We start from the raw sequence: 56,571 nt of genomic DNA, 5'->3' as shown, positions 1-56,571 counted from the left end.
CACCTCGAGCGTCGCCACGATCCGCCCGCCCGCGGAGGGCGCCGCCCCCTCCGACGAGACCATGCCGCTGACGCCCGAGACCGCGATCGGCGCCTACAAGCGCAGCAAGGTCGTGGCCGAGCGCGTGGTCGAGGAGATGGTGCGGACCGACGGCCTGCCCGCCGTGATCGTCAATCCCTCGACGCCGATCGGGCCCCGCGACGTGAAGCCGACGCCGACCGGCCGCATCATCCAGGAAGCGGCCAAGGGGAAGATGCCGGCCTTCGTCGATACCGGCCTCAACCTCGCCCATGTGGATGACGTGGCCGCAGGTCACCTTCTCGCGCTTCGCAAGGGCCGGATCGGCGAGCGCTACATCCTGGGCGGGGAGAACGTGCTGCTGTCCCGGATGCTCGCCGACATCGCCGGGATGGTCGGCCGCAAGCCGCCGACGGTGAACCTGCCGCGCGGCGTCGTCTACCCGATCGCGTTCATCTCCGAGCTCGCGGCGCGGGTGACCGGCCGCCAGCCCTTCGCCACGATCGACGGCATTCGGATGTCGCGCTACCGGATGTTCTTCTCCGACGCCAAGGCCCGGGCGGAGCTCGGCTACACGGCCCGGCCCTATCGCGACGGGCTCTCCGACGCGATCCAGTGGTTCCGGCAGGCAGGATACCTGCGATGAGCGCCGCCCTCGACACGGCGACCGCGACCCGCTCCGGCAAGGGGCATCGCGACGAGAACTTCCCGGTGGCCTCCCACCTGATCCACCCGCGCAACCGCGGCGCGATCCTGGCCTTCTACGACTTCGTGCGGGCGGGCGATGACGTCGCCGACCACACCGGCCTCGACGCCGAGCGCAAGATCGCGCTGCTCGACGGGCTCGCGGACGCCCTGACGGGGGCCGGACCGGCCGATCCCGAGGCGGCGCCGCTCAAGGCCGAACTCGCGGCCCGCGGCCTGCCGCCGCGCCACGCCCTCGAACTGCTCGACGCGTTCCGCATGGATGCGCGCAAGAACCGCTACGCCGACTGGGACGAGCTGATCCACTATTGCCGCTACTCGGCGATGCCGGTCGGGCGCTTCGTCCTCGACGTGCACGGCGAGGTTCCGGCACGGGTCTACCCGGCCTCGGACGCGATCTGCGCCGCCCTCCAGATCCTCAACCACCTCCAGGATTGCGGCAAGGATTACCGCAATCTCGACCGGGTCTACATCCCGGAGGTCTTCCTGCGCCGGCACGGGGCCACGGTGGAGATGCTGGGTGATGCCCGAGCGACGCCGGAACTCCTCGCGGTGATCCGCGACCTCGCCGAGCGCACGCTCGCGCTCCTCGAGGAAGGCCGCGACCTGCCCGACCTGATCGACGACCTGCGCCTGTCGCTGGAAATCGCCGCGATCCACCGGCTCGCCGTCGTCCTGACCCGCGGGCTCCTCACCCGCGATCCCCTGGCCGAGAAGGTCCATCACGGCAAGGCCGCCTTCGCGCTGACCGCCCTCGGCGGCGTCGCCCGCACGCTCGCGCGCCGGCCCTTCCGCGGCCGGACCCTGCGCCGGGCGGCGTCAGGAAAGCCCACCGCATGACCGCAACCGCCGCTCCCCAGGCCGTCGCCGAGGCCCCTGCCCTGCCGGCCGCCGGCTCCTCATTCTACACTGCCATGCGCCTGCTGCCGAAGGACCGGCGCGAGGCGATGTACGCGGTCTACGCCTTCTGCCGCGCCGTCGACGACGTGGCCGACGACGGCGGACCGGCCGACATGCGCGCCGCCGAGCTCGACCGCTGGCGCGCCGACATCGACGCGCTCTATGCCGGCCGGCCGCCGGCGCGGGTCCGCGACCTCGTCGTCCCGGTGGAGCGCTACGGACTCCAGCGCGCGGACTTCCACGCGGTGATCGACGGGATGGCAATGGACGCCTTCGCCGACATCGTCGCCCCCGATGCGGCCACCCTCGACCTCTATTGCGACCGGGTGGCGAGCGCGGTCGGGCGCCTGTCGGTCCGCATCTTCGGCATGCCCGAGGAGGACGGCATCCAGCTCGCATGGCACCAGGGACGGGCCCTGCAGCTCACCAACATCCTGCGCGACATCGACGAGGACGCCGAGAGAGGCCGCCTCTACCTGCCGCGCGAGCAGCTCGCCGCAATCGGCCTGACCAATCCGACCCCGGCCGAGGCCGTCGCGCATCCGCGCATCGGCGAGGTCTGCGCCGCGGTGGCTCAGGAGGCCGACGGGCATTACCGCGCCACCTGGCGGATCATCCGGCGCAGTCCGCGCAAGGCCACCAAGGCCGCCCGCCTGATGGCCGCGGCCTACCGGCTCTATCTCGACGCCCTGCTGAAGCGCGGCTGGTCCGCGCCGCGCGCCCGGGTGAAGCCCGGGAAGCTCGCCCTCGTCGGCGTGGCGCTCCGCCACGGCATCGTCTGATGGGCACCACGCACGTCGTCGGCGCCGGCCTGGCCGGCCTGTCGGCCGCCGTCGCGCTCGCGGAGCGGGGCGCGCGCGTCGTGCTGCACGAGGCGGCCAAGCAGGCCGGCGGGCGCTGCCGCTCCTACTACGACCCGGCACTCGGCCTCACGATCGACAACGGCAACCACCTGCTGCTCTCGGGCAACACCGATTCCCTCGACTTCATGCGGGTCATCGGCGCCCCCGCCGACGCCCTCACGGGGCCGGACGAGGCGGTGTTCGACTTCGCCGACCTGAAGACGGGCGAGCGCTGGAGCCTCCGGCCGAATGCCGGGCGTGTGCCCTGGTGGGTGCTCAGCCGCGCCCGGCGCGTGCCCGGGACCCGAGCACGGGACTACCTGGCGCCGCTCGGAATCCTGATGGCCGCGGCGGGTCAGGGCGAGGGCCGCGGCGGCACCATCGGCGACAGCATGCATTGCGCCGGCGCGCTCTACGAGCGGCTCTGGCACCCGGTGCTGCTCGCCGCCCTCAACACCGATCCGAAGGAGAGCGATGTCGGGCTGGCCGCCAGGATCCTGCGCGAAACGCTGGGCGCCGGCGGCCAGGCCTGCCGGCCGCTGATCGCGGTCGGCGGCCTCTCGGCGGCCTTCGTCGATCCGGCGGTGCGCTACCTCGAGGCTCGCGGCGCGCAGATCCGTTTCGGACGGCGCCTGAGGGGCATCGGCTTCGCCGGAACCCGGGTCGCCCGACTCGAATTCTCGGACGAGCCCGTCAGTCTCGGGCCGGACGATTCGGTCGTCCTCGCCCTCCCGCCCTGGGTCGCCTCGGAAGTGCTGCCGAACCTCGCCGCGCCGCAGAATTTCCGCTCAATCGTCAACGCCCATTTCGCGCGGGTCCCGAAGCCCGGCAGCCCGCTGTTCCTCGGCGTGGTGAACAGTCTGTCGGAGTGGATCTTCGCCTATCCGGACCGCTATTCGGTGACGATCAGCGGGGCGGACCGCCTCCTCGACGTGCCGCGCGAAGACCTCGCCCGGGAGATCTGGGGAGAGATCGCGCAGATCGGCAATCTTGCTCCGGAACTGCCAAGCTGGCAGATCGTCAAGGAGAAGCGGGCGACCTTCGCCGCGACGCCGGCGGAAGCCGCGCGGCGCGCGCGGGCCGCCACGTCCTACGACAACCTCGTCCTGGCGGGCGATTGGACCGCGACCGGGCTGCCCTCGACCATCGAGGGCGCGATCCGGTCGGGGCGAACGGCTGCGCGCACGCTCGCGTGCGGATCGGCACGCACGCGCGGTGCGGCCTGAGGCATGTGACGGTCACGTGCGCGACCGCGAGAGGCAGGAGTGATGAGAGAAGCCGTGAGCAAGATCGAGGCTCTGCAGCGCCCGAAGACCCAGGGGATCACGCTCGATGAGGTCGAGCGGGGGATCGCACAGGCGACGCGCGCCCTGACCAACCTCGCCGATGCCGACGGCCACATCTGCTTCGAGCTCGAGGCCGACGCGACGATCCCGTCCGAGTACATCCTGTTCCACCAGTTTCGCGGCACCGAAGCCCAGGCCGGGATCGAGCCGAAGATCGGCAATTATCTGCGCCGCACGCAGGGCAAGCACGGCGGCTGGGCTCTCGTTCACGAGGGCCCGTTCGACATGAGCGCCAGCGTGAAGGCCTATTTCGCGCTGAAGATGATCGGCGACGACATCGAGGCGCCGCATATGCGCCGGGCCCGCGAGGCGATCCTGGCCCGCGGCGGAGCCGCCAACGCCAACGTCTTCACCCGCATCCTCCTCGCTCTCTACGGCGAGGTGCCCTGGCGCGCCGTGCCGGTGATGCCCGTGGAGGTGATGTTCCTGCCCAAGTGGTTCCCGTTCCACCTCGACAAGGTGAGCTACTGGGCCCGCTGCACGATGGTGCCGCTCTTCGTCCTGCAGGCGACGAAGCCGCGGGCCAAGAATCCGCGCGGGATCGGCATCCAGGAGCTGTTCCTCACCCCGCCCGAGAGCGTCGGCCACTGGCCCGCCAGCCCGCACGCCACCTGGCCCTGGACGCCGATCTTCGGCTTCATCGACCGCGTCCTGCAGAAGACCGAGAACCATTTCCCGAAAGGCCCGCGCAAGCGCGCCATGGAGAAGGCCCGCGCCTGGGTCAGCGAGCGTCTGAACGGCGAGGACGGGCTCGGGGCTATCTTCCCGGCCATGGTCAACACCGTGCTGATGTACGAGGTGATGGGCTACGCCCCCGATCACCCGCAGGTGCGGGTGGCCTGCGACGCCATCGAGAAGCTCGTCGTCGTCAAGGCGAACGAGGCCTACGTGCAGCCCTGCGTCTCTCCTGTCTGGGACACGGCGCTCGCGAGCCACGCCCTGCTGGAGGCCGGCGGCCGTGAGGCCGAGGCCCAGGCCCGCGCCGGCCTCGATTGGCTGAAGCCCCGCCAGGTGCTCGACATCAAGGGCGACTGGGCGGCGACGAAGCCGAACGTGCGGCCCGGCGGCTGGGCCTTCCAGTACGCCAACGCCCATTACCCGGACCTCGACGACACCGCCGTGGTGGTGATGGCCATGGACCGCGCCATGCGCCAGCACGGCCTCGTCGCCGGCATGCCGGATTACAAGGCCGCGATTTCCCGCGCCCGCGAATGGGTCGAGGGACTTCAGTCGAAGGATGGCGGCTGGGCGGCCTTCGACGCCGACAACAACCATATGTATCTCAACCACATCCCGTTCTCGGATCACGGCGCGCTGCTCGATCCGCCGACCGCGGACGTGACGGCCCGGGTCGTCTCGATGCTGGCCCAGCTCGGCGAGACCCGCGAGACCTCGAAGGCCCTTGACCGCGGCGTGACCTACCTGCTGAACGACCAGGAGGAGGACGGCAGCTGGTACGGCCGCTGGGGCATGAACTTCATCTACGGCACGTGGTCGGTGCTCTGCGCCCTCAACATGGCGGGCGTCGATCCGCAATCGGCGGAGATCCGCAAGTCGGTCCAGTGGCTGATCCGCATCCAGAATCCGGACGGCGGCTGGGGCGAGGATGCCTCGAGCTACAAGATCGATCCGGCCTTCGAGCCGGGCTCGTCCACCGCCTCGCAGACCGCCTGGGCGCTCCTCGCCCTGATGGCCGCGGGCGAGGCCGACGATCCGGCCGTGACGCGCGGGATCAACTTCCTGACACGCACCCAAGGGGCGGACGGCTTCTGGAACGAGGAGCGCTACACCGCCACCGGCTTCCCGCGGGTGTTCTATCTCCGCTATCACGGCTACCCGAAGTTCTTCCCGCTCTGGGCGATGGCGCGCTACCGCAACCTCAAGCGCGGCAATTCCCGCAAGGTCGCGTTCGGGATGTGACGGACCTGTGACCGGCCACCGGAGCGGTGCCCGGTCACAGGCCGACCGCGATCGCGCCGGTCTGAAGCGGCTATCAGGCGAGTCGCGCAGCGTGTGGTCCGCCGCCTCCCGTGATCGTCGGACCCCGCCTTTCGTCAAAACGCCGATGACCCATCCCGCCATCGGTCGGAGCAGAGCCTCGTGACCGCATCCTCAGAGCGCCCCGTTCTTGCCGTGACGGGGCTCGCCAAGGAAGCACGCCTCGCCGCAGGCCCGGGTGTGGAAACGATCGGAGCCGGCGGAAATCCGTTCCGCCTCGCGGCCCTCCTGGCCGAACGCGGACAGCCCGGATGCAGGGCGGTTGTGAGCTTCGGAATCGCGGGCGGGCTCGATCCGGACCTCGTGCCGGGGGATGTCGTGATCGCCACCGGCATCATGGGCGCGGACCGCCGCTACGCCGCCGATCCGGACCTCGCCGCAAACCTGGAGGCGCGCCTCGCCCGGCCCGGCCTCACGGTCGGCACCGGCGAACTCGCGGGGGTCGACGCCGCGGTGATGACGCTCGCGGCGAAGGCCGATCTCCGGACCCGCACACAGGCCCGTGCCGTCGACATGGAATCGCACGTCGCCGCCGCCTTCGCCGAGCGCCACGCCCTGCCCTTCGCCGCCTTGCGGGTGGTCTGTGATCCGGCGCAGCGCGCGTTGCCGGCCTTCGCTGCGCAGGCCTTGAAGCCGAACGGCGAGCCGGACATCCTCGCCGTGCTCGCCGCCCTGGCACGCGGCTCGGCCCGGATCGGCGATCTCGTGCGTCTCGCGCGCGATTCGAACGCCGCTTTCGCCGCGCTGGGCCGGTGCCGTGCGGTTCTCGGCACGGGCCTCGGCGTTCCGTTCTCCGCCGAGGACCGCGCCTGAGCGCGCGATGGCCGTCCTGCCGATCACCACGTAGCGGCCCTCCTGCCCTGAGGTGGACAAGCGAGCGGAGCCTTCAGCTTACCCCTGGCGGCGCAGCCCTGCCGTGTCGCCGGGGACGTCGCGCGTCGTGGCCGGCAAGCGCCCGGCGCCGTCCAGGCCCTGATTGACGAAGATCGCGCCGTCGACGGTCACCGAGACCGGGCGATCGGCGGTCGTCGGATTCGGAGACCGGATCTCCTGCACCGATGCCGCGGGCGCCATCAGCACGATCCGGCCGAAGGATGCGCGGGGGCTTGCGCAGTGCCGCGACGCATCATCCTCGCCGGAGCACTCAGCTCGCAAGCTGAGCTGCGGCTCGGCATCGGGGGTGAGGGCGGGGTGAGGCGATTGGGGGTCCGCATCCCGCCAAAGGACGGCGGTCGGTGCTGCCTAACAGCAGCACACGCTGCGATCATGGGCTGAAACGACGGAGGCCCGCGCAGGCGACTGCGCGGGCCTCCGAGGATTCCGTCTTCTCTCGGCTCAGGCAGCGCTGCGCTTGCGCGCTTCCTGCTTGGTGTCCGCACCCGACGCTTTGATCTCCGAGAGCTTCTGCGCGACGTTGCGGGAGAACACGAACTCGGCAGGGCGCTGGCCCTCGAGGCTGACCTCAGGGGCCATCTCGCCCTCGGTCCGGATGCCGCGGATCGCGTGGACCAGCGGCTTCCACGGCTTGCGCACCGAATCGACCACCGAGGAGGCCTCGTAGCCCGAATGGACCATGCAGTCGGCGCACTTCTCGTAGTTGCCGGTGCCGTAGGCGTCCCAGTCCGTCTCCTCCATCAGCTCCTTGAAGGTGGCGGCGTAGCCCTCGCCGAGCAGGTAGCAGGGCTTCTGCCAGCCGAACACGGTGCGGGTCGGGTTGCCCCAGGGCGTGCAATGGTAGGTCTGGTTACCGGCGAGGAAGTCGAGGAACAGGCCCGATTGCTGGAAGGTCCACTTCTCGCGGCCCTTCTCCTTGCCGTGCCGGAACACGCCGCGAAACAGGTCCTTCGTCGCCTTGCGGTTGAGGAAGTGCTTCTGATCGGGCGCGCGCTCGTAGGCGTAGCCGGGCGAGACGGTGATGCCGTCGATGCCCATGCGGGTCACGGAGTCGAAGAAGTCCGCGATCTTGTCGGCCGAGGAATTGTTGAAGAAGGTGCAGTTGATGGTGACGCGGAAGCCCATCTCCTTGGCCTTCGCGATCGCCGCCACCGCCTTGTCGTAGACGCCGCGCTGGCACACCGACTGATCGTGCATCTCCTTGTCGCCATCGAGATGGATCGACCAGGTGAAGTACGGGCTCGGCTTGTAATCCTTGATCTTCTTCTCGAGCAGGAGCGCGTTCGTGCAGACGATCGCGAACTTCTTCTGCGCGATGATGCCCTCGACGATCTGCGGCAGGTCCTTGTGCAGCAGCGGCTCGCCGCCGGCGATCACCACGACGGGTGCGCCGCACTCGCGCACGGATTCGAGCGCGTCCGCGACGGGGAGCCGCTTGTTCAGGATCTCGTCCGGATAATCGATCTTGCCGCAGCCGGCACAGGCGAGATTGCAGCGGAAGAGCGGCTCCATCATCATCACCAGCGGGTAGCGCTTGCGGCCCGTGAGGTGCTGCTTGAGGATGTAGCCGCCGATCTTCGCGACGTACCGGAGGGGGATTCCCAAGATGCGGCTCCTGTGTCGTTGACCCCGGATCTGAAGGGGCTGCTTAACGCGAAAACTCTCCCGGTTCCAGCGCTCTAGGCTGGAACGGGTCTCAAAGCCCCTTCCGAGAGGCCCTCCGCCGGCGATGGTTGGCGGATGACGCAACCGGGCCACAGGCCCGCTGGGCCCGCCATCCCGCCGAGACGAAACGGGTCCGGCCGGTCCGCGACAGAGCGGCGGAATGCGTCGGCAATGCGACCGCCGTGCCGTAAGCCGCACCGCGCCCGAGCGTGCGGTGCGCTAGCGCACGACGGCGCGCCGGTTCGCGGCTGCCGGCCGGGCCGGTTTGCAATCGCGGCGCAGCACGATTACTGAGCCAAGCGATCGTAGCGGCCGGAAAACCGGCCGCAGCCCCGAATTGCCGCCGTCCGGACGACGCCGCGATGCGCCCAGGCCGGGACGCACCGCTCGCTTCGCACAGCGGCTCCGAGGACCATCGTGCGCGCGTCGCGCGTCACGGATTGTTGTTGTGATGAGCCCGGGCCGCGCCTCGCCGCGCGAGAACGGGTTCTATGTCGTGGAGGGATGCCGGTGCAATCCGCACCGGCTCGCGTCCCAGGCAGGCAGGATACTCGTGATCGAACGTCTCGTCGCGTCTTCCGTGAGGCACCGCTGGATCGTCATCGCCCTGGTGGCGCTGATCACGGCCGCGAGCGGGGGCTTGGCGGCCCACCTGTTCCGCATCAACACCGACGTCGAGCGCCTGATCGATCCCAAGGAATCCTGGCGTCAGGACGAGATCGAGTACGAGAAGGCCTTCCCGCAGCGCACCAACACGGTGGTGGCGGTGATCGACGGATCCTCGCCCGAGCAGGCCGAGGAAGCGGCCACCGCCCTGACCCAGGCGCTCGCCGTCCACAAGAATCTCATCGAGACCGTCTACCGCCCGGACGGGGGACCGTTCTTCGACAGGAACGGCTTCCTGCTGATGTCGCAGGCCGAGCTCGAGAAGACCACAGAGCAATTGGTGCAGCAGCAGGGCCTCCTCGGCCCCCTTGCCGCCGATCCGTCGCTACGCGGCGTGATGCGCGTCCTCAGCCTCGGCGCCCGCGGCGTGAAGAGCGGCGACGCCAAGCTCGAGGACCTCGAGAAGCCGATGGGGCAGATCGACGGCGCGCTGCAGAAGGTGCTCAAGGGCGAGCCGGCGCGCCTGTCCTGGCAGATGCTGCTGTCGGGCGGCGAGACCCGCTCCACCGACCTGCGCAAGTTCGTGATGATCCAGCCGGTGCTGGACTTCAACGCGCTCCAGCCCGGCTACACGGCCACGAAGCTGATCCGGAACGTCGCCAAGGAGCTGAAGATCACGCCGGAATACGGCCTGACCATGCGGCTCACCGGGACCGTGGCGGTGGCGGACGACGAGTTCGCGACCCTCTCGGAAGATGCCTTCCTCAACAACAGCGTCACCGTCGGCGCGATCGTGCTGTTCCTGTGGCTCGCCCTGCGCTCCGCGCCCCTGGTGGTGGCCGTCCTGATCACAACCTTCGCGGGGCTGATCGTCACCGCGGCCCTCGGCCTCGCGATGGTGGGCGAGCTGAATCCGATCTCGGTGGCGTTCGCCGCCCTCTTCGTGGGCCTCGGCATCGATTTCGGCATCCAGTTCGCGGTGCGCTACCGCGCCGACCGCTACGAGCAGCCGACCTTGCAGGCCGCGATCCGTGCGGCGGCGCGGGGCGTCGGCTGGTCGCTGACGCTCGCGGCGATCTCCCTCATCGCCGGCTTCTTCGCCTTCCTGCCGACGGCGTTCCGCGGCGTGTCCGAGCTCGGCTTGATCGCCGGCGTCGGCATGGTCGTGGCCTACCTGTTCTCGCTGACCCTCCTGCCGGCGCTGATCGCGGTGTTCCGCCCCCGCGGCGAGAAGGAGGCCGTCCAGACGAGCTGGCTCGCGGGCGTCGACCCGTGGATCATCGAGCACCGCAAGGGCGTGCTGATCGGCGTCGGCCTGATCACGCTGGCGGGCGCGCCGCTGCTGTGGAAGCTCCCGTTCGATTCGAACCCGATGCATCTGCGCAGCCCGCACGTCGAATCGATCGCGACCTATCTCGACCTGATCAAGGACCCGGCCACGAGCCCGAACGTCATCGACGTGATGGCGCCGAACGTCGCCGCCGTGCCGGACTTGACCAAGAAGCTCGCGGCGCTGCCCTCGGCCGCCGAGATCATGAGCATCGACACCTTCGTGCCGCGCGATCAGGACAAGAAGCTCGCGACGATCGCGGAGACGGCCGAACTTCTCGATCCGGTCCTCAACCCGGGCCGCAGGCCGCCCCCGCCGACGGATGCCGACAACGTGAAGGCCCTCAAGGAGGCTTCGGCTGCACTCAGTGGCATCGCCACCGGCGATTCCGGCGGCGCCAAAGTGGCCGGGCGGCTCGCCGGCACGCTCGACAAGCTGGCCGGCGGACCGGTCGAGAAGCGCGAGGCGGCCTCCGTGGCCCTCACCACCGATCTCGGACCCCTGCTGAAGCGGCTGCGCGACCTGCTCCACCCGGAGAAGATCACCCTCGAGAACCTGCCGCCCCAGCTCAAGGCCGAGTGGGTCGCCGCGGACGGGCGCGCCCGCGTGGAGGTGCATCCGAAGGGCAATTCGAACGACGACGAGGTGCTGCGCAACTTCGCCAACGAGGTCCGGACCATCGCGCCGCACGCCACGGGCGCACCGGTGGCGACGACCGCGTCGAGCTACACGATCCTCGGGGCCTTCATGCAGGCCGGCATCACTGCCTTCGCGCTGATCTTCATCATCCTCTCGGTCGCCCTGCGCAAACCCTGGGACGTGGCGATGACGCTTGGTCCGCTCGTGCTCGCCACGCTCTGGACGCTGATGGCGCTGCATGTCGTCGGGATGCCGCTGAACTTCGCCAACATCATCGCGATGCCGCTGATGCTCGCCGTCGGCGTGGCCTTCCACATCTACTACGTGATCGCGTGGCGGGCCGGCGTCACCGACATGCTAGCCTCGAGCCTGACCCGGGCGATCTTCTTCTCGGCGCTGACAACCGGCACCGCCTTCGGGTCGCTGGTGCTGTCGAGCCATCCGGGCACGGCCAGCATGGGCAAGCTCCTCGCCCTGTCGCTGTTCTTCACCCTGGTGGCGGCCTTCTTCGTCGTGCCGGCCTTCCTGGGACCGCCGCCGAAGCAGCCGGATGCCGACCGCCCCGAGGGCGATGCGGCGGCCAAGGATCCGCTGATCGCGCGTCGGGCCGAAGCCGTCCCGGCGAAGTAGGGAGAGCGACGGCCCCGGTCATCAGGCCGAGCCGTCGCCCTTCAGCGGCGCATCACCCGACGAAATCGGAGAAGCCGCCGCGGACCGCACCTGCGGCCTCGGCCGCGGCCCTCGCCGCGGGACCGGTCAGGGCATCGCGCTCGGCCGTATAGGCGTAGCCCGGCGCCTCGCCCGGAAATCCTCCTGCGGTCGCCGGATGAGTGTAGAGTTCCGTCAGCCCGTCCGGGAGCTGCGCGAGCAGCGCCTGCACCCGGGGCGGCGTCATCGCACCGGACCAAGCGAGGCCGAGCGTCCGGTCGGGAATCAGGAGCCCCGCCTGACGCGCGCGCACCGCGAGCAGCGCCGCCCAGGGCGCGATGTCGAGGGCGGGCCTCGGCTGTGCGCCCGGCTCGGCCGCGCGCAGGACCGCGCGGGGCTCCCGAGGCACTCGAAGGGCCCGCATCCCGTAATCGCGGCCGATGCGCAGCACCGCTCCGGCGATCAGCGGATGCACATGGAAATGTTTGTGGGCGTTGACGTGGTCGAGCGGCAGACCCGTGGCCCGGAAGGCCTCGAACTGCGCCCGGATCTCGGCGGCGAGCTGGCGGCGTGCGGCCGGCTTCAGCGCGAGGTCGAGGCCGAGCCGCTCCATGTCGCGCCGCATCAGGCCCTGCGCGTCGGTGAGGTCCGGCAGGTCCGAGGCCGGGAGCGTCGGCCACGCTTCCACGAGGACGAGGTGCAGGCCGACACGCAGGCCGGGCATGCGCCTCGCCCGCGCCACCGCGTCGGCCGCGGCCGGCGCGGAGACCATCAGGCTCGCGGCCGTCAGGATCCCGTCGCGGTGGGCCTGCTCGACCGCCTCGTTGACCTCAGGGCTCAGACCGAAATCGTCGGCGGTGACCACGAGCCGCTTCACGGGCGCTCCTGTCGCGAGTGTCGCTGTCTGAAAACGACAACGGCCGGGCTCTCGCCCGGCCGCGCCGTTCGGTGGGATCGATCGAGGGTCAGGCGGCCTTGGCGCTGCCCTGACGCTCCTTGAGGAAGTGCCAGAACTCGACGCCCTCGCGCAGCCGGCGCTTCATCATGTCAGGCGAGCGCACCATCTCGCTGACGATCGAGGCGATCTTCGGAGCGCGGAAGTAGAACTTCTTGTAGAAATCCTCGACCGAATTGAAGATCTCGGTGTGCGACAGGTGCGGGTAGTGCAGCGGCGCGACCTGCACGCCGTTCTCGTCGACGAGTTCGGCGTTCTCGATGTCCAGCCAGCCGTTCTCGACCGCCTGCTTGTACAGGAAGGTACCGGGATAGGGCGCCGCCAGCGAGACCTGGATCGTGTGCGGATTGATGCGCTTGGCGAAGTCGATCGTCTCCCTGATCGTTTCGCGGGTCTCGCCCGGCAGGCCGAGGATGAAGGTGCCGTGGATGGCGATACCGAGCTCGTGGCAATCCTTGGTGAACTTCTCGGCGACCTCGACCCGCATCCCCTTCTTGATGTTGTGCAGGATCTGCTGGTTGCCCGACTCATAGCCGACGAGGAGCAGGCGCAGGCCGTTGTCCTTGAGCACCTTCAGGGTCTCGCGGGGCACGTTCGCCTTGGCGTTGCACGACCACGTCACGCCGAGCTTGCCGAGCTCGCGGGCGATCTCCTCGGCGCGCGGCAGGTTGTCCGTGAAGGTATCGTCGTCGAAGAAGAATTCCTTCGTCTGCGGGAATTCCTTCAGGCAGTACTTGATCTCCTCGATCACGTGCGCGACCGAGCGGGTGCGGTAGGTGTGGCCGCCCACCGTCTGCGGCCACAGGCAGAAGGTGCAGCGCGACTTGCAGCCTCTCCCTGAGTAGAACGAGATGTAGGGGTGCTTGAGGTAGCCGATGAAGTACTTCTCCATCTGCAGGTCGCGCTTATAGACCGAGGTCACGAACGGCAGCTGGTCCATGTCCGTCATGATCTCGCGATCCGCGTTGTGGACCACGACGCCGTCGGCATTCCGGTAGGACAGGCCCTTGATCTCGGACATCGGCACGCCGTCGGCGACTTCCTTGACGGTGAAGTCGAACTCGTTGCGGGCGCAGAAATCGACCACCGGGGCCTGGGCCATCGCGCCGGCGGCGTCCACCGCCACCTTGGCGCCGATGAGGCCGGCGATCAGCTTCGGATTGGCGGCCTTGAGCGCCTCGATGGTCTTCACGTCCGACTTGAAGGACGGGACCGAGGTGTGGAGCACGACAAGATCGAAGTCGTTGGCCTGGGCCACGATCTCTTCGAGCTTGATGTTGTGCGGCGGCGCGTCGATCAGCTTCGAGTTCGGCACCAGGGCGGCGGGCTGGGCCAGCCAGGTCGGGTACCAGAACGACTTGATCTCGCGCTTGGCTTGGTAGCGGGAGCCGGCACCGCCATCGAAACCGTCGAAGGTGGGGGCCTGGAGGAAGAGCGTGCGCATGGGGTTCAAGGCCTCAGTGCAGTGCCGGTGGCGACGCGTGCGGGGTGGCGGCGGATCAGGCGGTGGGAGCTTCGGCGTCCTTGCGGAGCTGGGCTTCCGGGATCAGCGTACCGTCCGCAACCACGCGATAATCGTGACCTTTCCATGTCACCGCCCCCGATACGAACCCCCAGGAGAAGTTCGTGAAGGAGAGGATGTCGCGAATCGGCAACAGCCAGTAGGGGTGCGGCTCGAGGCCGAACGCGCGCTCGAGGCGGATGCAGAGCAGGATGCGGCAGGCCAGCGCCAGGGCGGCGACCGCGAGGGCGGCCGAGCCGGCGCCGGGCAGCAGCGCCCCGATGAGCGCGAGCGGGAAGGCATGCGTGACGACCGAGCCGGCGTAGCCGGCCGGATCGACGTTGCGGATCGTCCGGTTCCAGCGCAGCTCGTGCCGCCAGAGGCCGGAAATCTCGGTATCGACGCAGGTATGCCCGATGCTGAAGTTGGGAATCGCCACACGCCCACCGAGACCGCGCAGGGCCTCGCCGATGGCGTAGTCGTCGGCCAGGTCGTTGCGGATCCGCTGGAACCCGCCGATCGCGGCGAGGGATTCCGCCGTGAACGCGATGGTTGAGCCGAAGCAGGGCTTGGCCAGGCCGAGGCCGGTGCCCATCAGCACGTTGGGCAGGAACTGGACGTCGATGGCGAGGGCCGAGAGGTGGGCGTAGATCCCGCGATCGGCCGGAACGCCGTGGTAGAGGCAGGTGACGCCGGTGACGCCGGGCTGGGCGAGTTCGGCGACGATGCGCTCCAGGTAGTCCGGGCGCACCACCATGTCGCTGTCGGCGAGCACGATCACCGCGTGGGCGATGCGCTCGGCCATGTTGATAAGGTTGGAGACCTTGCGGTTCGAGCCGTGCTGCCGGGCATCGATCACGAGGTCGAGGCGTAGCGCCGGAAAGGCCGCGCGCAGACGCTCGACCACACCGATCGCCGGATCCGCAGCGTTCTGCACGCCGAACACGATCTGGACCGGGCCGGCGTAGTCCTGGCTGCAGAAGGTCGCGAGGTTCTCGTAGAGGTTCGGCTCGATACCGCAGAGCGGCTTCAGGATGGTCACCGAGGGGCGCTCGCCGCCCTCAAGCCTGGGCGCCGGCTTCGCCGCGAAGCGACCGCTGAGCCACGCCGCCATCAGGCCGTAGAGGCAGCCGGCGAGGGCCAGGATGAGGAGGATCGGCGAGAGCCAGGTCAGATCCCAGAACGTCATCGGGGCATCGCTCGGTCGCGGGAATCGGCAGCCGCGAATGCGGCGATGGAGCAGGGTCTAGGGCGCGTTCAAGGCGCCGGTTTGGCCGAGAGCATCCCGTCGGTGCGCTGGCGCAGGAATTTCAACAGGCCATCGGCGCCGCCCGATTTGAGGGCCGGGCCGAAGCTCGCGCGCTGTCCGGCGACCTCGCTGACGTTGCCGTTGAGAAGGACGTCGGAGATCCGGTGCTCGCCGTTCACGATGAAGTCGATCTGCGATTCGTCGCCGTCGGGCGTGGTCACCTTGGTCTGGACGATCTGGTTCGCGCCGCGCGTCTCGCTCCCCTGAACCTCGAACTTGCCGCCGGCCGCCTGCTTCAGGCGGTTGGCGTAGGTGACCACGAAATTGCGCCGGAACGCCTCCGTGATGGCGGCCTGCTGGTCGGGCGTGAAGGTGGACCATTGCGGGCCTACGGCCAGCCGAACCATGGCGGGAAAGTCGAAGGTCTGCTCCAGCGTCGGCCCGATCGCCGCGACGCGATCCTGCAGGGTGCCGGGGCCGGCCTTCACGGCACTCTCGAAGCGGGCGTAGACCGAGCGCACGGTCTCGACCGCGGCCTCGTCGGCGCGGGCGGGGCCGGGTGCGGCGAGGAGCGCCGGAAGGCTGATCGCCAGGAGGAGGAGGGCCGAGCGGATCAGGCGCACTTCTTGAGGTCTCTCTCGGGCTCGCCGACGCGGGCGCCCCCCATGCGGGGCGGAGCGTAGCTGTAGAAGGGGCCGAGGGTGGCGGGCTGCAGCACGGGGGCGAGGCGACGGTCCAGGATCGCGCTGCGGGCCTCGTCCTCCGCCGCGACGCCGAGGCGGCGCTCCTCGCGATGCCACTGGATCAGTCCCGGAACGCCGACGAGCAGGTCGGCGAGCCGCTTGATCAGCGAGAGCGCCAAGGCCGCCTCGGCGGGGATGCCGAACAGGGCGCAGAGGGCGATGAGGCCGCCCTCCTGGGCACCGAGGGCGCCCGGGACCGCGAAGGCGGCGCCGCGCACGGCCTGGGCTAGGCTCTCGATCACGATCGCCTCGGCGAAGCTGACCGGATAGCCCATGAAATGCAGCGCGGCGTAGACCTCCACCGTGCCGATGATCCAGCCGACGAGATGCACCCCGATCCCGGCGGCGACACGGCGCGGCGCGGCGTAGAGGGCGCGCAAGTTGTCGTAGAGCACGTCGATCGCGCCGAGGGCGCGCCACTCGCGGCCCGAGGCGAAGCGGGAGAGCAGGCCCTGCACTACCCGATGACCGGCGCGACGCTGGATCAGATAGAAGGCCCCGAGCGCCGGAACGGCGACGACGAGGCCGCCGGCCACGGTCCGGGCGATCGGCCCGTCGCCGACGAGGAGGACGAGGAGAACCAGCCCGCCGACGGTGAAGAGCAGCTGCGTGACGGCCTGGGTCATCAGGTCCACGAACATGCTCGCCCCCGCGAGGCCGCCCGCGACGCCGCGCTTCGTCAGGAGACGCGCGCCAACGAAATCGCCCCCCACCGTCGCGACCGGCAGCAGCGTGTTGATGCCTTCGCGCACGAAGCGGAGATCGATGCAGGCGGCAAGGCTCGGACGGCCGGCCACCGGGAAGATCGCGAACCACCCGAGCCCGGCCCAGGCCACGGCCACGGCGCGGGCCGCGACGACGATCACGGCACCCCACCCGGCGCTGAGCACGGCAGCGGCGACCTCTTCCGGCCCGGAGGACAGGAACAGGCCGACGACCGTGCACAGACCGACGATCAGGGCCAGAGTCGTCAGACGCTTCATGGATTTCTTTCAAGCTCGGGGTGGGCTTGATGCTGGAATCTTGCCGCGTTTCCGACCGAAAAAGACCGTCGCGGAAAGGGAGTGAGGTCAAGTTGCAGCAATGGTCAGCAATGTCTATCACCCGATTGACACAGTGGGGACCAAAGCGGCACCGGGCCACGGCCCGAGGCAGAACGACCGCTGACGAGCGCCACCAGGGGAAAGCATGATGGACCGCGATTCGACTTTCACGGCCGGCGAAGCCGTGCTGGACGATGCGCAGAGCACGGCGCTCGCGCACGGCCATGACGGGCAGCGCGGGGCCGCGGCGCCCCAATCCCCGGTGATGGCCTGGAACGAGTGGGATCCGCTGGAGGAGGTGATCGTCGGCTCGCTCGACGGCGCCACGATCCCCACCCATCACCTCACCGTGATCTTCAACCTGCCACGCGCGGCCCAACCCTTCTACCGTTTCGCCTCCGGCTGGAAATACCCGAAGTTCATGAAGAAGCTCGCACAGGCCGAGCTCGACAACTTCATCGGCATCCTCGCCGGCGAGGGCGTCAAGGTCCGTCGTCCCGACGCGACCGACTTCTCGAAGAAGTACAAGGCGCCGCGCTGGTCATCGCGCGGTTTCTGCGTCGCCTGCCCGCGCGATCCCTACCTCGTGATCGGCGACGAGATCATCGAGAGCCCGATGTGCTGGCGCTCGCGCTACTTCGAGGGCGATGCCTACCGCGCGCTGTTCAAGGAATACTTCCGGGCCGGCGCGCGCTGGACCTCGGCGCCGCGGCCGCAGCTCACCGACGATCTCTACAATTACGATTACCGGGTGCCGAACCTGAAGGCCGGCGAGCCCATGCAGTTCACGGTCAACGAGTTCGAGCCGGTCTTCGACGCCGCCGACTTCGTGCGCTGCGGGCGCGACCTGTTCGTGACGCGCTCGAACGTGACCAACCTCATGGGCATCGAGTGGCTGCGCCGCCATCTCGGCCCCGGCTTCCGCATCCACGAGATCGAGAGCCGCTGCCCGCAGCCGATGCATATCGACTCGTCGTTCATGCCGCTCGCGCCCGGCAAGGTGCTGGTCAATCCCGACTACGTCGACGTCGAGAAGCTGCCCGCGGTGCTCAAGAAGTGGGACGTGCTGATCGCGCCGCGCCCCGACCCCGTCGAGGGCTTCATGAGCAAAATCTCGATGTGCTCGCCCTGGACCTCGATCAACGTGCTCGCGATCGACGAGAAGAAGATCGTCGTCGACCAGAGCCAGCCGACCCTGATCAAGGCCCTGAAGGACTGGGGTTTCGATCCGATCCCGGCGCCGTTCCTGTCCTACGGCCCCTTCGGCGGCTCGTTCCACTGCGCCACGCTCGACGTGCGCCGCCGCGGCGTCCTGAAGTCGTACTTCTAGGCTCGTCGGATCGACGCGGGCGGCGCCCTCAGGACGAGGCGCGCCGCCCTGACGCCCGGCGATAGGCGACCCGGGCGGCCACGAGCGCACCGCCGAATTGCAGGGCTCCGTTCGGGACCAGCTCGTGCGGCGCGAGATGCCATTGCACGAGGGCTCGCGTCAGGGCGTTGAGCGCCACGAGCGCGAGGCAGAATGCGGCAGCGGACAGCAGCGTCGCGACGAAATCCGGCATGATCCTGCCTCCTCGAGAGAGCAGGCCAGCGTAGCAAACGCCACGCCAAGCCGACCGGCGCGCGGCGGGGTCCGCGCTCGGGGCGTCAGCGCCGCGCCGCGGGCGCGTTCTGGGCAGCCGGTGCCGCGGGAGCGCGCGGCGTCTCCACGGCCAAGCGCTTGACCGGCCAGCCATCGCTCCAGCGCTCCATATCGGCAAAGCGCGGATTCATCTTCAGGGAAGCTGCGTCGCCTCCCGAGAACGCCGCCGCGGCGGCGAGGTCGAACGTCTTCCAGAAGGCGAGGTAATCCAGCGTATCCGCCCGGGCGTTGCCGATCTGCGACACCAGCGTCTGCTGCTCGCCCGACAGCGCCATGTCGGCCGACCAACGGAACGGCGGCGCCCCGGATTTCACGTCCTTCGGCTCCGGCGGCAGCTTGATGGCCCCGCCGTCATAGGCCGCATCGACGGCCGCGGGCGCGGCGAGCGTGGCGGTCAGGGCGGGAAAGCCGTGATCGTCCGAGAGCGCCCGCACCAGGAGCTTGCGATCGACCGGGACCGCGCTCGCCTCGCGCAGCAGCTTCCGGGAGGCGATGTCCGCGGCGCGGGCATCCCGGTCGCCGATCACCATCAGGATGAGCGTGCCGGACGGAATGGCGGCGAGGTCTGCCAGCGCGATGCCGCGGGCCTTCGGTCCGCTGGCTATCCCCCCGGGCATGGTCCCGAACACGAGCTTCGGGGCAGGAAGGCCGAGTTGGCCGGCCTCGGCCGCGAGGTTCATCGCGATCGGGACGCCCGCGAGATGCCCGATCAGCGCGACCCGGCTCGGGTCGGGCTTGGCCTCGGCGTCGGCCGCGAGGTCCGCCAACGCGGCTTTCAGAAGGCGCGCCGTGTTGGCCGTCGCATCCGCCGGGCGCGTCCGGTTCACCTCCTGGAAGCGGGGGAACAGCACGACGTAGCCGTTGCGCGCGAGGTGATCGATCCAGCCGCCGTAGGCCTGCGGATTGATAGCGCCCCATCCGTGCAGGACGACCGCGACCGGCCGACCCTGGGCGGGTGCCGGGCCGGCGAGGTGGAACACGAAGGTCGAGGCAGCCGCCCGGCCGACGGCCTTCTTCACCACCGAGGCCTCGCGGTCTCCCATCCCGCCCGGACCGCTCGACGGCTGGGCGGGCGGGGCCGCGGCCCAGACGGGCCCTGCACAGCCGCAGAACGCGAGAAGGCCGGCAGCAAACAGAGCGCGGCGGGCATTCGGACGCATGAGGGGCTCGGGAGTCGCGGGAGGACGGCGCAGGATATGCCGGAGCCGGGTACATAACAGATTCCCGGGCCGAGGCGAGGCACCTTCCGCAACCGCGCGTTGTAGCAAACCAGCGGCTTGAGACTCCCGTGAATCGATGGCCCGGATGTCCGCCCGGCCTGCGCGGAGCGCCGATCCTGTCGGGCCGGAGCGATGGATCCGTCGCCTGCACCGGCGCACCCGCGGCCGCCTCAACGCGGCGGCCGAGCAGGCCCGAGTCCAGGCCGTCAGCATCACGGCGTGCGGCATCGAAAGGCGTCTGGAGACTGATCGCGACCGAGCGCAGCGACGGAGCCGCACGGCTCTCCAAAGCGAGCGCTTACGGCTTTACACCGAGGGCCTCGACGAACCTTCGTCCGATCGCCGACGCCGATCTTCAGGTCTCCAGGCCGCCCGAAATGATCTTTCCGCCCGGACCGATGATCTCCGGGCCGCCATCCGCGCGCGAAGGCCGGCCGGCGGCCTGCTCGACCCAGGACAGGATGTCCTCGGCCCGCCACGGCTTCGGGATGAAGGTCGCGGACACGCGCAGGTCGCTCGGTTGATCGCCGGCATCGCCCGAGGTCAGCAGCACGCGCACCCGCGGCCAGGTCACCCCGATGATTCGCGCCAGCTCGAAACCGCCGATCGGGCCGGGCGTCCGCACGTCGGAGAACACGACGCTGACCTCGTCGCCCCGGTCGTTGAGGATGGCGAGCGCCCGCTCCGCCGTATCGGCCTCGATGACGCTGAAGCCCGTATCCTCCAGCAGCGTGGCCGCAAGGAAGCGCTCGTCGGGCTGATCCTCGACGACGAGGATGACGGGCTTCTGTCCAGGCGTCTTCGGGTCGCTCATAGGCCGGGACACTCTAACAGGGCTGAACGGTGCGTCCGTCCATTCGTTCAACGCATCGTCACCGCCGCCGCGGCCGATCCTGCATCGGCTCGGTCCCGGATCCCGCCCCTGCCGCGCGTCTCGGTCGTGCCCGATGCACATCGCGGGCCCGGGCGGGCCCAGATCCAGCGTCGGGCACCCTGGCATAGATCGAAGGCAGCGGCCGTGTCCGCCAGGGCACAGCCGCGGATGATCACCCGACGCCGTTGGCCTTGAGGAAGCTCAGCGCCCGCCGCCAGCCATCCTCGGCGGCGTCCTTGCGGTAACTCGGCCGATAATCCGCATGGAAGCCGTGCGGGGCGTCCGGATAGACCACGAGTTCCACTGTCTTACCCGCAGCCTGCGCCTTGTTGCGCGCTTCCTCCACTGCCGAGACCGGAATGCCGGTGTCGGCGCCCCCGTAGAGGCCGAGCAGCGGCGCATGGATCTCGGCCGCGACATCGCCCGCATTGCGCGGCTGGATCTCGCTGGGCTCGCCGCCGATCGGCCCGTACCACGCGACGGCGGCCTTCAGGTCGCGACGATGGGCCGCGTAGAGCCAGACGTCACGGCCGCCCCGGCACCACCCCATCACGCCGAGGCGCCCGGGATCGCCCTTGGCGGCCGAAGCGGCGTAGGCGGCCGTGGCATCGAGGTCGGCGATCCACTGCGCGTCCGGCGTCTTGCTGATCACGTCCCGCACGATCTGCTTCACGTCCGTCATCGTCGTGAGGTCGCCCTGCCGGGCGTAGAGCTCGGGCGCCACCGCGCAGTACCCGGCCTTGGCGAGGCGGCGGCAGATGTCCTTGATGTACTCGTGGACACCGAAGATCTCCTCGATGACGAGGACGATCGGGAAGGGACCCGCCCCCTCCGGCACGGCGCGGTAGCCCGGCATCGGCCCGTCGGCCGCCGGGATCTTGACCTCGCCCGCCTCGATCCCGGAGGCGTCGGTGTGGATCACCTGTGCGGCCGCCCCGTGGGGCGTCGCGAGCGTCAACCCGCTCACCAGGGTCGTCATGACGAATCCGCGCCGCGACAGCGGCGGTGCGATCAGACCGTCGAGACCGGCGGCGTCTGCCTTGGCCTTGTTCCCGTCATCCTGGACGTCGTAGGGCATGGATCCTCCCAGTTCGCGTGCTGGCCGAGGAAATGGACGCCGAACCGCCGAGGGAAAGGCCGAGCGGGGTCGCGGGGCGACCGCGGCACGGATCGGCGGCGACGGATCAGGGAGCGCCGATGACACCTGCAACCGCGACGGTGACCGAGAAGCAGAAGATGCTGGCGGGGAAGCCCTATCGTGCGGGCTGTCCCGAATTGCAGGCCGACCAGGCCGCGAACAAGGCTTGGCTCGTACGCTTCAACGCTGCGCTCGCCATACCGCCGGAGGCGCGCCGGGCGCTGCTCGCCGAGCGCCTCGCGGCCGTCGGCGCGGACGCCGTGATCCGCCCGCCCTTCTTCTGCGACTACGGCTACAACATCAGCCTCGGCGACGGGGTGTTCCTCAACTTCAATTGCGTGATCCTCGACGTCGTCGCGGTCGCGATCGGGGCGGGCACGCAGATCGGCCCCGGCGTGCAGATCCTCACGGCCGATCATCCGCGGGACACGGAAGCCCGGCGCGCGGGGCTCGAGTTCGGGCGGCCCGTGCGCATCGGGGCGAACGTCTGGATCGGCGGCGGCGCCCTCATCCTGCCGGGCGTCACGGTGGGAGACGACGCCATCGTCGGCGCGGGCAGCGTGGTGACGCGGGACGTGCCGGCCGGCACGACCGTGATGGGCAACCCCGCCCGCGCACGGGCGTCCTGACCCGGGCCACTCCGCGGCCCGCGCCCGAGAGCGGCGCCGATCGATCGGATCAGGGCGCGCGGACCTGCAGGAAGGTGACCGCCGGCCCCTGCTCGTCCGTGAAGACGCCCGCGGTGAGCGCGCCGCCGTAGACCGCGCCGGTATCGAGATTGGTTCGGAAGGGCCGCTGCTCGGGCCGGCCGGTCTGCTGCGGCGTATGGCCGTGGACGACGTGCCGCCCGAAATCATGGTCGCCCTCGAGGAACGGCTCACGGATCCAGAGCCGATTGCGGATCTCGGGATCGGGGGGAACGCAACCCGGCCGGAAGCCGGCATGCACGTACCAGCGCTGCGCATCCGCATGAACGGTCGGCAGGGCTTCGAGCCAGTCGAGCACGTCGCCGGGCAACGCGGCGGCCTCCTCTACGCCGTAGGAGGCGAGGGTCTCGGCACCGCCGTTGTAGAGCCAGTGCTCTCCGGCCCCCGGCGTCCGCAGGCTCTCGAGAAGCATGGCCTCGTGGTTGCCCATCAGGCAGGCGACCGCCTCAGGTTCGCTCCAGGCCAGCCGGCTCACCGTACGGACGACCCCGGCGCTGTCCGGGCCGCGGTCGACATAGTCGCCGAGGAAGACGAGCCGGCGCGGACGTCCGTCCGCATGCGCCTCGATTCGGGCGAGCAGCGCGTCGAGCAGGTCGGAGCAGCCGTGGATATCGCCGATGGCGTAGGTGAGAGGACCGCCGGTCATCCGTCCTCTGTCGATGGAAACGGCGCGCCGCGCAAGCACGGCGGTTCCGGCGGGGGACCGGCGCAGCGGACGCCGGGTGAAGTCCGGGACGGGCCCCGGCGCAGGCTTGCGCCGGGGCCCGCCCGGTCAGTTGAGCATCACGCTCGGCGGGCGGCGTTCGGAGCCGATCGAGATGTCGCCGATGATCAGGCCGAGCGGCCCGAGGCTCACCGGGACATGCTCGCCGTCGTGGATCCGGCCCGACAGGATCAGCTCGGCCAGGGGATCCTGGACGTTCTTCTGGATGACGCGCTTGAGGGGACGCGCCCCGTAGGCGGGGTCGTAGCCCTTGTCGGCGAGCCAGTTGCGGGCGTCCGCATCGACCTCCAGCGTGATCTTGCGCTCGTCGAGGAGCTTCTGCAGCCGGCCGAGCTGGATCTCGACGATCGCGCCCATCTCGCCGCGCGCCAGGCGGTGGAACAGGATGATCTCGTCGATCCGGTTGAGGAATTCCGGCCGGAAGTGTCCGCGCACCACGCCCATCACCTCGTCGCGGACCGCCTCGGTGTCCTCGCCCGCGGGCTGGTTCACCAAGTACTCCGCCCCGAGATTCGAGGTCATGATCAGCAGGGTGTTGCGGAAATCGACCGTGCGGCCCTGCCCGTCGGTCAGGCGCCCGTCGTCGAGCACCTGCAGAAGGACGTTGAACACGTCCGGATGCGCCTTCTCCACCTCGTCGAACAGCACGACCTGGTAGGGCCGCCGCCGCACCGCCTCGGTGAGGGCGCCGCCCTCCTCGTAGCCGACATAGCCCGGAGGCGCGCCGATCAGGCGGGCGACGGCATGCTTCTCCATGTATTCCGACATGTCGATGCGGACCATCGCGGTGTCGTCGTCGAACAGGAAGCCGGCGAGCGCCTTGGTCAACTCGGTCTTGCCCACGCCCGTCGGGCCGAGGAACATGAACGAGCCGATCGGCCGGTTCGGATCCTGCAGGCCGGCACGCGCCCGGCGAACCGCGGTCGAGACCGCCTCCACCGCCTCGCGCTGGCCGACGACGCGCTTGGCGAGCGCCGTCTCCATGGCGAGGAGCTTGTCGCGCTCGCCCTCCAGCATCTTGTCGACGGGCACGCCGGTCCAGCGCGAGACCACGCCCGCGATGTGCTGGGGCGTCACCGCCTCCTCCATCATCCCGTCGCGCGCGCCGTCACCCTTGGCCTCGATCTCGGCGAGCTGCTTCTCCAGGCCCGGGATCTGCCCGTAGGCGAGTTCGCCCGCGCGCTGGTACTGGCCCTGGCGCTGGGCCGAGGCGAGCTCGGTCCGGGCCTCGTCGAGCTTCTTCTTCAACTCGGCCGCCGCGCCGAGCTTGTCCTTCTCGGCCCTCCAGCGCGCCGTGATGGTGGCGGATTGCTCCTCCAGGTCGGCGAGTTCCTTCTCCAGGCGCTGCAGCCGGTCGCGGGAAGCGGAATCCGTCTCCTTCTTGAGCGCCTCGCCCTCGATCTTCAGACGCACGATCTCGCGATCGATATTGTCGAGCTCCTCGGGCTTCGAATCGACCTGCATGCGCAGGCGCGAGCCCGCCTCGTCGACGAGGTCGATCGCCTTGTCGGGCAGGAAGCGGTCGGTGATGTAGCGGTTCGAGAGCGTCGCGGCGGCCACCAGGGCGGAATCCTGGATACGCACGCCGTGGTGCTGCTCGTACTTCTCCTTCAGGCCGCGCAGGATCGAGACGGTGTCCGCCACCGTCGGCTCCGAGACGAAGACCGGCTGGAAGCGCCGTGCCAGCGCCGCGTCCTTCTCGACATGCTTGCGGTACTCGTCGAGCGTGGTGGCGCCGACGCAGTGCAGCTCGCCGCGGGCGAGCGCCGGCTTCAGGAGGTTCGACGCGTCCATCGCCCCGTCGGCCTTGCCGGCGCCCACGAGGGTGTGCATCTCGTCGATGAACAGGATGATGCCGCCCTCGGCCGCTGTGACTTCGGAGAGCACGCCCTTCAGCCGCTCCTCGAACTCGCCGCGATACTTCGCCCCCGCGATGAGGGAGCCCATGTCGAGGGCGAGCAGCGATTTCTCCCGCAGGCTCTCGGGCACGTCGCCGTTGACGATGCGCAGCGCCAGCCCCTCGACGATCGCGGTCTTGCCGACGCCGGGCTCGCCGATCAGCACGGGATTGTTCTTGGTGCGCCGGGACAGCACCTGGATGGTGCGCCGGATCTCCTCGTCGCGGCCGATCACCGGGTCGAGCTTGCCTTCTCGCGCCGCCTCGGTGAGGTCACGGGCGTATTTCTTGAGGGCGTCGTAGGCGTTCTCGGCCGAGGCGTTGTCGGCGGTGCGCCCCTTGCGCAGCGCGTTGATGGCGGCGTTGAGCGAGGCGGGCGTGACGCCCGCGGCCTGCAGGGCGCGGCCGGCCTCCGTGTTGCCCTCGACGGCGAGCGCCAGCAGCAGGCGCTCCACGGTGACGTAGCTGTCGCCGGCCTTCTCGGCAGCCTTTTCGGCGGTGTCGAACAGGCGCACGAGCTCGCGGGTGGCCTGGGGCGCCGCGGCGTTGCCCGACACCTTCGGCTGCTTGGCGAGCCACTGCTCGGTCTGCGCCAGGGCCACGCGCGACTGGCCGCCCGCGCGGTCGATCAGGCCGGCGCACAGGCCCTCCGGATCGTCGAGCAGGACCTTCAGCAGATGTCCGGGCTGAAGCTGGGGATGGCCCTCGCGCAGGGCGAGGTTCTGGGCGGCCTGCACGAAACCGCGGGCGCGCTCGGTGTAGATCTCGAAATTCATTCCTGAACCCTCCCGTACCGGCATCCGCCGCCCGATGAGAGGCGCGGCGCCACCGAAACGTCGTCCTCCGGCACTCTGCCGCGCGAGGACCCCGACGCCGTTGGCCGCCGGTACAGCCGATGTGGTGTTGTATTTGGGCACCACAAGGGGCAGCGCCGCGCTTGCACGGAGCGGCATTTCAGGGCCACGCTGCGCGCATGACCGCATCGATCACCGTCAAGGCTCTCTACCGCTATCCAGTGAAGGGGTTCAGCCCCGAGCCCCTGGCGCGCGCCGACCTGGAGACCAGCGGGTATTTCCCGGGCGACCGCCTCTACGCCGTCGAGAACGGGGACTCTGGCTTCAATGCCGTGGCGCCGCGCCACCAGCCGAAGACCAAGTACCTGATGCTGATGCGCGACGAGGCGCTGGCGCGTCTGCGCACCCGTTACGACGACGCAACCGCGACGCTCCGGATCGAGGCCGAGGGCGAGACCATCGCGGCGCGGCTCGACAGCCCGGAGGGGCGCGCCGCCCTGGAAGACCTGCTGCGGCGCCTGCTGCCGCACGCGCTCCGGGGCGAGCCCCGCGTGCTCGCAGCGCCGCCGCAATACCGCTTCACCGATTCCAAGATCGGCTACGTCTCGCTCATCAATCTCGCGAGCGTGCGGGCGATCGAGGCCTTCGTCGGCGAGCCGGTCGATCCGCTGCGCTTCCGCGGCAACCTCCTGATCGACGGCCTGGAACCGTGGGCCGAACTCGGGATGTCCGGCGCGGTGCTCCAAGCCCCGAGCGGCCTGCGTCTCAAGCTCACCCAGCGCACCCAGCGCTGCGCCGCAACGAACGTCGATCCGGTGAGCGGCATCCGGGACTTCGACATCCCCTGGACGCTCGACGCGCGCCTCGGCCACCGCGATTGCGGCATCTACGCCGAGGTGATCGCGGGGGGCGCCCTGCAGGTCGGCGACAATCTGGCGGTGCCGGCCTGAAACGGCGCCGGCTCAGGAGGCACGCCGCGTCGGGGCGCGGCGGCATCCTCGGTCCGGCGATGCTCGCAGGCGATCTTGAGATAGCGGTCCTCCCCTCCCGGCAGGCCGGCCGCGGCGGCCATGGCCTGCCCGGACATCAGGCACTCCATCGCCGAATGGGCCGGTGCGATGATGACGTCGAGGGCGGTGTCGCGGGAGCAGTCCTGGGCCAGCAGCGTGCCGGCGCAGACGAGGGCAACGGACAGGAAATCGGACATGACGGACCCTTTCTTCGTGTGAACGAGAGGTCCGCGGGGTGCTCCGGCGTCCGAGCCACCGCGTGTTTCTTGAACTGGGACTGACTTGGCTTCCGGACTCGATCTCCCCTGGTGCTTGGGTCGTGCGCGTCGGTGTCCGCACCGGAGGACTGGCGGCGATCCTGCCCCCGGCGCCGGTCTCAACCGCGCGGGGCGAGCCAGATCGGTTCAGGCTCCTCCACCGGCATCAGGGCCGCGACCGCGTCGAGATCGACGGTGTAGCGATCGGTGAGGAGGCGCCAGACTTCCGAGGTCGAGGCCGCATCGGACCGCAACGCATCGAGGGTGTGCCGCAGCAAACCGGTGCTGACGAGGGCCGGGCGCTGGATAAGGGGATCGGCGTGGAGCATGAGAACACAATCCTTCGACCACCTCGAACGATCTCAAAACATCCTTAAGACCGGATTAATACTATTCCGTTGCTCCGCCGAACGGCCGAGCTCCTGCGGGCGTCGTCAGCGAGGCGCCGCGAGCCGGACCGGGACGAGCCGGCGCGGCCATGCTATGGCCCGGCCCGGGCCGCGCGTGCGCCCCGAGGCTGCCATGACCATCACCATCTCGAACCTCCAGCCCGTGATCGCGATCCTGGCGGGCGTGCTGATCCTGATCATGCCGCGGCTGCTGAATTACATCGTCGCCGCCTACCTCATCCTGGTCGGGCTGATCGGCCTGGGGCTGTTTCGCGGCCTGATGTAGGCTGAGCGTGACCTCGCAGGACCGCGACAGGCCCGCTCGAGCTTCACGGCCGGCGTGGCCGTTCACCTTGCGTTGCACCGCGAGATGGTCCAACCCGCGATGACGGGCCGGTGACGGTCGCGCACGCATTGACAACGGACGGAATCGATATGGCGAGCGAGGACACCGCGGAGAACGCGAAGTGGGTCTACGCCTTCGGCGACGGCAAGGCCGAGGGCAAGTCGCAGATGCGCAACCTGCTCGGCGGCAAGGGTGCGAACCTCGCCGAGATGTCCAATCTCGGCCTGCCCGTGCCGCCCGGATTCACGATCACCACCGAGGTCTGCACCTACTACTACGCGCACGCCAAGCAATATCCGCCCGAGTTGAAGGCGCAGGTCGCCGAGGCGCTGGCCAAGGTGGGAGCGCTGACCGGCCGCACCTTCGGCGATGCGGCGAGCCCGCTGCTCGTCTCGGTTCGCTCGGGCGCGCGCGCCTCGATGCCCGGCATGATGGACACGGTGCTGAATCTCGGCCTCAACGACGAGACCGTGGCGGCGCTGGCCGAGAGCTCCGGCGACGCGCGCTTCGCCTACGATTCCTACCGCCGCTTCATCACCATGTACTCGAACGTGGTCCTCGGCGTGGAGCACCACGCCTTCGAGGAGGCGCTGGAGAGCTACAAGGCCGGCAAGGGCTTCGAGCTCGACACCGAGCTCGGCGCCGAGGACTGGAAGTCCTTGATCCAGACCTACAAGAAGATCGTGCGGGACGAGCACGGTTCCGACTTCCCGCAGGGAGCCGAGGACCAGCTCTGGGGCGCGATCGGCGCCGTCTTCGATTCCTGGATGATCCCGCGTGCCAAGAAGTACCGCGAGCTGAACAGCATCCCGGAGAGCTGGGGCACGGCGGTCAACGTGCAGGCGATGGTGTTCGGCAACATGGGCGACACCTCGGCCACGGGCGTCGCCTTCACCCGCAATCCCTCGACCGGCGAGCGGGCCCTCTACGGCGAGTTCCTGATCAACGCGCAGGGCGAGGACGTGGTGGCGGGCATCCGCACCCCGCAGGACATCACCGAGAAGGCGCGCATCGAGGCGAAATCCGACAAGCCGTCGATGGAGCGGGCGATGCCCGAGAGCTTCGCCGAGCTGACGCGGATCTACGGGATCCTCGAGAAGCACTACCGCGACATGCAGGACATGGAGTTCACCATCGAGAGCGGGAAGCTCTGGATGCTCCAGACCCGCAACGGCAAGCGCACCGCCAAGGCGGCGCTGCGCATCGCCGTCGATCTCGCCAACGAGGGCCTGATCTCCCAGGAAGAGGCGGTGCTGCGCGTCGAGCCGGCCGCGCTCGACCAGCTCCTGCACCCGACCATCGACCCGAAGGCCGAGCGCAAGGTCATCGCCTCGGGCCTGCCGGCCTCGCCCGGCGCGGCCACCGGCGAGATCGTGTTCAACTCCGAGGATGCGGAGACCTGCAAGAAGGCCGAGCGCAAGTGCATCCTGGTGCGCATCGAGACGTCCCCTGAGGACATCCACGGCATGCACGCTTCCGAGGGCATCCTGACCACCCGCGGCGGCATGACCAGCCACGCGGCGGTGGTGGCCCGCGGCATGGGCAAGCCCTGCGTGTCCGGCGTGGGCTCGATCCGCATCGACTACAAGGCCAAGACCCTCTCGGTCGGCGGTGTGACCCTGAAGGCGGGCGATCGGATCACGATCGACGGCTCCACGGGCCAGGTGCTCCAGGGTGAGGTGAAGATGCTGGAGCCGGAGCTCTCCGGCGACTTCGCCACGCTGATGGTCTGGGCCGACAGCCACCGCACGATGAAGGTGCGCACGAACGCCGACACCCCGACCGACGCCCAGACCGCCCGCAGCTTCGGCGCGGAAGGGATCGGCCTCTGCCGCACCGAGCACATGTTCTTCGAGGGCGACCGCATCATCGCGGTGCGCGAGATGATCCTGGCCGACGACGCGGAAGGGCGGCGCGCGGCGCTCGCCAAGATCCTTCCCTACCAGCGGCAGGATTTCGCGGAGATCTTCAAGATCATGTCGGGCCTGCCCGTCACGATCCGTTTGCTCGACCCGCCGCTGCACGAGTTCCTGCCGCACTCGGATGCCGAGGTGCAGGAGGTGGTCAAAGCCACCGGGGTCTCCGAGGACAAGATCCGGCACCGGATGCGCGAGCTCTCGGAATTCAACCCGATGCTCGGCTTCCGCGGCTGCCGCCTCGCCATCGCCTTCCCGGAAATCGCCGAGATGCAGGCCCGGGCGATCTTCGAGGCCGCCGTCCAGGCCGCGGAGGAGACCGGGGCCCCGGTGACCCCGGAGGTGATGGTCCCGCTGGTCTTCACCCGCGCCGAGTTCGACATCGTCAAGGCGAGCATCGATGCCATGGCGCAGGCAGTCTCTGCCGAGAAAAACGCCACGCTTGATTATCAGGTGGGCACGATGATCGAGCTGCCGCGGGCCTCGCTGATGGCCGGCGAGATCGCCGAGACCGCCGAATTCTTCTCCTTCGGCACCAACGACCTGACCCAGACGGCCCTGGGCATCTCCCGCGACGACGCCGCGACCTTCCTGGGTCCCTATACCCAGAAGGGCATCCTCCCCGCCGATCCCTTCGTCACGATCGACCAGGAAGGCGTCGGCGAACTCGTGCGCATCGGCGTCGAGCGCGGGCGCAAGACCCGGCCCGACATCAAGCTCGGGATCTGCGGCGAGCACGGCGGCGACCCGGCCTCCATCGCCTTCTGCCAGGACGTCGGCCTCGATTACGTCTCGTGCTCGCCGTATCGCGTGCCGATCGCCCGGTTGGCCGCGGCGCAGGCCGCACTCGGCAAGGCGGCGGTCAGCGAAGGCTGAGCGGCCCGCGCGACGGCCCGGACACCCGGATGTCCGGGCCGTTCACCTCCTGCGAACCATGGGCCTCAAGGCCTGTGGAAAAATTGAGGCGCCGGGGCGAACCTGCGCCGTACGGGCACGTTGAATGCTAGTGGCCTCCCGCGAGCGCGCGGGCTCGTCCGGTCACGCGCGGGAATCCCGGCCATGAGCGACGTGAGCCCCTCCCCTCTCCTCCTCGGCGAGACTGTCTCGGTCGCGCGATTGCCACGCATCGTCGAGCGAGCCGGCCTCTGGTCGCTGGCGCTGCTCGGCGGCACCGTGACCGCGGGCCTCATGATCTTCGCGGTCGCCACGCAGAGCGGCGCGGACGCCGAGCGCATCGCCGGCAGCGGCGGATACGCGACATCGCTGGTCTCGGCGCTTGCCGTGAAGCAGGCGCGGCCCGCTTTCTGAACGCAGACTCGTCCCGTCGATCCGGGCGCGCCGCGTCGGCGCGAGAGTGGCTGCTGCGCAGAGCGCCTGCGGCTCTCCGACGGTTGCGCGTCAGCGCTGACCCGAAATCGCCCGCGTCGCCGAGCCGCTGAATTGCCGCGTCGCGAGGGCATCGCCGGCCCCGAAGCGTGTCGTGACCGGTTGCGGGGCCGCCGCCACGAGCCCGTCGGCCGCGCCCTCACGCCGCGTCCGCGTCTGGGCAACGCGCACGGGGGCCGACGCGGCCGGATCGTCCGCCGCAGCGGCCTCGAACAGCGCGCGAAGCTGGGCCTTGGGATCTGCGTCGGCGCCGACGAGCGGAGCTCGGCGGCTCGGACCCGGCAGCAGGGCGGCCTTCTGCACGAGCTCCGGCCGCGGGAGCGGTGCGGCTCCTAGGGCGATCGGTGCGATCGCAGCGAGCTGGACCGGACGCGGCGGCGGGAGAGGCATGGCGATCGCCGCCGCGATCGCCGCGAGGTCCGCCGGACGGCGCGGCGGCAGCGGCGCCAGAGCGGAGGGAAACGCGGACGCGAGAACCGCCGGGACGGCGGACGACGCCGCATCGCCCGCCGCGCCAGGCGGGTCGGCGGTCAGCAGCGCGCGGGCATCCACGCCTTTGCCGTCCCGCTGCTCAAGCGAGCGGACCGGGGCCACGCCGGCATCGGGCGCGGCATAGGCGAGGGCCGCGCGGGTGCCGATCGGGGATTCGGGATCGGCGCTCGCGACCGCGACGACGGGCGCGCGACGCGCTCGGGCCGTGGCCGGGACCGGTCCGGGGGCGGGCGTGTCGGATCGGCCGAACAGGCTCGCCAGGAACCCCGCGATGCTCGGGCCGTCGTCCATGTCCGCCTCGGCGACCTGGGTGGTGATGCCGGCGACGCTGCCGCCGCGGGCGAGCACCTCGGCGCGGGCCTCCTCGTAGCGGGCGAGCGGGTGTCCGTCGGTCGGCAGGTGAACGGTCCGGCCATCCGGGAACAGGCGAGCGAGCTGGTCGTGCGTCATGCGCGGCCAGGACCGCACCGAGCCCACATCGAGATGCACGAAGGGCGAGCCGGCATGCGGATACCACCCGACCCCGCCGCGCTGCATCTGCATGCCGACGGCGCGGATCTGATCGACCGAGACGTCGGGCAGGTAGAAGTCCATCGCCTTGCCGAGCATGTGCTGGCTGAATTCCGCCACCATTCGCGAGCGACGGCGCAGCATCGCGTTGGTGCCCGGCGAGCGATAGGCCGAGACCACGTGGATCGGCTCGTTCGCGCCGACCTGCCGGTAGGCCTCCCACACCGTGTCGAACAGGCGCGGATCCATCTTGGTCGGCTCGTCGATGCGCCAGTCGCGCAGCAGCCAGTTGAGCTGCTCCAGAGCCGCGCGGTCGTAGCGCCCGTCGCGCCGGAACGTGATGGTGGCGCTCTCCTTGGTGTGGGTGTGGAAGATGGTCAGCGTGCGCGTGTCGCCGTTGGCGACCGCATCCTGGGTGCCGCTCGTCCCCGCGACCAGGGCGAGAGCGATGCCCGACACCGCGAGCGCGAGCCGACGGAGCGAGCGGGAGGCGGCAAGCGCCGGGCGGAGGCGGGGGAACCGACGCACGATGGTCCTGGCCCTCTTCAACGATCCGCGCGGCGCGGTCCTGATGGTGAAGGCAAGGTTACCGAAGACCGTGAACACGCGGTTATCGGATCCCGGCCTCCGGCAGCGCCTACCGGGCAACGGCTAAGGTCAGACCGTGGCGAAATCGTGCCCGCAAGTGCGTCCACGCACCCTCGCGGATTCTTGTCCGGCGCCGGTCCTACGGCGCCTCGCAGCCGGAACCCGGGCCCGAGGCTGGCCGGGACCTGGGCTACCACCAGCCGCGATAGACCGGAGCCGGGCGCGCGCCCCAGGGATCGGGATCGCCATACGCCCCCGCGACGGCACGGTCGGTCCGCGGCGCCGCGCGATGCGGCCGCGGGCGGGGCCGGGGCGCCTCCGGCAGCTCGAGGCTCTCCGCCACGCGCCGCTTCGGCTCGGACGGCGCCCGCGCGATCGCCGGCCCGCCGCCCCCCGGCAGGCCGAGGGCGGCCCGCATCGGCGCGTCGTAGCCATAGATGTCGGGAAGGGTGCGATAGCCCCCGGCATCGTCCACGTAGGCGGTGAAGTAGGCCAGATGCACCGGGATCTTCTGCTCTAGGCGGATGGTGCGCTCGCCCTTGCCGATCAGTTTGCGCAGCCGTTCGCTCGTCCAGGCGTCGGGCAGCACGGCGTCGCCGAACCGGAACGGGTCGTCCACGCGCACGCAGCCGTGACTGAGTGCCCGCTCCGACCGGCCGAACAGCGACCGGTTCGGGGTATCGTGCAGGTAGACCGCGTGATTGTTCGGGAACATGAATTTGATGAAACCGAGCGCGTTACGCTCACCCGGGGGCTGGCGCAGCGAGATCTGCCCGCCACGACGCACGACCTCGTAGCCGCCCCAGGTCTGGCCACCATAGGCCGCGATCTTGGGCAGCATCGTCTTCATGATCGACGGCGGCACGTACCAGGACGGATTGACCACCGCATACTCGATGAGCCCCGAGAACAGAGGCGTCGGCGATTCGGCCTTGCCTACGATCACCCGCGTCTCGTCCCGCAGGGCGCCGCCGCGGAAGACACGAAGGCGATACTCGGGCACGTTCACCAGCACGTAATCGGGCCCGAGGTCGGACGGCAGCCAGCGCCAGCGCTCCATGTTGACGATGAGGGCGGCCTCGTCGGCACCCGTCGCCTGGCGCGTATTGGATCCCGCCAGTGCCAGCACGGTCTGGATGTTGAGGGTGCCGGTCGCCGGCAGGCCGCGTTCGCGCTGGTACTTCGTCACCGCCGCGGCAACGTCGGCATCGTAGGCGTCGGCTTCGCCCGGGCCGGACTCGAGCGTACCGGCAGCTCGAACCGGCATGTCGAAATGGCTGCGCAGCAACGGCACCCGCCGGTCGCGCATGCCGATCCGGAGGACCGGGCCAGGAGGCAGCTGCAGACGCGGTGGCGCGTTCGTCACCGTCGGACCGCGGGCGGCGGCGAGCCGCGCCTTGAGAGAGAGGTAGCCCGGCTGGTGCGGATTGTAGCTCTGGAGCCGATCGCCCGCCTCGGCGCCCGCGCCCGCGATCCGCGCGAGGACCGCGTCGGCTGCCGGCAGGTCGAGCGTCGGCGTGATCAGACGTGAGATCGATGCGAGATTGACTCGGCCGCCCCGCGCGTCGCGCGCGTAGAGCGCCGCTGCCGCCGAGAGCTTCAGGTCGGCGTCCGCCAGGGCCGCCTTGTCGTCCGCGGAGGCCGGCAGCGTCGGGACCGGATAGGCGCGTGGATCGAGGCCATCCTCGGCGGCGGCCGCGAGGCGGGCGGAGACGGCTTTCGCGGCCGCCGTGTAGGCACCGTCGACGATCCAGACCAGCTTGAAGGCCCCGAGGGCGTAGAAGGCCTTGATCGCCTCCCGCTCCTTGGTGGTCAGGCGTGCCAGGAGCGGCGCGGCATCGCCGAGTCGATGGAAGAGGGCAGCGGCCTCCGGATCGCTCGGTGCGACGGGCGTCGCCGGCGCCGCGATGGATGCGGGCGGCTCGGCGGGTGTCTCTTCTGCGGCGGGAGCGGGCGCCACCGGAACGCCGACAGCTTCCGCCGGGGTCGTCGGCTTAGCGGATTCCGCCGCGACGGGCGCCTGCGGCGGGCTCGGCGCCGCGGAGCCGACCGCGGCGGTGCGCAGCACCGGTTCGTCCATCGCGCGCGCGGCCGGAGCGGCCGATCCCGCGGCGATCAACGCGGCCAGTGCGACGGTGCCTGAGCGCGAGACGCCCATCTGTGTCTCTCCTCGGATCGGACCGCGCGAGGCGATCCGTCCCTGTAGGTATACGCGAATCAAGCGCGGCCGTATGCAACGACCGCTGCAGGGCGCCCCGGCCTGCCCTGCTTCGGGCGCCGGGCCGCCGTGGCGTCACCGGCATGGTCAGGCCGCCGCGTCGTCGACCTTGTCGTCGCCGTCGAGGCCGAGGTCCTTGAGCTTGCGGTAGAGGGTGGAGCGGCCGATACCGAGGCGGCGCGAGACCTCGGACATCCGGCTGCGGTAGAATTGCAGGGCGTAGCGGATGATCTCGGCCTCGAGCGCCTCCATGGTCTTCATCTCGCCGGTCTCCTCGACGACCAGCGACATGGAATGGGGGTCGCGTACCTCGACGCGGACGATCTCGCGAACCGGCTCCGGAAGGGCAGAGGCCGAGACCGGCTGTCCGGGCGCGGCCGGGATGCGGACGTCGAACCCCTCCACGTGCGCGGCGATCTGCGGGAATTCGGCGACGGTCAGCTCGTCGCCGTCGGCGAGCACCACGGCGCGAAACAGGGCGTTCTCGAGCTGGCGCACGTTGCCGGGCCAGCCGTAGCGCGTCAGGAGCGCCATCGCCTCCGGGGCGATCGCCCGGATGCGCTTGCCCTCCTCCGCCGAGAAGCGGGCGCAGAACGAGCGCACGAGGTCGGGAATGTCCTCGCGCCGCGCGCGCAGCGGCGGCAGCGTCATCGGGAAGACATTGAGGCGGTAATAGAGATCCTCGCGGAAGCGCCCCTGCTTGACCAGATCGAGCAGGGACCGATTCGTCGCGGAGATCAGCCGGATGTCGACGCGGACGCTGCGCTTGGCGCCGACGGGATCGACTTCGCCCTCCTGCAGCGCCCGCAGCAGCTTGACCTGCGCATCGAGGGGCAACTCGCCGATCTCGTCGAGGAACAGGGTGCCGCCGGAAGCCTCGACGAACTTACCGAGATGACGCTCCGTCGCGCCCGTGAAGGCACCCTTCTCGTGCCCGAACAGGGTCGATTCCACGAGATTGTCGGGGATCGCCCCGCAATTGACTGTCACGAAGGCCTTGCCGCGCCGCTCGCCGGACCCCTGGATGGCTCGCGCCAGCACCTCTTTTCCGACACCCGATTCGCCCTCGATCAGGACCGGGATATTCGATTTCGCGGCCCGCTCGGCGAGGCGCATCACCCGATCCATGTCCGGGCTCTTCGAGGCGAGATCGCGGAAGCTCAGGGAGCCCGACGCGCGGCGGCGCATGCGCCGGACTTCCTCCTCCAGCTGGTCGACCCGCAGCGCGTTCTTGATCGAGACCTGCAGGCGCTCGGCTCCGGCGGGCTTCACCACGAAGTCGACGGCGCCCGCTCGCATGGCGGTGACGACGGCGTCGATCGAGCCGTTGGCGGTCTGGACGATCACCGGGGTGTCGAGGCCGAGCTTGCGCATCTCGGCCAGCACGCCGAGCCCGTCGAGCCCGCCCGGCATCACCAGATCGAGCAGCACGACGTCGATGCCTGCATCCGACTGCAGCAGGGCGAGCCCCTCGCTGCCGTTCTCGGCCGTGCGGGCCTCGAAGCCGAAGCGCCGGATGGTCGCCTCAGCCAGGCGTCGCTGCACCGGGTCATCGTCGACGATCAGCACCGTGGTCGTCATGCGGAGGTTCCCTGTGCGTCGCGCACATGCGGACCGGCGCGTGCCGTACCCTCGGGCGGCGCGCGCCGAGAGCGGCGTGCTTGCGTGTTCCGTTTCGATCCGCACCCTCGCGCAGATGCGTAAAGCCGCGCTTAACGACGATCCGAGCTTTCGGGCTTATGATCGCCGTGACACCGCGCGTTCGAGCGACATCGTGGATGATGCGGTCTCGGTTGAAGCGTGGAGCCGTGCGCTCGATATCAAGGCGACGAGGGCGACGCCGACGCGTCCGCCGCCGTGAAGGATGTGATCACCGATGCTGAACCGTTTTGCCGCAGCTCCCGCCGCGCTACCCGTCCGGAGTGCCGAGGGCGTGCATGCGGCCCGGGCCGCCGCACATGCGGCCGATCTCGGCGTGCTTCCGGAATGGGATTTGAGCGACCTTTACCCGGGCATCGACTCCCAGGAATTCCGGGCCGACCTCGAACGGGCGGAAAACACGTGCCGACACTTCAGCGAACGCTTCGCCGGTCGCATCGCCGCGCTCGCAGCGGAACCCGACGCCTCGACCAAACTTGCCGAGGCGGTGCGGGACTACGAGGCGATCGAAGACCTTCTGGGCAAGCTGATGTCCTACGCGGGCCTCGTTTACTCGGGCGACACGACCGACGAGGCGCGGGCGAAGTTCTACGGCGACACGCGCCAGCGCCTGACCGATGCCTCGGGGGAGTTGCTGTTCTTCGGGCTCGAACTCAACCGCGTCGAGGATGCCGCGCTGGACACGGCGATGCGCGCGGGCCCGCTCGCCCATTACGCGCCCTGGATCGAGGATCTGCGCCGCGAGAAGCCCTACCAGCTCGAGGATCGCGTCGAGAAGCTCTTCCTCGAGAAGTCCGTGACCGCGAACGCCGCTTGGGACCGGCTCTTCAACGAGACCATCGCGTCTCTGCGCTTCCCCGTGCAGGGCGAGATGCTGCCGCTGGAGCCGACCCTGAACAGGCTCCAGGATCCGGACGGCGCGGTCCGGCGCGAGGCTGCGGGGGCCGTCAGCGAAGTGCTGCGGGCAAACCTGCGCGTCTTCACGCTGATCACCAACACGCTGGCCAAGGACAAGGAAATCTCCGACCGCTGGCGCGGCTTCAAGGACGTGGCGGACGCCCGCCACCTCTCCAACAGGGTCGAGCCCGAGGTTGTCGCCGCCCTGGTCGATGCCGTGCAAGACGCATATCCGCGCCTGTCGCACCGCTACTATCGCCTGAAGGCCAAGTGGTTCGGCGTCGAGGCCCTGCCCTACTGGGACCGCAACGCACCGCTGCCCCGCGTCGAGCAGCGCACGATTCCGTGGAGCGAGGCGCGCGATACCGTGCTCTCGGCCTACGACGCGTTCTCGCCGGAGATGGCAGGAATCGCCAAGCGCTTCTTCGACAGCAACTGGATCGATGCGCCGACGCGCCCCGGCAAGGCGCCCGGCGCCTTCGCGCACCCGACCGTGCCCTCGGCGCACCCGTACGTCCTCGTCAACTATCAGGGGAAGCCGCGCGACGTGATGACCCTCGCGCACGAACTCGGCCACGGCGTGCATCAGGTGCTCGCCGGCCCGAACGGCGCGCTGATGGCGCCGACGCCGCTGACGCTGGCCGAGACGGCGAGCGTGTTCGGCGAGATGCTGACCTTCCGCAAGCTCCTCTCCGCCACCACCGATCCGACCCAGCGCCGCGCCATGCTGGCTGCCAAGGTCGAGGACATGATCAACACGGTGGTGCGCCAGATCGCGTTCTACGCTTTCGAGCGGAAGGTCCATCTGGCGCGCGCCAAGGGCGAGCTGACCACCGAGCAGATCAACGCGCTCTGGCTATCCGTTCAGGCGGAATCCCTCGGACCGGCGATTGCGCTGGATTCGGGCTACGAACCCTTCTGGGCCTACATTCCGCATTTCATCCACTCGCCGTTCTACGTCTACGCCTACGCCTTCGGCGACTGCCTCGTGAATTCGCTCTACGGCGTCTATGCCAAGGCGGAAGGCGGCTTCGTGGAGCGATACTTCGCGCTTCTCTCAGCGGGCGGCTCGAAGCCCTACGCCGAGCTGTTGAAGCCCTTCGGCCTCGACGCCAGCGATCCGGGCTTCTGGCAGATCGGCCTCGGCATGATCGAGGGGATGATCGCCGAGTTGGAAGCGATGGAGGGGACCGCCTGAGCCGCGGCGCAGGGACCCATTCCCCTGGTAGCGCGGCCGGCGCGTCTTATCTGCGAGTCACCGAGAAGTGAGCGCATCCCGATGGCCGAGACCGACCGCGAAGCCAACCGATTTTCCGCGCGCGCCAGCCGCTACGCCCGCGTCGGCGCCAACGTGGGCGGTGTCGCCGCGCGCATGGCCGGCGCGCGGCTGTTCGGCAAGGAGGGCACCACCAACGCGGCGGCCCTGGCTCAGGCACTCGGTGGCCTGAAGGGCCCCATCATGAAGGTGGCGCAGTTGCTCGCCACGGTGCCAGACCTGCTGCCGCCCGAATATGCGACGGAGTTGCAGAAGCTGCAGGCGGACGCGCCGCCGATGGGGGCCGCCTTCGTCAAGCGGCGGATGATGGCCGAACTCGGCGCGAACTGGCAGACGCGGTTCAAGGCCTTCGACCTGAACCCGGCGGCCGCGGCCTCGCTCGGTCAGGTGCACCGCGCCACCGCTCTCGACGGGACCGCGCTCGCCTGCAAGCTCCAGTATCCGGACATGCAATCGGCGGTCGAGGCCGATCTGAAGCAGCTGGAGGTCGCCTTCGCGCTGCATCGGCGCATGAATTCCTGGCTCGATACACGCGAGATCGCCAAGGAGATCGGTGCCCGCGTGCGCGAGGAACTCGATTACGAGCGTGAGGCCAAGCACGCCGCCCTCTACGGGGCGGTGCTCAAGGACATCGCCGCGGTGCGCGTCCCGGCGGTGCGCACCGATCTGTCCACCAAGCGGCTGCTGACCCTGGGCTGGCTCGACGGCGCGCGCATCCTGAGCTTCGCCGACGCGCCGGTCGAGACGCGCAACCGCATCGCCCAGGCGATGTTCAAGGCGTGGTGGCACCCCTTCAGTCGCGCCGCGGTGATCCATGGCGACCCGCATCTCGGCAACTACACGGTCTTTCTCGAAGATGGTGAGCCCTTAGGCATCAATCTGCTCGATTACGGCTGCGTGCGGATCTTCCATCCGCGCTTCGTCGGAGGCGTCGTCGATCTCTACCGCGGTCTTCTCACCAACGACGAGGCCCGCATCATCCACGCCTACGAGGTCTGGGGCTTCAAGAACCTCAACCGTGAGGTTATCGAGATCCTGAACATCTGGGCTCGCTTCATCTACGGGCCCCTGCTCGAGGATCGTACTCGCACCGTCGCGGATGGGGTGAAACCGGGTGAGTATGGGCGCCGGCAGGCGTTCCAGGTGCATCAGGCCCTGAAGGAACGCGGGCCCGTGACCGTGCCGCAGGAATTCGTCTTCATGGACCGGGCCGCGGTCGGCCTCGGCGCAGTGTTCCTCCACCTTCGTTCGGAGCTGAACTACCACCGGCTGTTCGAAGCCGAGATCGAGAGCTTCTCGCTCGACGCGCTGTCGGGGCGGCAGGAGGAGGCTCTCACAACCGCCGGTCTGCCTCTGCCCGTTTGAGAGGCGCCCGGCGGACCAAACTTAGCCGTTTGTAGGACGGCAACGCGATTGCCGCAGCAATATCCTTACGCTACACCCCCATGCGACAGAACAAAGAGGCGTCAAACGGGGACGAGCGCACGATGGCCGATACCAAGACCGCTGCCGGGGCGTCCTACAGCCCGGCGATGGACGCCCAGACTCACGAGCAAACCTACCGGGGCTTCGTCCGCTTCGTCGAGATCGCCACGGGGGTGGTGCTGTGCTGGGTCCTGGCCCTCGCCGTTGGCGGGGTGCGCGAGGCATGGCTCACCGCGATCCTCGGTGTGGTCGCGTCGGCCGCGGCCGGCACCATCGGAGCCCTCGCCCCCGCGATCGGCTGGAAGGCCCCGTTCGTCGTCGGCGTGCTCCTTGCACTGTACCTCGCCTTCGCTTGAGCCTGCCGGCGGCTCCGTGCGAGCCGTCCGGTTACATCGTGCCCAATTTGATCATCTCATCGCGACCGGACACCTCGAAAAAGCGTAGCGCTTCACGCATTCGGTGGCGGTCCATAGAGGGGGAAGCCTGAATGCGCATCGCTGTGCTTTCGGAGACGGATGCCGCGGAAACGCGGGTCGCGGCGGTGCCGGAGACGATCAAGAAGTTCATGGCTCTCGGGGCCGACGTCGTGGTGCAATCGGGCGCCGGCCTGAGTGCCGGCGTGCCGGACGGCGAGTACGAAGCGGTCGGCGCCGCGATCGCGGCATCCGCCGAGGAGGCCGCCCGCGATGCGGACCTCGTGCTCAAGGTCCGTCGTCCTGGCGCGGACGAACTCAAGATCCTCAAGCGCGGCGCCACGGTCGTCGCCATCATGGATCCGTACGGCCACGAGGCCGAGTTGAAGGCGATGGCCGATGCCGGCGTGAACGCCTTCGCGATGGAATTGATGCCTCGCATCACCCGCGCTCAGGTGATGGACGTGCTGTCCTCCCAGGCGAATCTTGCCGGCTACCGGGCGGTCGTCGACGGCGCCGCCGAGTACGGCCGGTCCATGCCGATGATGATGACCGCCGCCGGCACGGTCCCGGCCGCTCGTGTTTTCATCATGGGTGTGGGCGTCGCCGGTCTGCAGGCGATCGCGACGGCCCGGCGTCTCGGTGCGGTCGTCACCGCCACGGATGTGCGCCCTGCCACCAAGGAGCAGGTCGAGTCGCTCGGCGCCAAATTCGTCGCCGTCGAGGACGACGAGTTCAAGCAGGCCGAAACTGCGGGCGGCTACGCCAAGGAGATGTCGGCCGAGTACCAGCGCAAGCAGGCTGACCTCGTGAAGGGCCACATCGCCAAGCAGGATATCGTCATCACCACGGCGCTTATCCCGGGCCGCCCGGCCCCGAAGCTGGTCTCCGAGGAGATGGTGGCCTCAATGAAGCCCGGCTCGGTCCTCGTGGATCTCGCGGTCGAACGTGGCGGCAACGTCGCCGGCGCCAAGGCCGGCGAGATCGTCGTGACCGATAAGGGCGTGAAGATCGTCGGCCACAACAACGTTCCGGGGCGCTTGGCGGCCACCGCTTCGGCCCTCTACGCGCGCAACCTCTACGCCTTCCTCGAGACGCTCATCGACAAGGAGGCGAAGACCCTGGCGATCAAGTGGGACGACGAGCTCGTCAAGGCCACGAACCTCACCCGCGACGGCCAGGTCGTCCACGCCTCCTTCCAGCCGAAGACCGATGGCGCGGCCTCCGAGGCAGCCGCGGTCGGGCTGGCGAAATCCGAGGCGGCACCGGCCGCCACGCAGACGTCAGGCGCGGCGTAACCGGCTCCCGAGGAGAATTCCGAATGGCTACCATCCCCCCCGATCAGGCGGCGGACCAGACGCGCGTCCTGGCCGACACCGCCCGCGCCGCCGCCGCGGCCGCCCGCAACGCCGCCGACCAGGCCCAGGCCATCGCCGAGGGCATGGGACACGGCGTGGCCGCCGTCACGCACGGTGCCGTCGACGCCACCGTGTTCCAGCTCGCGATCTTCGTTCTGGCGATTTTCGTCGGCTACTATGTGGTCTGGTCGGTGACGCCGGCGCTGCACACGCCGCTGATGTCGGTGACCAACGCGATCTCGTCGGTGATCATCGTCGGCGCCCTGCTCGCGGCCGGCGTGCCGCTGATCGAGAAGGGCACCGGGGCGGCTCGCTTCTTCGGCTTCATCGGCATCATCCTCGCCAGCGTCAACATCTTCGGCGGGTTCCTCGTCACGCAGCGCATGCTCGCCATGTACAAGAAGAAGGCTTGAGACGATGTCCCAGAACGTCTCCGCCCTCCTCTACATCGTCGCCGGCGTCCTGTTCATCATGGCGCTGCGGGGTCTCTCGCACCCGACCACTTCCCGACAGGGCAACCTGTACGGCATGATCGGCATGGCTCTCGCCGTGCTGACGACGCTCGTAGGCCATCCGCCGGCCGGCTTCGGCGCGTGGATCCTCGTGCTCCTCGGCCTCGGAATCGGCGGCGGTGCGGGCGCTGTGATTGCCAAGCGCGTGCCCATGACGGCGATGCCGCAGCTCGTGGCCGCCTTCCACTCCCTCGTCGGCCTCGCGGCTGTCGCGGGTGCGGCGGCCACGCTCTACGCCCCGCAGGCGGTGGGCATCCTCGAGAATGGCCACATCCACAAGGAGTCGCTGTTCGAGATGGCGCTCGGCGTCGCCATCGGCGCGATCACCTTCACGGGCTCGGTCATCGCTTTCGCCAAGCTCGACGGGCGCATGTCCGGCAAGCCGATCATGCTGCCGCAGCGGCACCTGATCAATATCGGGCTCGCCGTCGCTCTGGTCGTGCTGATCGCGATCTTCATCGGCAGTGAGAGCAAGGCGATCTTCTGGCTGATCGTGCTGCTGTCCTTCGCGCTCGGCGGCCTGCTCATCATCCCGATCGGCGGCGCCGATATGCCTGTCGTCGTCTCGATGCTGAACTCCTACTCGGGCTGGGCCGCGGCCGGGATCGGCTTCACCCTGGGCAACCTCGCGCTGATCATCACCGGCGCGCTGGTCGGCTCCTCGGGCGCGATCCTGTCCTACATCATGTGTCACGCGATGAACCGCTCGTTCATCTCGGTCATTCTCGGCGGCTTCGGCGGCGACACCGCCACGGCTGGACCGGGTCAGGTCGAGACGCGGCCGGTCAAGCAGGGCTCGGCCGACGACGCGGCCTACATCATGAAGAACGCCGAGCGCGTCATCATCGTCCCCGGCTACGGCATGGCCGTCGCCCAGGCTCAGCACTCGCTGCGCGAGATGGCCGACATGCTGAAGAAGGAGGGCGTCGACGTGAAGTACGCCATCCATCCCGTCGCGGGCCGTATGCCGGGCCACATGAACGTTCTGCTGGCCGAAGCCAACGTCCCCTACGACGAGGTCTTCGAGCTGGAAGACATCAACGGCGAGTTCCCGCAGGCGGATGTGGCCTTCGTGATCGGCGCCAACGACGTCACCAACCCGGCCGCGAAGACGGACAAGGCCTCGCCGATCTACGGCATGCCGATCCTCGACGTGGAGAAGGCCAAGACCGTGCTCTTCATCAAGCGCGGCATGGGTTCGGGCTATGCCGGCGTCGAGAACGAGGTGTTCTTCCGCGACAACACCATGATGCTGTTCGGCGACGCCAAGAAGGTGGTCGACTCGATCCTGAAAAACCTCTGACCTGGATGGTTGCTGGCGCCCTGGTCCGCGGCGGCAACTCTTCGATTTCTCCGGCGGGGCGGGCAGCGATGCCCGCCCCGCTGTCGTCTGGAAGCGGCAGCGCCGCCGCGCCGACCCGGCTATGATGCCCAGGTGACCGTTTCCCCGCCCCTCCCCCGAGCCTTCCTCGGTGTCGCCACTTCGGTCCAGGGCCGGGCGTGGCGAGAGCGCTGCGCCGACCACCGCGCACAGGCGGCAGCGGCCACGATGGTGCAGGCCTACGGGCATCCCGAGCTGCTCGCACGGGTCTTGGCGGGCCGGGGCATCGTCCCGGAGGCGGCCGAAGCTTACCTGAACCCGCGCCTGCGGGACCTCTTGCCCGACCCCGACACCCTGCTCGATATGGGCGTCGCCGCCAAGCGGATCGCGCGGGCCGTGCGCCGCGGCGAGATCGTCGCGGTGTTCGGCGATTACGACGTGGACGGCGCGGCGAGTGCCGCCTTGCTGGCGGGCTACCTGCGCAATCTCGGCATCACAGCGCGCATCCACATCCCGGACCGGATCACCGAGGGCTACGGCCCCAACGTCGAGGCGGTACGCAGTCTCGCTGCGGACGGGGCGACGCTTCTCGTCTGCGTCGATTGCGGGACCAGCGGACACGGGCCGCTGGAGGAAGCGGAGAAGCTCGGTCTCGACGTGCTGGTCCTCGATCACCACACGGCCTCGGAGGTTCTGCCCCCGGTCCGCGCCCTGGTGAACCCGAACCGGCTGGACGACCTCTCGGGGCTCGGCCATCTCTGCGCCGCGGGCGTCGTCTTCCTCACTCTCGTCGCCGTCAACCGGGCGCTTCGGGCCGAAGGCTTCTTCGGTTCTGCGCTCGCCGAGCCCCGCCTCCTCGACGCCCTGGATCTCGTGGCACTGGCCACCGTCGCCGACGTGGTTCCGCTGACGGGGCTCAACCGGGCCTTCGTGGTTCAGGGCCTCGCGGTGATGCGCACGCGTGGGCGCACCGGGCTCGCTGCGCTCCTCGATGCGGCCTCGCTCGACGGACCCGCGGAGGCATGGCATCTCGGCTACCTGCTCGGACCTCGCATCAATGCGGGCGGACGGATCGGGGATGCGAGCCTCGGCGCCCGTCTCCTGACGACGGACGACCCGATCGAGGCCGTACGGATCGCCGGCGAGCTCGATCGCCTCAATCGCGAGCGCCAACTGATCGAGGCGCAGGCTGTGGCAGAGGCGGAGGCCGCGATGGACCGGCTCCTCACCCTCGAGCCCGATCGGCCGGTTCTCGTCGCGGGCAGCACGGAATGGCACCCGGGCGTCGTCGGGCTGATCGCCGCGCGCCTGAAGGAGCGCTTCGGTCGCCCCGCCTTCGCCTTCGCGTTCCGGCCGGACGGGACCGCCACGGGCTCGGGCCGCTCGGTACCGGGGGCTGATCTCGGCCGGGCGGTGCGCCTGTGCGTGGAGAGCGGTGTCGCAGCGAAGGGCGGAGGTCACGCCATGGCGGCCGGCGTGACCCTGCGAGGATCTGACCTTACGCTCTTCGAGGCGCAGCTCACGGCCAGCCTCGGTGCCGCCGTTGCCGAAGCGCGCGCCGCCGACGTGCTCCTCATCGACGGCGCGCTCAGCGCTGGCGGCGCCACGGCCGAGACGGTCCGGCTCATCCACCGCGCGGGGCCGTTCGGCCAGGGGTCGCCAGAACCTATCTTCGCCCTGCCCAACCATCGGATCGTCGACGCGGGCATCGTCGGCTCCGGGCATGTCCGCGCCCGCCTGCGCAGTCGCGACGGCCAAGCCATCGGGGCGATCAGCTTCCGCAGCGCGCAGAGCCCGTTGGGGCTCGCGCTTCTGAATGGTATCGGGCGGGAATGCCACGTCGCCGGCACCCTGACCTGCGACCGCTGGCGCGGCGCCGAGCGCGCTCAGCTGCGCATCTGCGATCTTGCGGCGGCCGATGGACAGCCATCCTTCTGAAGGTGCCCGCTGGACCGCTTCGACGAGTTGACTCCGGCGCCGACGCTCACCATAAGAGCCCGCGCGGCCCCGGACGGGCCGCTGTTTGGGGGAATGTCCCGAGCGGCAAAGGGGGCGGACTGTAAATCCGCTGCGTAAGCTTCGTAGGTTCGAGTCCTACTTCCCCCACCAAGCGCCCCGACCCGGAAGTCCGCGAGATCCCGAGGTTGGAGCCTTCTCAAGTCCGTCCGCCCATGGTATCCGGCGGATCATGCGGGTGTAGCTCAATGGTAGAGCAGCAGCCTTCCAAGCTGAATACCCGGGTTCGATTCCCGGTACCCGCTCCAAACGCTTTCCTTCGAGTATTGAAAAGCTCAAGCCCCGCGTTCGGCGAACGCGTTCTGAGCGTCAGGTCTGTAAGGGACCCGATTTTCTGACGGTTCGCCGGCGCTGTCGTCTGCTGCAAACGGCCGAAACGGTGTGTCCCCAGCGCTTAGGATGAAACCAGCACAAGCCGGGGCACGGGCCCACGTCCACGACGGTGCCGACCAAGTCCGCGGACGCGCGCAAGTTCGGCGCGCTGAGCCGAGTAGCCCTGTGCCGTCATGGGATAATCGGGTGGCAGGCCCCATTTCTGACGATAGGCGTCCGGTGTCAGGCCGCGCAGGGTGAGGTGGCGGCGAAGCATCTTGTACGGCTTCCCGTCCTCGAAGCTGACAAGGTGGTCGTACGTGATCGAGTCGCGGATCTGCGCCGGCGTGAGTTTCTGGCTTGGCTGGCCCTGAAACTCATTCGATTGTGCAAGTTTTTGCAAGGTATTGTTCACACTATCGATTATATTTGCTAGATCATCAAAAGAAACGGATTGCGTTCGCAAATAAGCCGTCACGATCTTTGCCATAACCGTGATGTGCATAGTATGAGCGTCAGGACGTGAGGTGATCACTTTTGACTCCGGCGTTCAGATGAATGCTTGCAAAAGCTATTGCCTCTTGAAGGTCAAGCTACATTATATACCATTTCGTGAGATATCGTAATTTTATGACATATTTTGCGTCATTTACGAGGGCTTTATCGCACAGACGGAAGATTTTAGCGGAATCTGTTGCGCGAATTGGACCCGAGATACAGGAAAATCCCCGTAGTGGTCGTCCACTCGAACGGTCGCCAGAGAGTCTCTTGTGAGGCGTGGTGGTCGTGGCCCGATCCGTCGGCACCCGCCACCGGGTCGCGGCCGGGGCCGGGGCCGGTGGGCGATCCGCTCGAGCCCCTACGACCACGAATATTCCCGGCCGTGTGCGACTTCGGTCTAGACCACGCCTCGACGCTGGTCCGCGCGACCTTCGGCGGCCGAATGTGAGAGAAATTCCGAGGGCTCGATGTGGCCGCTTGGAAGGCAGGATACCCCTTAAGGCCCGCTTCGAGGACGGGGCCGCTCTCTGGACCCTTGTTGGTCGGCTATGAGGACGCGATCGAGCTCTGGACCGGCCACCACGCTCTCGGGCGGTTCGAACGCGATGGCGCGACGCATTCCCGGCCCTGGGAGGGCCGCCGGTCCGCAGGCGATGTGCAGGCCCGGTGCGTGTGAACGCGCGGCTGCGGTGTCTCCTGGTCGATCCGCTCTTGGCGAAGCCGATGCTTGTGGACGCGACATCGGAACAGGCGAAGCCCGCAAGCGATGGCGGCAGATCGGGATCGCGCTCTGGCGGAGCCGTGCGGTCGCGTGCGGACTTCGACGCCCAGATCTGGCCGTCCGGCGACTTTGGGCCGGCGCCCCGCATCATCATTTCAACCTGCCCGATGCAGAAAACCGGTCATGTCATCCGGCGAACCGTTCCCCGCGCCGCGGGCGGCGACTCGACGATCTTCCCGTCCGACGTCGGAGAGGATCGAGCGGATGCTCCGGGCGCAGCGCCCGCACCCGGCCCGGCATCCAAGTTCGCGGTAGACGACGGCAGGGGTGCAGAGGAGACCACCCTTGCGGGCGGCGAGCGTGCGGATGGCGTCCGCGGAGAGGACGTTGCAGGAGCAGACGATCATGGCGGCACCGGGCGGGAGGTGCGCTCAAGCGTCGAGGCGGCGGAGCGCCGCCTTGTCCCGCAGCACGACCGTTCGTCTGTGGGACGGCAGCTCGATGACGCCGTTTCGCTCCAGGAGGGTGAGCGAGCGCGAGACGCTCTCGACCGTCAGCCCGAGATGATCGGCGATGTCGACCCGCGACATCGGGAGCTCGACGGCGGAGACGGACCCACACCGTTCCGCAAGCGCGAGAAGGAAGCTCGCGATCCGCTCCTTCGCGGATTTGCGGCCGAGCAGCATCATGTGCTCATGCGCCCGCTCCAGCGCGTGCATCACGGCCGAGACGACCGCGCGCGCCAAGGCACCTTCGTCCCGCGCAAGCGCGTCCTGGTCTCCGCGCCGATGGATGACCAAGGTCGTGCCGGTGACGGCCTCCGCGCCGAACCGGTGCTCGTCCCCGACTTCGACGCCGAAGATGTCGCCGGGGAGGTAGAAGCCCGAGATCTGCCGGCGCCCGTCGTCCAGGAGCTTACAGGTTCGGACCGCGCCGGACACGACTTGGTAGAAGTGCGCGGCGCGGTCGCCCTCGGCGTAGATCTCCTCGTCCGCCGCGTAGCAGCGGCGGGATCCTCGGCCGGCCGCCTGCCTCAGTCCGAGCTGGGGGACGGGGCCGGCGTTGAGGACGGGAGCGAGGCCGGAAGTGGCGAGTGCGAGTTGCATGGGGCCCTCGACGCGATCGCGTATCGACGACCCTGGCTACGCCCCGGCTGGACCCGATGAAATTCCGGTCCATCGCTTAAGGGACTTTACGTAGCCGCGCCGAGGCCGGTCTCGACCGGCACCGCGAGCGCATCGTAGATTCCGGCAAGCAGCGACCCGTCCTCGAACGGCTTTTCGACCACATGCAGGAAGCCGGCGCTGGCCGCCCGCAGCCGTAGGTCCTCCGTAACGCGCCCCGAGATCAGAATGGCCGGCAGGCCTACGCGGCGGCGGCGCAGCCGACCGACGAGTTCGACCCCATCGATGCCCGGCATGTAGTGGTCGACGACGAGGCAACCGGACCCGGGCAGCCCGCTTTCACCGAGCAGGTGTTCGGCGTCCTCGTAGAGGCGCACGTCGAGCCCTTCGAGTTCGAGGACGAACTTGAGTGAATGTCGGACGGCCGCGTCGTCATCGACGACGAGGACCAAGCCGGAGGGGGAAGGCATGGCGCATCCGGAACGGGTATCGAGTCCTCGATAGGTCACGGGCTGTGCGATTGCGTTGATCTGCCTCAACCGCGCAGGCGCTCAGGATCGACCGATCGGGTCACCGGCCGTCGCGGTCTGCGACGAGAGCCATTCGGACGAGTTCGGACAGGCTGCCGGCCTGAAGCTTGGACATCACGTTGGCGCGGTAGATCTCGACCGTACGCGGACTGATGCCGAGGTCGAGGCCGATGACCTTGTTGGCCTTTCCCGCCACCAGTCCGTCCAGCACCTGGCGCTCGCGCTCGGTCAGCGCGGCCAAACGAGCCCGAACCGCTTCGGTCTCGGCGGCACGGGCGGCGCCTCGCTCGGCCAGCGCCAGGGCGGAGCGGACGCTTGCGAGCAGCACCTCGTCGTCGAACGGCTTCTCGATAAAGTCCCGGGCGCCTTCCCGCATGGCTTCGACGGCGAGCGGCACGTCCGCATGGCCCGTCATCACGATCACGGGCGGCGGGTTGCCGCGGCTCTTGAGCCGCCGCAACAGCCCGATGCCGTCGAGGTCGGGCATGCGCACGTCGGTCAGGACGCAGCCCGAAACCTCGGCGACGCTATCGAGGAAGGCGATGGCCGAACCGTGTAATCGTACGGCGATGCCGTCCGTCGCGAGCAGGAAGGCGAGCGACCGGCGGACCGCGTCGTCATCGTCCACCACATGCACGACAGCCTCATCCGACATGGTCCAGCTCCTTCCGGTCGACCGCCCGCAGGGTGAACCGAAAGGCCGTGCCGCCGCCTCGGCCCGGCCCCGCCGAGATCCGACCCCCATGCGCCTCGACGATGGTGCGGCAGATCGAAAGGCCGACACCCATGCCGTTCGCCTTCGTCGTTACGAACGGCTGGAACAGCTGGGCCGCGATCTCGGGCGCGATGCCGGTGCCGGTGTCCGACACCTGCACCTCGACCAAACCCTCCGCGGACAAAGCTCTCGTCGCAACGACCAGCTCGCGCCGTTCTGCCTCCTGCATCGCTTCGATGGCGTTGCGGATGAGGTTGAGCAGTACCTGCTGCACCTGGATGCGGTCGGCGAGAACGAGGGGCGCGTGCGGGTCGAGCGCGAAGGTGACGTGGACCCCCTTCTCCCTGGCGCCCACGAGAGCGAGGGCGCTCGCCTCCTCGATCAGCTTAGGCAGGCCTTCGATGTGGCGCTCACCCTCGCCGCGCGAGACGAACTCGCGCAGGTGCCGGATGACCCGTCCTGCGCGGAGCGCCTGCTCGGCGGCCTGATCCACCGCGTCGGCCAGCATCGGCACCTCGGCACCGTCCATCCGTCTCAGGATGCGGTGACAGCCCTTGAGATAGCTCGCGATGGCGGTCAACGGCTGGTTGATCTCGTGGGCGAGCGTCGAGGCCATCTCGCCGAGCGCCGTGAAGCGAGACATGTGCACGAGTTCGGATTGCAGTTCCTGCAGGCGCGTCTCGGTCTCTCTCCGCTCGGTCAGATCGCGGATGAATCCGGTGAAGTGGCGCTCGCCGCCCGAGCGCATCTCGCCGACCGAGAGTTCCATCGGAAATGTCGAGCCATCCTTGCGCTGGCCGACCACCACGCGGCCGATGCCGATGATGCGCCGCTCGCCCGTGCCGAGGTAGCGGGCCATGTAGGCGTCGTGCTGTGTCCGGTAGGGCTCGGGCATGAGAAGGCTGACATTGCGGCCGGCGATCTCTTCCTCGGCGTAGCCGAACTGTCGCACCGCGGCGCTGCTGAAAGACTTGATCCGGGCCTGCTCGTCGATGACGACCATGGCGTCGGGCACGGTCTCCAGGATCGAGCGCAGGTGCGCCTCTCGCGCCCGCAGCACCTCTTCAGCCTGCCGTTGCGCATGGATGCTTGTGACCACGCCCCGGTGCCGGAACGGCTGCCCGTCTGGGCCGACTTGCACGGTGCCGCGCGAGCGAAGCCAATGAAGGTGCCCGTCAGGGCGCACCACCCGATAATCGATCTCGTAGCTCCCGCCATGCTCCAGCGCCTGCCGGATGGCGGCCGACCTCGCTTCTCGGTCGTCGGGGTGCACGAGGGCTTGGATCGCCGCGAAACTGGTCAGGCCTTCGACCGGTACACCGAACAAGCGTGCACAGGTTGGGGAAACGGTGATGCGGCCGGTCGGGATGTCCAGCACCCAGGTGCAGATCCCCACCTCGTCGAGAATACTGCGGAGATCCTCCACACCCAGCGGGTAGCCAACGCCGAGGTGGGAAACAGGAGCGTCTTCCGTCTTCATCGCACCGCCTTTGTGCGGACCCGACTGTGCCATCGTCAGATCGGCTCCGTCTCGCAAGGGCGGTCCCTCGCAATCGCCTTCGGGCTACTGCCCATCCTTATGCGCCTCCCGCGTTACCATGACTGTGGCCGGCGTCTCCATATCGGGCGGGCCGCATTGACGGGCCAAAGCGGTTCCGGCTCCGCACCGTGGGTTCTTGAGCAGATCATGTCCGGACCGCGCTGGCGAAGCCGGTTCTCAAGCAATCCCAGCTTGGCGAGGAGGGGTTTGTCTGACCCGGGTCGAGGCGGACAACGGGCATCATCGAATCGCCCGCACCGATGAACTCTCGCTCAAAGACTTCGGCAGATCGTCGACCGGGCAGCGCTGGTGACGCTCGCGAAGGGCCGGAGGCCCGGAGAACGGGCTGTTGCCGAACGACCGGCCGCATGCATCGCGTACTGTCTCTGCACCCCATGAGCGCGCTGGGCGCGGCCGTCCCCCTGAAAGGTCCCGAGCAGCAAACCGCACGCGGCGGCGGGAATGCCGACGCGGATCAGTGGCTCATCAGGCAGCAGACTGGGGTGGCCTGCAGGATGTCCCGCGTCACGCCGCCGAGTACCCATTCCCGCAGGCGCGAATGCCCGTAGGCGCCCATGACGACCAAGTCGGCGTCGTGCAAGTGGGCGAAGCGCAGGATTTCCGCGCCGTCCGTGTCGACGGAGCGGAGGAAGTGGGTGGCGACGGAGGCGCCGTGCCGGGCGAGATGGGCTGCCACGTCCTCGCCGCCCTCTAGGCGCGCGTCGGGACCGGTGGTCACGACATGGACATGGTCCGCGGAACGGATGAACGGCAGCGCCGCCGAGACGGCCCGACGTGCGGCCGGCCCGTCCTTCCAGGCCACGACCACGCGCGTCCCCCTGAGGTGCTCGGTCCGCGGGGGCACGACCAGCACCGGGCGGCCCGCCTCCATCAACACCGGTCCAGGCGGCACATCGAACTGGCGTGGCGCCTCGTCTCCCAGACCATGACGGCCTACGACGACGAGGTCGGCTGCTCTGGCGAGGTTGACAAGGTGCGTCACCGGTCCGGCGAGCGCGGGGCGCCACTCGGTCCGCGGTCCGTCGCCGACGGCGAGGGAGAACACCCTGCCGGCCTGCGCCAGCGCCTCCCGGATCTTCGCCTCATTCTCCTCCTCCTGCCGGGCAGCATCGTAGATGTCGTGGACCAGGATCGGGGGCGGTACCTTCTCCGCCGCTGCGCCGGTCAGCGTCGCCTCGAAGCGGCGCGCGATCCCGGCGGCGAGGCGTATCCGGTCGGGCGCGGCTTCCCCGAGATCGACCGAGACCAGGATGCTCGCGTAGCTCATGACCCGCTCCTTTCGGCTGCCAGCCGCTGCGATGACCCATTCGCGCCGAACGAGCGGGCAGGACCTTGATCCAGCGCAAACCCGCACGGATCCCAGGTCTCGAAGGGCGATGCCGGAATGGCCGCCGCAGGACCTGCCCCCTCAGCGGAAATTCACGGCGTGAGATTCAGGAGAGCCGGTTCTTCCCGGGGCGTTTCAGACCGCCGCTATGCCGAGCTTCGGGAAGCGCCGTCGGAAGTCGCGTGGAGCTGGCTGCTCGTAGCGAGAAGCAGCCGACTGCCCATCGAGACGGCCCTCTGATCCCCCTGCATCCGCACCGCTATCGTCTCGCGCTCGGTCCGCGCCGAGGCTCGCGTCTCGTGTCGGCTCCAACGGTAGACCGGCTTGGCTCGGGGCATGGCTCGGACACGGCTCGAAGGGAACGTCATCCATCGCACGTCTCGGCCAAGCCGCCGCATCAGTCTGTGCGATCCGGGAGGATCCCCAGATGCAGCGCACGCCCCGGATCGTCGGCGGTCGATGCGCGACGCACGCGGCTAATCATCGTGGATCACACGGTATTCGGCACCCTCGATATCGTCGTACTGGCCGGTGCGAAGCGCCCAGAGGAAGGCGGCGAGACCCAGCGTGCTGAGGCCGAGGGCGATCGGTATGACGAGGAGGAGAACGTTCATCGCGCCCTCAAGCCGCCCGGACCACGGCACCGCCCGGTCGACTTGCGGCCGGCACCTCAACAGATCGTGTTCCGAGGCGCGCGCGCAGGGCGTTTGCCGTAACGATTACGGACGAGCCGGACATCGCGAGCGCGGCGATCAGCGGCGTCAGGAACCCGGCTGCCGCCAGGGGGACAGCGAAGAGATTGTAGGCGGTTGAGAACCAGAGATTCTGCAGCATGAGGCGTCTGGCTCGGCGGCCTGCTGCCAGAACGGACAGGACGGGCGCCAATTCGCGTCCCAGGAACAGCGCGTCGGCCGCGGCCTGGCTGACATGGGAAGCGGTCACTGGCGACAGTGAGGCATGCGCGGCGGCGAGGGCGGGGGCGTCGTTAAGGCCGTCGCCGACCATCAGCACGTGGCGTCCGGCCGCCCGCAGAGCCTGGATCCTGGCGATCTTGTCCTGCGGCGTCAGGCCTGCCTCCCACGCCGTGATCCCGAGCCGGAGGGCGACCGCCTCGACGGCGGGAGCGCGGTCGCCTGACAGGATCAGCACTTGCCGGCCCGTCGCGATGAGTGTCGCGACGACCGCGCACGCATCGGGCCTCACGGCTTGGAGCACCGGAAAGGCGATCGGCGCTTCGTCCCCGATGCGAAAGCAGATCACGGACGCCTCCGGATTGGACGCGAGCGCGTCGGCGGCTTCAACCTCCGCGCCACAGAACCGGGCCGAGCCGAGGCGAAGTTCCCTGCCGTCGACCACGGCGCGAACTCCGAGCCCAGCCGCCTCCTGCGCGCCCGGGAACGGATCCGAGGCGCCGGCCGCCAGAGCTGCCGCCATCGGGTGTCGGCTCGACAAGGCCAAGCGCGCCGCGGCCGTCGGTGCTCCGGGATTGCAGATCCCGGCCGCCAGGACCGGCTGCGGCAGCGTCAGAGTGCCGGTCTTGTCGAAGACCACCGTATCGATCTCGGCGAACCGCTCCAGCGCTGTGCCGTCGTTGAGCAGCACGCCTTCACGGAACAGGGCGCCGGACGCCACGACCTGAACGGCAGGAATGGCGAGTCCTAACGCGCAGGGGCAGGTGACGATCAGCACGGCGACAGCAGCGAGAATTGCTGCGTGCCAGCCGGCGCCCGCCGCGAGCCACCCGACGAGGGTGAGCCCGGCCGCAGCATGGACCAGCGGGACGTAGAGGTGCGCGGCCTTGTCGGCAAGAACGAGCGCACGCGAGCGCGCCTCCAGCGCACGCCGCATCAGGCCCTCGGCCTCGTCGAGGAGTGTGGCACCCGCCACCGCAGTGACCCGCACCGTCAGAGCGCCGCTTCCGTTGAGCGCGCCGGCAAAGACGCGGTCCCCGCTTCGGACACCGAGGGCAGCGGTCTCGCCGGTCACGAGGCTCTGGTCGAGGTCGGAGACGCCGTGCTCGATGACGCCGTCGGCCGGCACGCGCTCACCAGGGCGGATCAGGATGCGTGCTCCCGGGGCGAGTTGGGCGACCGGAATGTCACGCAACTCGCCATCGGGCTCCGCGAGCGTTGCGCGCGCACTGCGAAGGGTCGCGAGGTTCTCCGCGAAGGCGCGGGTTCGCCGGCGCATGGTCTGGTCGAGGACACGCCCGATCAGAAGGAAGAACAGCAGCATCACGGCGCCGTCGAAGTAGGCGTGCTTGGCCCCCGACAGCGATTCGATCACGGACATGACGAGAGTCAGGACGACGCCGAGGGTGATCGGGAAGTCCATCGTCACGCGGCCAGCCCTCAGACCGTGGAACGCGCCTTCGTAGAAGGGCCGTCCCGCGTAGGCGGCGGCCGGCAGAGCGATCACGGCCTGGATCCAGTGGAAGAGGTCGCGGTTCTCGGGCGTCATGTCGGTGACGTTGCCGGCCCAGACAGAGATCGCCAGCAGCATCACGTTCATCGACGCGAAGCCGGCAACGGCGAGCGCCCGGATCAGGCGCTTCGCTTCCGCGGCCTCGGCATCCGAGGCACGCCCGGGATCGAAGGGCTGGGCCCTGAAGCCGAGCGCGTCCAGAGTCGCCAGCACGACCTCGACATCGGCCTCGGGCTCCGCTGTCCATGTCACGGAGAGGCGACGGTCCGAGAAGTTCAGCCGCGCTGACGCCACGCCCGGCAGGCGGGCAAGCCCGCTCTCGATGGCGCTCATGCAGGCGGCGCAGCGCACCCCCTCCACCGCGAAGTCTGCCCGTGCCGAGCCATCCGGTGTGGCGGCGACGAAGGCGGCGTAATCCCGACCCAGAGAAGGTTTGGTGTTCACCTCGCTCCAGGCGCTGTGTGCCTCGATGTAGGCGAGAGCCATATCTGTGCAGCACATCGGACGCCTCGCTCAATCCAGGACGATCCGCTGCCTGTGCCGGAAGGCGGCGTCCTTCGTACCACTGGCCTCGACCACGAGGTCCCATTGGCCGCGCGCCACCGCCTTCGCGCGGGCCTCGTAGGTTCCGGCGCCGACCTCGACCAAGTCGACGCGCAGGTCCTGGCGCTTGTCGGTCGGGCGTTCGAGCCGGGCCTGTAGCGAACGTCCCAGGACCGGATGTCCCCGCCCATCGATTAATGTGACGCTGATCGACGCGACCGCGTCGGAATGGCGGATGGCGGTCGCGTCCAGGCGCCACCCGAGCGCGTCTTGCTCGGCCGCGCGCCTTAACTCGGCGTTGAAGCGCTGGCTCGCTTGGTACGGGGACGGTTCGTCGAGCCCGGACCAAGTCCGGAAGGCGGACGCGACCAGGACGGCGTCGGCACCAGCCACGGTGCCAAAGAAGGCGACGAAGATCATCAGCACCCTGCGGCCGGTCAGGCGCCTGCAGGAACGCGTCGGATAGGGCACAGACATAGTCGGCATGATCATCGAGCCTTGAAGCTGTCCCGTGCGCAAGCCGACTCGTCTGCCGTGGCGCTGGCGATGCAGAAGGTCAGGGGGACGGACGCGGCCAACTCGGCACCTGCCGGGGCGAAGACTAAGACGCGAAACTCCTGCGTCGAGTCAGATGGCACCGGCAGGTCGCCCGGCGCGCCGCCGACAACTTCGATCCGCGCGCCGGGCAGCCCGACGACCACCAGGGAATAATGTCGCTCTCCGGGCCGCTTGTTACTCAAGTGGAC

General features: G+C 69.3%; 50 protein-coding genes and 2 tRNA genes (2 of these 52 cut by a window edge). 23 read left to right on the top strand and 29 right to left on the bottom strand.

Features of this window, described 5'->3' with window-relative positions:
- The 6 genes from hpnA to ACS5RC_RS04620 form a co-directional block, all read left to right on the top strand.
- A protein-coding gene (hpnA, locus tag ACS5RC_RS04645) for a hopanoid-associated sugar epimerase (protein ID WP_478342629.1) crosses the window boundary here: on the top strand, window positions 1-664 show its 3' portion. Its footprint begins 365 nt before the window's first position; 664 of the gene's 1,029 nt are visible here — the last part of the coding sequence; the start codon falls outside the window, past its left edge; its stop codon occupies window positions 662-664.
- On the top strand, window positions 661-1,563 hold the full coding sequence (gene hpnC / locus ACS5RC_RS04640) for a squalene synthase HpnC (protein WP_478342628.1): 903 nt from the start codon (window positions 661-663) through the stop codon (window positions 1,561-1,563). Before hpnA ends, hpnC begins: the two co-directional genes overlap by 4 nt.
- A complete protein-coding gene (hpnD, locus tag ACS5RC_RS04635; protein WP_478342627.1) occupies window positions 1,560-2,405 on the top strand; it encodes a presqualene diphosphate synthase HpnD in 846 nt (281 codons plus the stop codon). Before hpnC ends, hpnD begins: the two co-directional genes overlap by 4 nt.
- Window positions 2,402-3,691, top strand: coding sequence for a hydroxysqualene dehydroxylase HpnE (hpnE, locus tag ACS5RC_RS04630; RefSeq protein ID WP_478342670.1), 1,290 nt, complete (start codon window positions 2,402-2,404; stop codon window positions 3,689-3,691). Before hpnD ends, hpnE begins: the two co-directional genes overlap by 4 nt.
- A gap of 42 nt (window positions 3,692-3,733) precedes the next feature.
- Window positions 3,734-5,731 carry a squalene--hopene cyclase gene (gene shc / locus ACS5RC_RS04625; RefSeq protein WP_478342626.1) on the top strand — a complete coding sequence of 666 codons (1,998 nt, stop codon included), beginning with the start codon at window positions 3,734-3,736 and terminating at the stop codon, window positions 5,729-5,731.
- 180 nt (window positions 5,732-5,911) lie between these two features.
- Entirely contained in the window at window positions 5,912-6,622 is a 711-nt protein-coding gene (locus ACS5RC_RS04620) for a phosphorylase (RefSeq protein WP_478342625.1), read from the top strand.
- A 78-nt stretch (window positions 6,623-6,700) separates the two neighbouring features.
- On the opposite strand, the gene ACS5RC_RS04615 is transcribed toward ACS5RC_RS04620, so the two are convergent.
- Window positions 6,701-6,883, bottom strand: a complete 183-nt coding sequence (locus ACS5RC_RS04615; protein WP_478342624.1) for a hypothetical protein — start codon at window positions 6,881-6,883, stop codon at window positions 6,701-6,703.
- A gap of 261 nt (window positions 6,884-7,144) precedes the next feature.
- A complete protein-coding gene (hpnH, locus tag ACS5RC_RS04610) occupies window positions 7,145-8,308 on the bottom strand; it encodes an adenosyl-hopene transferase HpnH (protein ID WP_478342623.1) in 1,164 nt (387 codons plus the stop codon).
- 613 nt (window positions 8,309-8,921) lie between these two features.
- Here hpnH and ACS5RC_RS04605 point away from each other — a divergent pair.
- Window positions 8,922-11,573, top strand: a complete 2,652-nt coding sequence (locus ACS5RC_RS04605; protein ID WP_478342622.1) for an MMPL family transporter — start codon at window positions 8,922-8,924, stop codon at window positions 11,571-11,573.
- A 52-nt stretch (window positions 11,574-11,625) separates the two neighbouring features.
- Here ACS5RC_RS04605 and hpnK read toward each other — a convergent pair whose 3' ends face one another.
- The 5 genes from hpnK to ACS5RC_RS04580 form a co-directional block, all read right to left on the bottom strand.
- Window positions 11,626-12,468 carry a hopanoid biosynthesis-associated protein HpnK gene (gene hpnK, locus ACS5RC_RS04600; RefSeq protein ID WP_478342621.1) on the bottom strand — a complete coding sequence of 281 codons (843 nt, stop codon included), beginning with the start codon at window positions 12,466-12,468 and terminating at the stop codon, window positions 11,626-11,628.
- A gap of 88 nt (window positions 12,469-12,556) precedes the next feature.
- A complete protein-coding gene (gene hpnJ / locus ACS5RC_RS04595; protein WP_478342620.1) occupies window positions 12,557-13,990 on the bottom strand; it encodes a hopanoid biosynthesis associated radical SAM protein HpnJ in 1,434 nt (477 codons plus the stop codon).
- Window positions 13,991-14,045: 55 nt separating this feature from the next.
- The gene (gene hpnI / locus ACS5RC_RS04590; protein WP_478342619.1) at window positions 14,046-15,236 is read right to left on the bottom strand and encodes a bacteriohopanetetrol glucosamine biosynthesis glycosyltransferase HpnI; all 1,191 of its coding nucleotides are present in this window, start codon (window positions 15,234-15,236) and stop codon (window positions 14,046-14,048) included.
- 68 nt (window positions 15,237-15,304) lie between these two features.
- Window positions 15,305-15,919 (bottom strand): MlaC/ttg2D family ABC transporter substrate-binding protein, encoded by a 615-nt coding sequence (locus tag ACS5RC_RS04585; protein WP_478342618.1) that lies wholly within the window; start codon window positions 15,917-15,919, stop codon window positions 15,305-15,307.
- Window positions 15,910-17,022 (bottom strand): flippase-like domain-containing protein, encoded by a 1,113-nt coding sequence (locus ACS5RC_RS04580; protein WP_478342617.1) that lies wholly within the window; start codon window positions 17,020-17,022, stop codon window positions 15,910-15,912. The genes ACS5RC_RS04585 and ACS5RC_RS04580 overlap by 10 nt, the downstream gene beginning before the upstream one ends.
- 208 nt (window positions 17,023-17,230) lie before the next feature.
- Here ACS5RC_RS04580 and ACS5RC_RS04575 point away from each other — a divergent pair, with 208 nt between their 5' ends.
- Window positions 17,231-18,412 carry an amidinotransferase gene (locus ACS5RC_RS04575; protein ID WP_478342669.1) on the top strand — a complete coding sequence of 394 codons (1,182 nt, stop codon included), beginning with the start codon at window positions 17,231-17,233 and terminating at the stop codon, window positions 18,410-18,412.
- Window positions 18,413-18,440: 28 nt separating this feature from the next.
- On the opposite strand, the gene ACS5RC_RS04570 is transcribed toward ACS5RC_RS04575, so the two are convergent.
- The 4 genes from ACS5RC_RS04570 to ACS5RC_RS04555 form a co-directional block, all read right to left on the bottom strand.
- Window positions 18,441-18,644: a hypothetical protein gene (locus ACS5RC_RS04570; RefSeq protein WP_478342616.1), complete on the bottom strand. Its 204-nt coding sequence runs from the start codon at window positions 18,642-18,644 to the stop codon at window positions 18,441-18,443.
- 85 nt (window positions 18,645-18,729) lie between these two features.
- Window positions 18,730-19,884, bottom strand: coding sequence for a dienelactone hydrolase family protein (locus ACS5RC_RS04565; RefSeq protein WP_478342615.1), 1,155 nt, complete (start codon window positions 19,882-19,884; stop codon window positions 18,730-18,732).
- A 415-nt stretch (window positions 19,885-20,299) separates the two neighbouring features.
- On the bottom strand, window positions 20,300-20,758 hold the full coding sequence (locus ACS5RC_RS04560) for a response regulator (protein WP_478342614.1): 459 nt from the start codon (window positions 20,756-20,758) through the stop codon (window positions 20,300-20,302).
- Between the two features lie 232 nt (window positions 20,759-20,990).
- Entirely contained in the window at window positions 20,991-21,896 is a 906-nt protein-coding gene (locus ACS5RC_RS04555) for a dienelactone hydrolase family protein (protein WP_478342613.1), read from the bottom strand.
- A gap of 119 nt (window positions 21,897-22,015) precedes the next feature.
- On the opposite strand from ACS5RC_RS04555, the gene ACS5RC_RS04550 reads away from it, so the two are divergent.
- Entirely contained in the window at window positions 22,016-22,585 is a 570-nt protein-coding gene (locus ACS5RC_RS04550; protein WP_478342612.1) for a sugar O-acetyltransferase, read from the top strand.
- Window positions 22,586-22,634: 49 nt separating this feature from the next.
- Here the strand turns inward: ACS5RC_RS04550 and ACS5RC_RS04545 are convergent, their stop codons facing one another.
- Window positions 22,635-23,309, bottom strand: a complete 675-nt coding sequence (locus ACS5RC_RS04545; protein ID WP_478342611.1) for a metallophosphoesterase family protein — start codon at window positions 23,307-23,309, stop codon at window positions 22,635-22,637.
- A gap of 126 nt (window positions 23,310-23,435) precedes the next feature.
- A complete protein-coding gene (clpB, locus tag ACS5RC_RS04540; RefSeq protein ID WP_478342610.1) occupies window positions 23,436-26,060 on the bottom strand; it encodes an ATP-dependent chaperone ClpB in 2,625 nt (874 codons plus the stop codon).
- A gap of 197 nt (window positions 26,061-26,257) precedes the next feature.
- Here clpB and ACS5RC_RS04535 point away from each other — a divergent pair, with 197 nt between their 5' ends.
- A complete protein-coding gene (locus tag ACS5RC_RS04535; RefSeq protein WP_478342609.1) occupies window positions 26,258-27,028 on the top strand; it encodes an MOSC domain-containing protein in 771 nt (256 codons plus the stop codon).
- On the opposite strand, the gene ACS5RC_RS04530 is transcribed toward ACS5RC_RS04535, so the two are convergent.
- Window positions 26,965-27,285, bottom strand: coding sequence for a hypothetical protein (locus ACS5RC_RS04530; RefSeq protein WP_478342608.1), 321 nt, complete (start codon window positions 27,283-27,285; stop codon window positions 26,965-26,967). The two genes, ACS5RC_RS04535 and ACS5RC_RS04530, sit on opposite strands and share 64 nt — an antisense overlap.
- Window positions 27,286-27,464: 179 nt before the next feature.
- The gene (locus ACS5RC_RS04525) at window positions 27,465-27,674 is read right to left on the bottom strand and encodes a hypothetical protein (RefSeq protein ID WP_478342607.1); all 210 of its coding nucleotides are present in this window, start codon (window positions 27,672-27,674) and stop codon (window positions 27,465-27,467) included.
- 193 nt (window positions 27,675-27,867) lie between these two features.
- On the opposite strand from ACS5RC_RS04525, the gene ACS5RC_RS04520 reads away from it, so the two are divergent.
- From ACS5RC_RS04520 to ACS5RC_RS04510, 3 genes are all read left to right on the top strand, one after another.
- Window positions 27,868-28,020: a DUF3096 domain-containing protein gene (locus ACS5RC_RS04520; protein ID WP_478342606.1), complete on the top strand. Its 153-nt coding sequence runs from the start codon at window positions 27,868-27,870 to the stop codon at window positions 28,018-28,020.
- Window positions 28,021-28,169: 149 nt separating this feature from the next.
- On the top strand, window positions 28,170-30,872 hold the full coding sequence (gene ppdK, locus ACS5RC_RS04515; protein WP_478342605.1) for a pyruvate, phosphate dikinase: 2,703 nt from the start codon (window positions 28,170-28,172) through the stop codon (window positions 30,870-30,872).
- 183 nt (window positions 30,873-31,055) lie between these two features.
- Window positions 31,056-31,304: a hypothetical protein gene (locus ACS5RC_RS04510; protein ID WP_478342604.1), complete on the top strand. Its 249-nt coding sequence runs from the start codon at window positions 31,056-31,058 to the stop codon at window positions 31,302-31,304.
- A 90-nt stretch (window positions 31,305-31,394) separates the two neighbouring features.
- Here ACS5RC_RS04510 and ACS5RC_RS04505 read toward each other — a convergent pair whose 3' ends face one another.
- From ACS5RC_RS04505 to ACS5RC_RS04495, 3 genes are all read right to left on the bottom strand, one after another.
- Entirely contained in the window at window positions 31,395-32,912 is a 1,518-nt protein-coding gene (locus tag ACS5RC_RS04505) for a peptidoglycan L,D-endopeptidase MepK (RefSeq protein ID WP_478342603.1), read from the bottom strand.
- A gap of 250 nt (window positions 32,913-33,162) precedes the next feature.
- Window positions 33,163-35,130 carry a L,D-transpeptidase family protein gene (locus ACS5RC_RS04500; protein ID WP_478342602.1) on the bottom strand — a complete coding sequence of 656 codons (1,968 nt, stop codon included), beginning with the start codon at window positions 35,128-35,130 and terminating at the stop codon, window positions 33,163-33,165.
- Window positions 35,131-35,277: 147 nt separating this feature from the next.
- On the bottom strand, window positions 35,278-36,771 hold the full coding sequence (locus ACS5RC_RS04495) for a sigma-54-dependent transcriptional regulator (protein WP_478342601.1): 1,494 nt from the start codon (window positions 36,769-36,771) through the stop codon (window positions 35,278-35,280).
- A 40-nt stretch (window positions 36,772-36,811) separates the two neighbouring features.
- Here ACS5RC_RS04495 and ACS5RC_RS04490 point away from each other — a divergent pair, with 40 nt between their 5' ends.
- From ACS5RC_RS04490 to ACS5RC_RS04445, 10 genes are all read left to right on the top strand, one after another.
- Window positions 36,812-37,051 (top strand): hypothetical protein, encoded by a 240-nt coding sequence (locus ACS5RC_RS04490; RefSeq protein ID WP_478342600.1) that lies wholly within the window; start codon window positions 36,812-36,814, stop codon window positions 37,049-37,051.
- A 15-nt stretch (window positions 37,052-37,066) separates the two neighbouring features.
- Entirely contained in the window at window positions 37,067-38,944 is a 1,878-nt protein-coding gene (locus ACS5RC_RS04485) for a M3 family oligoendopeptidase (protein WP_478342599.1), read from the top strand.
- Window positions 38,945-39,025: 81 nt separating this feature from the next.
- Window positions 39,026-40,387 (top strand): ABC1 kinase family protein, encoded by a 1,362-nt coding sequence (locus ACS5RC_RS04480; protein ID WP_478342598.1) that lies wholly within the window; start codon window positions 39,026-39,028, stop codon window positions 40,385-40,387.
- Window positions 40,388-40,509: 122 nt separating this feature from the next.
- Complete coding sequence (locus tag ACS5RC_RS04475) at window positions 40,510-40,803, top strand: aa3-type cytochrome c oxidase subunit IV (protein WP_478342597.1); 294 nt, start codon at window positions 40,510-40,512, stop codon at window positions 40,801-40,803.
- Window positions 40,804-40,934: 131 nt separating this feature from the next.
- On the top strand, window positions 40,935-42,158 hold the full coding sequence (locus ACS5RC_RS04470) for a Re/Si-specific NAD(P)(+) transhydrogenase subunit alpha (RefSeq protein ID WP_478342596.1): 1,224 nt from the start codon (window positions 40,935-40,937) through the stop codon (window positions 42,156-42,158).
- Between the two features lie 23 nt (window positions 42,159-42,181).
- On the top strand, window positions 42,182-42,631 hold the full coding sequence (locus ACS5RC_RS04465; protein WP_478342595.1) for a proton-translocating transhydrogenase family protein: 450 nt from the start codon (window positions 42,182-42,184) through the stop codon (window positions 42,629-42,631).
- Window positions 42,632-42,635: 4 nt separating this feature from the next.
- A complete protein-coding gene (locus tag ACS5RC_RS04460; protein WP_478342594.1) occupies window positions 42,636-44,033 on the top strand; it encodes an NAD(P)(+) transhydrogenase (Re/Si-specific) subunit beta in 1,398 nt (465 codons plus the stop codon).
- A gap of 246 nt (window positions 44,034-44,279) precedes the next feature.
- Window positions 44,280-45,989, top strand: a complete 1,710-nt coding sequence (recJ, locus tag ACS5RC_RS04455) for a single-stranded-DNA-specific exonuclease RecJ (protein WP_478342668.1) — start codon at window positions 44,280-44,282, stop codon at window positions 45,987-45,989.
- Between the two features lie 87 nt (window positions 45,990-46,076).
- Window positions 46,077-46,160, top strand: a tRNA-Tyr gene (locus ACS5RC_RS04450).
- An 81-nt stretch (window positions 46,161-46,241) separates the two neighbouring features.
- Window positions 46,242-46,315 (top strand) — tRNA-Gly (locus ACS5RC_RS04445).
- Between the two features lie 146 nt (window positions 46,316-46,461).
- On the opposite strand, the gene ACS5RC_RS04440 is transcribed toward ACS5RC_RS04445, so the two are convergent.
- The 11 genes from ACS5RC_RS04440 to ccoG form a co-directional block, all read right to left on the bottom strand.
- Window positions 46,462-46,911 (bottom strand): Ros/MucR family transcriptional regulator, encoded by a 450-nt coding sequence (locus tag ACS5RC_RS04440; RefSeq protein ID WP_478342667.1) that lies wholly within the window; start codon window positions 46,909-46,911, stop codon window positions 46,462-46,464.
- A gap of 845 nt (window positions 46,912-47,756) precedes the next feature.
- A complete protein-coding gene (locus tag ACS5RC_RS04435) occupies window positions 47,757-48,008 on the bottom strand; it encodes a (2Fe-2S)-binding protein (protein WP_478342593.1) in 252 nt (83 codons plus the stop codon).
- A 24-nt stretch (window positions 48,009-48,032) separates the two neighbouring features.
- Window positions 48,033-48,707: a helix-turn-helix domain-containing protein gene (locus ACS5RC_RS04430; protein WP_478342592.1), complete on the bottom strand. Its 675-nt coding sequence runs from the start codon at window positions 48,705-48,707 to the stop codon at window positions 48,033-48,035.
- Between the two features lie 86 nt (window positions 48,708-48,793).
- On the bottom strand, window positions 48,794-49,195 hold the full coding sequence (locus ACS5RC_RS04425) for a response regulator (RefSeq protein WP_478342591.1): 402 nt from the start codon (window positions 49,193-49,195) through the stop codon (window positions 48,794-48,796).
- A 100-nt stretch (window positions 49,196-49,295) separates the two neighbouring features.
- Window positions 49,296-49,910 carry a response regulator FixJ gene (gene fixJ, locus ACS5RC_RS04420; protein ID WP_478342590.1) on the bottom strand — a complete coding sequence of 205 codons (615 nt, stop codon included), beginning with the start codon at window positions 49,908-49,910 and terminating at the stop codon, window positions 49,296-49,298.
- The gene (locus tag ACS5RC_RS04415) at window positions 49,900-51,450 is read right to left on the bottom strand and encodes a PAS domain S-box protein (RefSeq protein WP_478342589.1); all 1,551 of its coding nucleotides are present in this window, start codon (window positions 51,448-51,450) and stop codon (window positions 49,900-49,902) included. Before ACS5RC_RS04415 ends, fixJ begins: the two co-directional genes overlap by 11 nt.
- A gap of 535 nt (window positions 51,451-51,985) precedes the next feature.
- A complete protein-coding gene (locus ACS5RC_RS04410) occupies window positions 51,986-52,798 on the bottom strand; it encodes a universal stress protein (RefSeq protein ID WP_478342588.1) in 813 nt (270 codons plus the stop codon).
- Between the two features lie 536 nt (window positions 52,799-53,334).
- Window positions 53,335-53,472, bottom strand: a complete 138-nt coding sequence (gene ccoS, locus ACS5RC_RS04405; RefSeq protein ID WP_478342587.1) for a cbb3-type cytochrome oxidase assembly protein CcoS — start codon at window positions 53,470-53,472, stop codon at window positions 53,335-53,337.
- Window positions 53,473-53,479: 7 nt separating this feature from the next.
- Window positions 53,480-55,783 carry a heavy metal translocating P-type ATPase gene (locus tag ACS5RC_RS04400; RefSeq protein ID WP_478342586.1) on the bottom strand — a complete coding sequence of 768 codons (2,304 nt, stop codon included), beginning with the start codon at window positions 55,781-55,783 and terminating at the stop codon, window positions 53,480-53,482.
- Window positions 55,784-55,795: 12 nt separating this feature from the next.
- On the bottom strand, window positions 55,796-56,302 hold the full coding sequence (locus ACS5RC_RS04395) for a FixH family protein (RefSeq protein WP_478342666.1): 507 nt from the start codon (window positions 56,300-56,302) through the stop codon (window positions 55,796-55,798).
- Window positions 56,303-56,313: 11 nt separating this feature from the next.
- Window positions 56,314-56,571, bottom strand: partial view of a cytochrome c oxidase accessory protein CcoG gene (gene ccoG / locus ACS5RC_RS04390; protein ID WP_478342585.1) — the end only. Its footprint extends 1,242 nt past the window's final position; only the last 258 of its 1,500 coding nucleotides appear in the window; the start codon falls outside the window, past its right edge — the gene reads right to left on this strand; its stop codon occupies window positions 56,314-56,316.

It is taken from the genome of Methylobacterium sp. HJ2 (assembly GCF_056431005.1).
The sequence above is the reverse complement of the archived record's forward strand: the minus strand, read 5'-3'. Positions and strand labels throughout refer to the sequence as shown.

Excerpts from the sequence above, each read along its gene's own strand:
- hpnC (WP_478342628.1), top strand. The coding sequence starts at position 661 with ATGAGCGCCGCCCTCGACACGGCGACCGCGACCCGCTCCGGCAAGGGG.
- hpnD (WP_478342627.1), top strand. The coding sequence starts at position 1,560 with ATGACCGCAACCGCCGCTCCCCAGGCCGTCGCCGAGGCCCCTGCCCTG.
- shc (WP_478342626.1), top strand. The coding sequence starts at position 3,734 with ATGAGAGAAGCCGTGAGCAAGATCGAGGCTCTGCAGCGCCCGAAGACC.
- ACS5RC_RS04615 (WP_478342624.1), bottom strand. The coding sequence starts at position 6,883 with ATGGCGCCCGCGGCATCGGTGCAGGAGATCCGGTCTCCGAATCCGACG.
- hpnJ (WP_478342620.1), bottom strand. The coding sequence starts at position 13,990 with ATGCGCACGCTCTTCCTCCAGGCCCCCACCTTCGACGGTTTCGATGGC.
- hpnI (WP_478342619.1), bottom strand. The coding sequence starts at position 15,236 with ATGACGTTCTGGGATCTGACCTGGCTCTCGCCGATCCTCCTCATCCTG.
- ACS5RC_RS04580 (WP_478342617.1), bottom strand. The coding sequence starts at position 17,022 with ATGAAGCGTCTGACGACTCTGGCCCTGATCGTCGGTCTGTGCACGGTC.
- ACS5RC_RS04575 (WP_478342669.1), top strand. The coding sequence starts at position 17,231 with ATGGACCGCGATTCGACTTTCACGGCCGGCGAAGCCGTGCTGGACGAT.
- ACS5RC_RS04570 (WP_478342616.1), bottom strand. The coding sequence starts at position 18,644 with ATGCCGGATTTCGTCGCGACGCTGCTGTCCGCTGCCGCATTCTGCCTC.
- ACS5RC_RS04565 (WP_478342615.1), bottom strand. The coding sequence starts at position 19,884 with ATGCGTCCGAATGCCCGCCGCGCTCTGTTTGCTGCCGGCCTTCTCGCG.
- ACS5RC_RS04560 (WP_478342614.1), bottom strand. The coding sequence starts at position 20,758 with ATGAGCGACCCGAAGACGCCTGGACAGAAGCCCGTCATCCTCGTCGTC.
- ACS5RC_RS04555 (WP_478342613.1), bottom strand. The coding sequence starts at position 21,896 with ATGCCCTACGACGTCCAGGATGACGGGAACAAGGCCAAGGCAGACGCC.
- ACS5RC_RS04550 (WP_478342612.1), top strand. The coding sequence starts at position 22,016 with ATGACACCTGCAACCGCGACGGTGACCGAGAAGCAGAAGATGCTGGCG.
- ACS5RC_RS04545 (WP_478342611.1), bottom strand. The coding sequence starts at position 23,309 with ATGACCGGCGGTCCTCTCACCTACGCCATCGGCGATATCCACGGCTGC.
- clpB (WP_478342610.1), bottom strand. The coding sequence starts at position 26,060 with ATGAATTTCGAGATCTACACCGAGCGCGCCCGCGGTTTCGTGCAGGCC.
- ACS5RC_RS04535 (WP_478342609.1), top strand. The coding sequence starts at position 26,258 with ATGACCGCATCGATCACCGTCAAGGCTCTCTACCGCTATCCAGTGAAG.
- ACS5RC_RS04530 (WP_478342608.1), bottom strand. The coding sequence starts at position 27,285 with ATGTCCGATTTCCTGTCCGTTGCCCTCGTCTGCGCCGGCACGCTGCTG.
- ACS5RC_RS04525 (WP_478342607.1), bottom strand. The coding sequence starts at position 27,674 with ATGCTCCACGCCGATCCCCTTATCCAGCGCCCGGCCCTCGTCAGCACC.
- ACS5RC_RS04520 (WP_478342606.1), top strand. The coding sequence starts at position 27,868 with ATGACCATCACCATCTCGAACCTCCAGCCCGTGATCGCGATCCTGGCG.
- ppdK (WP_478342605.1), top strand. The coding sequence starts at position 28,170 with ATGGCGAGCGAGGACACCGCGGAGAACGCGAAGTGGGTCTACGCCTTC.
- ACS5RC_RS04510 (WP_478342604.1), top strand. The coding sequence starts at position 31,056 with ATGAGCGACGTGAGCCCCTCCCCTCTCCTCCTCGGCGAGACTGTCTCG.
- ACS5RC_RS04500 (WP_478342602.1), bottom strand. The coding sequence starts at position 35,130 with ATGGGCGTCTCGCGCTCAGGCACCGTCGCACTGGCCGCGTTGATCGCC.
- ACS5RC_RS04495 (WP_478342601.1), bottom strand. The coding sequence starts at position 36,771 with ATGACGACCACGGTGCTGATCGTCGACGATGACCCGGTGCAGCGACGC.
- ACS5RC_RS04485 (WP_478342599.1), top strand. The coding sequence starts at position 37,067 with ATGCTGAACCGTTTTGCCGCAGCTCCCGCCGCGCTACCCGTCCGGAGT.
- ACS5RC_RS04480 (WP_478342598.1), top strand. The coding sequence starts at position 39,026 with ATGGCCGAGACCGACCGCGAAGCCAACCGATTTTCCGCGCGCGCCAGC.
- ACS5RC_RS04475 (WP_478342597.1), top strand. The coding sequence starts at position 40,510 with ATGGCCGATACCAAGACCGCTGCCGGGGCGTCCTACAGCCCGGCGATG.
- ACS5RC_RS04470 (WP_478342596.1), top strand. The coding sequence starts at position 40,935 with ATGCGCATCGCTGTGCTTTCGGAGACGGATGCCGCGGAAACGCGGGTC.
- ACS5RC_RS04465 (WP_478342595.1), top strand. The coding sequence starts at position 42,182 with ATGGCTACCATCCCCCCCGATCAGGCGGCGGACCAGACGCGCGTCCTG.
- ACS5RC_RS04460 (WP_478342594.1), top strand. The coding sequence starts at position 42,636 with ATGTCCCAGAACGTCTCCGCCCTCCTCTACATCGTCGCCGGCGTCCTG.
- recJ (WP_478342668.1), top strand. The coding sequence starts at position 44,280 with ATGGTGCAGGCCTACGGGCATCCCGAGCTGCTCGCACGGGTCTTGGCG.
- ACS5RC_RS04435 (WP_478342593.1), bottom strand. The coding sequence starts at position 48,008 with ATGATCGTCTGCTCCTGCAACGTCCTCTCCGCGGACGCCATCCGCACG.
- ACS5RC_RS04430 (WP_478342592.1), bottom strand. The coding sequence starts at position 48,707 with ATGCAACTCGCACTCGCCACTTCCGGCCTCGCTCCCGTCCTCAACGCC.
- ACS5RC_RS04425 (WP_478342591.1), bottom strand. The coding sequence starts at position 49,195 with ATGCCTTCCCCCTCCGGCTTGGTCCTCGTCGTCGATGACGACGCGGCC.
- fixJ (WP_478342590.1), bottom strand. The coding sequence starts at position 49,910 with ATGTCGGATGAGGCTGTCGTGCATGTGGTGGACGATGACGACGCGGTC.
- ACS5RC_RS04415 (WP_478342589.1), bottom strand. The coding sequence starts at position 51,450 with ATGAAGACGGAAGACGCTCCTGTTTCCCACCTCGGCGTTGGCTACCCG.
- ACS5RC_RS04410 (WP_478342588.1), bottom strand. The coding sequence starts at position 52,798 with ATGAGCTACGCGAGCATCCTGGTCTCGGTCGATCTCGGGGAAGCCGCG.
- ccoS (WP_478342587.1), bottom strand. The coding sequence starts at position 53,472 with ATGAACGTTCTCCTCCTCGTCATACCGATCGCCCTCGGCCTCAGCACG.
- ACS5RC_RS04400 (WP_478342586.1), bottom strand. The coding sequence starts at position 55,783 with ATGTGCTGCACAGATATGGCTCTCGCCTACATCGAGGCACACAGCGCC.
- ACS5RC_RS04395 (WP_478342666.1), bottom strand. The coding sequence starts at position 56,302 with ATGTCTGTGCCCTATCCGACGCGTTCCTGCAGGCGCCTGACCGGCCGC.